Source organism: Lampropedia aestuarii (assembly GCF_004803635.1).
GTDB lineage: Bacteria > Pseudomonadota > Gammaproteobacteria > Burkholderiales > Burkholderiaceae_C > Lampropedia > Lampropedia aestuarii.
Genome location: NZ_SSWX01000012.1, coordinates 1 through 57,671 on the forward strand (window position 1 = coordinate 1; position 57,671 = coordinate 57,671).

A 57,671-nucleotide genomic window follows, 5' to 3' on the forward strand; every position below is an offset into this window, starting at 1 on the left:
GGCTTCTTGCCATACCGCTAGTCAAGGTCTGCATCAGCAGATGGCAGCGCAATAGAAGAGGCGAGCTATGGAGCCATCGGTAACTGGTGTGGTGCATGGCGTGCGTTCATCGAAAAATTAAAATGTGTTAATTTGATAACACCAGACAGCCACTGTCTATCCCTGAGATCAGGGATTTTTACTTTGCAGCGAAGTTGTTTATTTGTGGATGACGACTTGGTGCTTGATGCAGAGCGACAATATGCACGCCCCATGGAAGTTGGCGTGAAAAAACGATGGGTTTGGTAATGCATTGTCCAGCCAGTTTGCCGTCTATGACCTGGAAAAAGACCATGTGTGCTAGCAGCCCGATGCAGAAACTGGCGCATTCACATGGGCTATGCCTGGTGGCGAGCGCGTACGCGCTGTGGAGGCGCGCTTGACAGGGTAGTGTGGTTGCGCATTGGTAGGGTCGCAGTGGCGTTGGCCCATGCAACGCCATTGTCAAACGCAATGAGGCGACTGCTGCGATCGAAGGCAAACAACGGAGTGCAGTGCCTTGCCCTTCGGGTTGGTGCCCAAAAGGCACGCTGCTTTGTTAAAAATCCTTGCCGGGCAGATAGCCCGACTGCGGTTTTTGCCGCGCATCGTATCCTTTTGGGCTCCAACGCGGTCTGCGTGGAGTCTTTGATCAGGCCCTCAGTGAGAGGCAGCGCGTTGATTGGCGCGCTCGACCTGTGCCCAGGCCAGATCGGCCACGCGCTGAAAGCGGTCACCCATTTCTTTGGCATTGGCGCTGGAGGCCGTGCCCCTGACTGAGCGTGCCTTGATGCCATGCAAGATCGCTGCAAAGCGAAACATATTGAAGATGATGTAGAAGTCCAGGTCTTTGATGCCTTCAATGCCGACACGTTCGCAGTACGCCTGCACATAGGCCGCCTCGTCTGGCAGACCTGCAGCTTGCAGGTCCACACCGGCAATGCCGCCGAGGATATCGCTGGGCATGCGGAACATCATCGCATGGTAGGCAAAGTCGGCCAGCGGATCGCCCAGGGTCGACAACTCCCAATCCAGCACTGCCAGCACACGCGGCTCGCTAGGGTGGAAGATCATGTTGTCGGCGCGAAAATCCCCATGGGTGATGGCCACCTGGTCAGCGGCGGGAATATGCTTTGGCAGCCACTCTACCAAGGCGTCCATGGCTGGGTGCCGGCCTGCGTCCTGGTCGTTCTGGTATTGGCCGCTCCAGCGCTGGATTTGCCGCGCCACATAGCCGCCTGTCTTGCCGTAGTCGGCCAGGCCGATGGCAGCATAGTCGACTTGGTGCAGGCGTGCCAGTACCTCGTTCATCGCATCCATGTAGGCGGCGCGCTCATCGGCTGGCACATCGGAAAAACTGGCATCCCAGAAAACCCTGCCTTCAACCATGTCCATTACATAAAACCAGCTGCCAATGACCTGCTCGTCAGTGCACAGTCCGTAGACATGCGGCACAGGCACTTGGGTGTTGGCCAGTGCCATCAGCACACGGGCTTCGCGCTCAATGGCGTGTGCGCCCTTGAGCAAGACTCCTGGTGGTTTGCGGCGCAATACGTACGACTTCCTGGGAGTGCGCAAACGGTACGTGGGGTTGGACTGGCCACCGGCGAAGCGGCTGATTTCCAGCGGTCCCTGAAAGCCTGGAATGTGCTGCTGCAGCCAGGCTTGCAGCGCGGGTACATCCAGTGCTTGTTCAGGCAGTCCTTGTTCGGGGGCGGCAGCGTTGCTCATGCTTGTTCCTTGAGCAAAGTTTCACGTTTGATTTTCTTGGCCAATGACCATTTATGCACTTCGGTCGGGCCATCGTAGATACGGAATGCGCGGATTTCGCGGAATACCTGCTCGACAATGGTGTCGCCCGACACGCCCAGGCCGCCCATCACTTGCACGCAGCGGTCGGCGACGCGAAACAGGGCCTCGGACACTGCGACCTTGGTCATTGAGCTCTCGGCGGTAGCCAGCGAGCCTTCGTCAATGATTTTGGCGCACCAGTCGATCATTAAAGCGGCTTGTTGCAAGTCGATCAGGTTGTCGGCCAGCATAAAGCCTACGCCTTCATGGTCGATCAAAGGCTTGCCAAAGGCTTTGCGGTGCGTTGCATAGCGGCTGGCGATTTCATGCGCGCGTGCGGTCGAGCCAAACCAGCGCATGCAGTGCGACAGGCGCGCCGGTGAGAGGCGTACCTGGGCGTAATGAAAACCTTCATGCACCTGCCCCAGCACATGGGCGTTGGGCACATACAAATTGTCCAACATCACGACTGCGTGCCCGCCAGGCATTGAGCTGTCGATGGTGTCAATCACGCGTTCGGTGCGCACGGCAGGGTTGGGCAGCTTGACCAAAAACATCGTGGCGCGGGTTTTGGGGTCGTTGGCCTCTGAGGTGCGGGCCATCACGATACCGACTTCAGCACCATCCGCACCAGTGATGAACATCTTGCGGCCGTTGATGACCCAGCCATCGCCTTGCGGTGTTGCGCTGGTCATCAGCATGCCCGGATCCGAGCCTGCGCCGCCTTCCAGGGCGGGCTCGGTCATGAAAAAGGCCGAGCGGGCCTGGCCGCTGACCAAGGGGTCCAGGAACAAGGTTTTTTGTTCAGCGCTGGCGACCTTGCCCAGCAAGTACATATTGCCCTCGTCAGGCGCCATGGTGTTGAGTGCGACCGGGCCCAAGGGCGAAATGCCGGAGCGTTTGAGTACGGCGGCTGTCTCTAGCTGACTCAAATGGTCGCCATCAGCGAGGATATGCGGCGTCAGCACGCCCTGGGCGCGCGCCAGTGCGCGCATTTCGTGCATCAGTTCATCGCTGGGGCCGTGGCTGCCGCAACGTGGGTCTTGCTCATACTGTGTGACAACATCGCGCACAAAGGCTTCAACACGCTCACCGATGGCTCGGCTGCGCTCCGTGGGGTAGGGGGTGTACATGCACAAACTCCTTTGCGTAAATGTCTGTGGTTCTGAGAAATTACAGTGTGTTGACGAGATGGCCGCCATCGACCGGAATCACCGCTCCAGTCATATAGGCCGAGGCCTGGCTGCACAACAATAAGAGCGGCCCATCCAGGTCCGACAGCTGGCCCAAACGGCGCTGTGGGATTCTGCGAATCAGCGCCTGACCGGCATCGGTTTGCCAAAACTCGGCGTTCAGTTCGGTCTCGATATAGCCAGGCGCCAAGGCATTGACGCGCACGCCCAGGCGCGCCCACTCCAGCGCCAAGGTTTTGGTTAATTGCACAACACCCGCCTTGGATACCGCATACGACACGACACCACCGGCCTGGCGCAGTCCCAGAATGGAGGCGATATTGACGACGCTGCCTTGGCTTTTTTGCAGCGCAGGCAGCAATGCCTGGGCCAGAAAGAACATGCCTTTGAGATTGGTGTCCAACACCGCATCCCAGTCGGGTTCGCTGTGTTTGGCGGCTGCGCTTTCACGCACCACGCCGGCGTTGTTGATCAATACATCCAGTGAATCCACGGCTTCGGCCAGTGCCTGGCGGCTGGCGGCGTCGGTCACATCCAGCCTCAGGCACAGCGGTGGGGTAGAGCAGGGCAGGGTTTGGGCAAATGCCTCAATCATCTCTGTGCGCCTGGCAGCCAAAATCAATTGCGCACCTTGTGCCGCCAGAGTGGCCGCAAAATGTTTTCCGAGGCCACTGGAGGCACCGGTGATCAAGACTTTTTTTCCTAACATCGACAGGGTGGGCATCGCTTGTCTCTCCGCAGCTGGGATTCGTTTTATGATGGAGTTTCAAACCAATTTGTTGATTAAATTGTCTGAAAAAATTGTAGGACGATTTATGCAGTTTATACGACTGTTTGCAAGAAAGAAATGCGGTGAACCACACGTCAGTCACACAGGAGACAGCAGCACCAGCATCCAGCAAATCGGCCTGGGAGCTGGTGTTCCATGGCATTCTCAAAGAGTTGGACAATTGGAGCCTGGTGCCGGGCCAACGCCTGGTTGAAACCGATCTGGTTGAGCGCTTTCAGGTGGGGCGCAACTCGGTGCGTGAGGCGCTGCAGCGGCTCGCTGCCGAAGGGATTGTCGTGCTGTCCCCCAATAAGGGGGCCAGTATCAAGCAGCTCAATGTGCAAGACATGCTGGATGTCTTGAGCGTGGCCGAATCCTTGTTTGGCCTGCTGGCCAAAACGGCGGTGCGCGGTGTAGGCAACATAGCAGCGCTGGCTGCGTTAGATGACGCGATGGCAGCACTGGCGCAGGCCGAGAAAGCGCGTGACAGCGCGGCGTTCTCGCGCGCCCGGCGCATGTTCTACCGCGCCTTGCTGGAGATGGGTGGCAACAAAGAGCTGCAGCGTTTGCTGCCCGCAATTGTGATGCCGATTGTGCATGCCCACCACCGCTTGCCCGATTTTCTGACCATGCGTCTGGCCGACTACCGGCGCATTGCTAAAGCCGTGGTGAGTGGCCATGCCAAGCAGGCGGAAGCGGCCGCTTGCAAACACGTAGAGAATGTCCGGCAGGCGGTGGTTGCCGCTTTTGCCCAGCCACCCATGTAATGCCAATGGCGTGCTGCAACCAAACGGTATTGCCCAGAATGGACCATGGCGAATCCAGAGCTTGAACTTCAAGTTTGAGCCCCATAACACCTGCTGCTGGGCAATGACCACAGTTGCTAGCAGCGTTGCCCTGGCCTGCAGGCATCAACGTTGAAACTGGATGGTTTGCCAGGCAGCCGCCGGCTCTTTCAATAAGTCCTTGAACTGGTACTGGTCCAAGTGCGAGAAAAAGGCTTGCAGTGCATGGTCCAGAATGTTTTGCAAGCGGCAGTCGCCCGTCAGCAGACACGGATGCTCAGGCGCGGGGTCCTTGAAGCAATCAACGAGGGCGAAATCGTCCTCCATCGCACGCACGATATCGCCAACCCTTGCCTCATTGGTTGCGGGGTTGAAGCGAATGCCACCGCCTTTGCCGCGGATGGTGTCAATGAAACCTTTGCGGCCCAGCTCATGCACGACTTTGACCAAATGGTTCTCAGAGATCGCGTAATGCGTGGCGATTTCGCCAATCGAGGCTAGCCGCTCTGGCTGCTTGGCCAGATACAGCAGAGTGCGCAATGCGTAGTCGGTTTTCAGGGTCAGTCTCATCGTGGCTTGCTTTGTGTCGTGGGCTTGGCGGTCATCGGGTGACACGATGAGGGGGATTTTCCCACAGAGGCTCACAGGCATTGCGTTGAATATTTTCTACATATTTCAGAATTTTCTGAAATTTTCATTAAGATGTATATAAAATACACCTTATGGAGTGCGAGTACTGGCAGTTGAGCAAGCACTGCGCTTGGCCACTCCATCTTCAGTAAACCATATTGAAAGGGATCATGATGAGCAATTCAATCAGCCATGCACAACTGTTGGGCGCACTGGACAATGTCGCGGTGATCTCCACTACCGACTTGCAAGGCAACATCACCTACGCCAATGACCTGTTTTGCAAACTCACCGGTTACGCCCGCGAAGAGTTGATTGGCCAACCTCACAGCATCGTGCGCCATCCAGCCGTGCCCAAAGCGGTCTACAAAGACATGTGGGACACGATCAAAGCTGGCAATATCTGGACCGGTATCGTGCCAAACCTGGGCAAGGGCGGTGGTGTGTATGTGGTCGATACCACGGTGCAGCCGCTGCGCGATGAGGCAGGGCAGATCAATGCCTATATCAGCATCCGCCGCGTGATCAATGACTTGATGGACAACTTTGAAGCAGTCGAATTTTGCAAAGAGCAATTCGACGACTACTACGCCAACTGAATCGGGAGGCCACACCATGTCTGCAAACGCCCAACGCTTGCACATCGCTTATGGCTCTGAATCGGGCAATGCGCAGACATTGGCGCAACGCTTGGCCCAGCAGCCCTTGTGGCAGGGCCAGGTCGATCCGGCCATCGAATTGAATGCGCTGTCTCTGGCTGCTTGGCAGCCAGGCGGTTTGCTGGTGATCATCTCCAGCTCTTTCGGCGATGGCGAGCCCCCAGCCAACGCTGCGTTTTTTTTGGCCCAAGTGCAGCAATCGGACGATTTGACCGGTTTGCGTTACGCACTATTTGGCTTGGGTGACACCGGCTACCCGCAGTTTTGCGGTTTTACCAAGCAATTGGATGCGGCGCTGCAAGCGCGAGGCGCGCAGGCTGTGATTCCACGTGTGGATGCCGATACCGATTACGAAGATTTTTTTACTCAGTGGACGGCTGGCCTGGAGCAGTTGTGGCTGGGCCACGGCGATGTGGCCGCGCACATGCTGCTGCGTGTCGAGGCGTATGGTGAGGACAAGGCTTTTGCAGCGCCAATCATCGCCCGCCAGTGCTTGAGCACATTGGCCCCTGGTGGCGATGCTACAGACTGCGCCGCCCACCACATTCGTTTGGATGTGCGTGGCAGCGGTATGGCTTGGCGCGCTGGAGATACCTTGCATGTGCTGGCCAAGAATGGGCGTCCTTTGTTGGATGCCATCGCCCAATGGCTGGGCCAGCCGCAAGCAGTGGCTGCGCTGGAGGCCAAAGAGTTGCGGCTGATCAGCAAGGCGGTGCTGCGTGGTGTGGCAAGCGCCACTGGCCATGCGGGGCTCAAAGACCTGCTCAAATTCAGCCAGCGCAAGCAGTTGGAGCAGTACTTGTATGGTGCCGACATCCTCGATGTGCTGCAGGATTTTGCTTCGCCAGAGCAGGTTCGCTTAGATGATTTGCTCCAATGGCTCTCGCCAAGGTTGCCACGGGCGTATTCGATTGCATCGCCAGCTTCCAGCGACTATCTGGATTTGTGCATTCGCGCCGTACACCACCAACGCAATGGCCGCCAGCGCCATGGTATGGCCACGCATTGGCTATTGCATACGCAAGAGCCGGTGCAGGTGTATTGCCGCAGCAATCCGGGTTTTCATTTGCCCAAAGACCCGCAGGCGCCCTTGGTGCTGATTGGCACTGGCACTGGCATCGCACCCTTGCTTGGACTGCTGCGTGAAATGCAGATGAAGGAGCAGCGGCGAAAAGTGTGTTTGATTTTTGGTGAAAAAACCAGCAGCCACGATTTTTTGTACCGTGATGAATTGCTGGCGCTGCAAGCATCGGGTGCGATTGAGCACTTATGGACCGCGTTCTCGCGCGATGGTGGTGCCAAATACTATGTGCAGCATGCGATGGCAGACCATGGGCAAGAGCTGCGCGACTACCTGGAGCGCAATGCCCATGTTTACATCTGTGGCAACAAGGCCCATCTGGAAAAAGCTGTCGCGCACGCTTTTAACGACCTCTATGTGCTTGCCACCAGCGATGGCGAGTCAGGCTGCAGCGCAGCAGACGAATCCTGCGAGATGGGCGATTGCTGGACTTCCTTGCAAGCGCAAGCCCGCATCCATTTGGAGTTGTATTGAAATAGACGCAGACATTTCAGGAGGCAAACATGGGCAATTCACAAACCTTGTGCACAGAGGCAGAGATCGAAACGCTGGTGCAGCAGTTTTATGGCCGAGTGCGCGCCGATGCGACTTTAGGGCCGATTTTTAACGCAAAAATCGATGACTGGGTGGCCCATGAGCAATTGCTCAGCCAGTTCTGGTCCAGTGTGCTGCTGCGCACCGGCCGCTTTAGCGGCTCACCGATGCGCACCCATGCGCAGCTGCAAGACTTGAGCCCCGCCTTGTTTGAGCGTTGGCTAGCCATTTTTTCGCAAGTCTGCGACCAACAGCCCAACCAGGCGATGGCTGCGCATGCCCAGTCCATGGCCCAACGCATGGCCCAAAGCCTGTGGATGGGCTGGCAAATGCAGCACAGCGAGGGCGGCAAAGCGGTGCCTAGCGTTTTGACGCGTGTGCCTTTGGGGGAGTCTGAGCAGTTGTCGGCGCCAGATGTCAGCTGATTGGCTTCGGTCACATTGAGAGCCTGAAAAATGCCGAGTCTGCGTTATGCTGAGCCAATACGCACTGGCACGACACACAGGAGACTAGCATGGACATTGCAATCAAACGCGCCTATGAAGCAGCCAGCCCAGCCGATGGCGCTCGCGTCCTTGTAGACCGGCTGTGGCCACGTGGTATTAAAAAAGAGGTGTTGCAGCTGGATCTGTGGTGCAAAGACATTGCCCCCAGCCCAGAGCTGCGCAAATGGTTTTGCCACCAGGCGGACAAGTTTGCCGAGTTCACGCAGCATTACCGCCAGGAGTTGGAGCACAACACGGCAGGGCTTGCGCAACTGCAGCCTTTTTTGCTCAAGGGCCGACTCAGTTTGATTTACGCCGCACGTGATCCGCAGATCAACCATGCGGTGGTGTTGCAGGATTGGCTTCAAAAGAAACTGTCGCAATAAGAAAGCGCCATGCATGCATGCGTGTGCTTGCCAGCACTTGCAGCGTCCGCGAAGCAGGACGAGCGGCCAGTTCTTGCCAATGCATTGGGACCACATCACCTCACTGCGAAATAGTTGGATACAAATTCGGTGAACACACGCACCCGGCTCTATTAACGCTGCTGTTCCAGCTAGGCCAACACCATCTTGCTGTGGGCCTGGTGCAGTCAGCCAGGGCCTGCGCCAGCTTGCCGCTGTTCAAATAGCGTTTCACATGCCACTGCGCACGCGTCACATTACCAGGCGCATCAAGGGCCAAGCACGCGCTACTACAAGAGTTCCCTGCAACAACCGTGGCGGATGCATGCTTGTGCATGCACGGCCAGAATCGGTCTACTGAACAATCCATTCATCAGCAGCCCTTATCGATAAGGACAGGGTTTTTTTGTTGATTGAACCATTATTTTTTTGTTAATTATTGTTAGATAGGTATATAATTTTTCAAAAATTTGGTGGAGTGTCTCGATTATCGGGATAATTTTTTGAAGGATTTGACTGTGTCAACGATCAAGCAAACTTTGGATGAGTTAATTTTAGTAGATGGTGCCATGAGCGCTGCGGTCGTTGATTCGACCAGTGGCATGATGCTCGGATCAATCGGCTCTGGTGTTGATCTTGAAATTGCTGCTGCAGGCAATACCGAGGTGGTACGCGCCAAAATGAAGACCATGCGTGCCTTGGGACTGAACGATGTGATCGAAGATATTTTGATTACGATGGGCAAGCACTACCACATCTTGCGCCCAGCCTCGCGCAGAGAAGGGGTGTTTATTTACCTGGTTCTCGACAAGCAGCGCTCTAACCTGGCGATGGCGCGTCGCAAGGTGCAGGATGCCGATAAAGAAATGGTGTTTTAAACCAGAGCACGTTCGCTTAATGGTCCATGGCAGAAACAAGCGGTGCGACCATCTCCAAAGTCAAAGCCCTCACTGCTAACGGTCGGGGCTTTTTTACATTCTTGTTAAAGTAGGTGGTGCCTCTGGCAGCCACAGCCAATCAATTGGCATGCTGGCGCTGCGCGCCATACATGCCGCTCATCAGATGCCGCCATTCAATGCCGCTTGAGCTTCAAAGAGCAGGCCAGCACGGTGTGCGCTTTGCCATGGACTGCGTCGAGTTTTTGCACGCTGTGCTGTAAGCAAAAAATTTTGCACAAGGATGTGCAATTGCATCCCCAACTCAGCAAAGCTTATCTTTGTAAGAGCCTGCCCAAAAGGCAAGCCCATAGAAAAAGCCCCTGAGCGCGCGCGCCTGGGGCTGGATGGAAAGCACACAAACCACAAGCGACGTGAAATACGTGTGGGATTGGTGCAATAGTGGCTTTTCTTCCCTTGATTTCCCCAGGAAGATGGCGATTCATTGGCCTGCCAGGAGGGACTCGAACCCCCGACCTGCTGCTTAGAAGGCAGCTGCTCTATCCAGTTGAGCTACTGGCAGGTGTATGCCGCAAGCGGCAAGAGGCTGGCATCATACCAGCAGTCAATCGGGATTTGAAGCAAGCTGTGTGTTAGCGTCGCCGCTTTGTGGTGAATTGGCCTGCGCTGCAGGGCTGCGGTAGGGGCTGTGGTCTTGCAATTGCAGCTGGTATTGCTGCACGCCTTTGCTTTCATGCGCCAGGTGGTTGGCAATGGCCGCTTCAAATTGCGGGTGGGCGATCCAATGGGCAGAGTAGGTGGATTCAGGCAGCAGCGCACGTGCCAGTTTGTGTTCGCCCTGGGCGCCGCCTTCAAATCGGTCAAAACCGTGCGCAATACACCAGGCCAGCGGCTGGTAATAGCACAGGTCGAAATGCAGGCAGTCGATGCGCTCAATCGCACCCCAGTAGCGGCCATACGCTATGTTCTCTTGGCCTTGGTGCAGCTGTTTGTCGTGCAGTGCCAGCAAGCTGGTGGCAATGGGGCGCTGCTCGCGCTCGGCGATCAGCATCAACCAGTTCTCAGGCATGGTGCTTTGCATGGCTTGCCAAAAAGCCGGTGTGAGGTAGGGCGCGTTACCGTGCTCTCGGTACGTGGTGGCGTAGCATTGGTAGAAGAATGCCCAGTCCTCGGTGCTGATGGCGCTGCCGCGTGCAATGCGGTAGTGCACGCCAGCATCAGCCACTTTGCGCATTTCTTGTTTGATTTTTTTGCGTTTCTCTCTCTGCAGGGATTCCAGAAAATGCGTGAACGTCTCGAATCGGTCTGCATTACCGGGCGTTTGATTGCGCCAGTGGAATTGCACTCCCTTGCGCAGCAACCAGCCTTGCTCTGTGCAAGCTTGCTGATCTTGCTCTGAAAGGAACAACACATGGGCGGTCTCGAGCTGTTGCTCGCCGCACAATTGCATCAATGCCTGCACAAGCAATGCGCGGTGCGCATGGTCAATGGCCAGCAGGCGGCTGCCCGGTGTGGGTGTGAAGGGCGGCGCCACCAGCGCTTTGGGGTAGTAAGGCAGGCCATGGCGCTCATAGGCATTGGCCCAGGCAAAGTCAAACACATACTCGCCCCAGGAATGGCTTTTGAGGTAGAGCGGACAGGCTGCCAGCAGTCTGCCTTCGTGCCAAAGACACAGATGCTGGGGCTGCCAACCTGTTTCAGCGGTGGCAGATTGGCTTTGCTCCATGGCCAGCAGGTATTCGTGGCGCATGAAGGGCGTGGGCTGGTTTTGCTGCGCAAGCAGCGCATTCCACAATTGGGCAGGAATCTCATCCATGCTGGCGTGCAGTCGCGCCATAATGCCGGCAAGAGCCTGAGAAGAGGGAGAATCGGTCATTAAAAAGCGCTTTGAGTCAAAGTGGCTTGTGCATGGTGCGCAGCGCACTGCGGCTTGAACGCATAAATTGTGCCTTTTTTCTTAAATGCTTGAATGGTGCAGCGGTTTGCGCGCTCGGCCATGCTTGGGCAATGCGGATTTTTTTAGTGCTATCTGCCAGTTAGCAACGGGTAGATGGGGCTCAACACCTTTGAATCATGACTCTGTCTCTTTGTATTGCACAGCTCAATCCGGTGGTTGGGGATATTCGGGGCAATCTTGCCAAGGCCATTGAAGCAGCGCACACAGCGCATGCGCAAGGCCATCAGTTATTGGTTTTTTCTGAGTTGTTCCTGTGCGGTTATGCGGCAGAGGATTTGTTTTACCGCCCCTTGTTTCTAGAGGACTGCGCCGCTGCTTTGCAGGAGTTGGTAGAGGCCAGCTGCGCTTGGCCCCAGTTGCAGATTCTGATGGGCCACCCAGAGCGGGTGGATGCCAGCGTCCACTGGTCGCGCGACAGTGATTATGTGCCGCCTGCATGGAATGCCGTGAGCCTGATCGGCAATGGCCGATTGCAGGCCAGCTACCGCAAACAAGCGCTGCCCAACTATGGCGTGTTCGATGAGAAGCGGTATTTCGCCAGCAGCACGGCGATGGCTGCAGACCAGACTGCTGATGGTGCCGCCGATGTGGCACAGATTATCGAGGTGGGCGGCATGCGCCTGGGTTTGTTGATTTGCGAAGACGCCTGGGTCGCACAGCCGGCGCTGCAAGCCAAGGCCGCAGGCGCGCAGGCTTTGGTGGTGGTCAATGCATCGCCGTTTGTGCTGGGCAAACCGCAGCAGCGCGCCCAGGTCCTCGCTGCGCGGGCACAAGAAACCGGTTTGCCGATTGTGTATGCGCATATGGTGGGCGGCCAGGATGAATTGGTCTTCGATGGCCACTCGATGGCCGTGCAGGCCACCGGTGAATTAGTCGCATTGGCGCCTGGCTTCGAGTCCTTGCTGTGGCCTGTGCAATTGCAAGCGGTTGCGGGGACAGATGCGTTGCAATGGCAGTGCCAGGTGCCAGCGCCTGACTGGACGGCTCCAGAGCACCAAGCCTGGCCACAAATTTGGCGGGCGCTGGTATTGGCCACGCGCGACTACGTACAGAAAAATGGCTTCAAGCATGTACTGCTGGGCTTGTCGGGCGGCCTGGATTCGGCGCTGGTCTTGGCGATCGCTGTCGATGCTTTGGGTGCAGACAAGGTACGCGCGGTGATGATGCCATCGCCTTATACGGCCTCGATCAGCCTGGACGATTCGCGTGAAATGGTGCGCCGCCTTGGGGTGCAATACGACGAAATCAGTATCCGTGAGGCGTTCGAGACTTTTAAAAATAGCCTGTCGACGCAGTTCGATGGCCGCGCAGAAGACACGACTGAAGAGAATTTGCAGGCCCGCATTCGCGGCGTGATGCTGATGGCTTTGTCCAATAAATTTGGCGGCTTGCTGCTCACTACCGGCAATAAGAGTGAAGTCGCGATGGGCTACAGCACCTTGTATGGCGATATGTGCGGCGGCTTTGGTCCGCTCAAAGATGTGTTCAAGTCCGATGCGTTTGAGCTGGCGCACTGGCGCAATGCCCAGGACAGCAGCTGGGGCGTGGTCAATCCGATCCCACTGCGCATCATCACACGCCCGCCAAGTGCAGAGTTGCGTGAAGACCAGACAGACCAAGACAGCTTACCGCCTTACGAGATGCTGGATGCCATTTTGCGCTTGCGCATGGAGCTCAACCAGTCTGCAGCGCAAATCGTCGATGCCGGCTTTCCGGCTGACCGTGTCGACCAGGTCGTGCGCTTGCTGCGCATCAACGAATACAAACGCCGCCAAGCCGCACCAGGGCCCAAAATCACTGCCCGAGTGTTTGGCAAGGATTGGCGTTATCCGATTACCAATGGTTATCGTGGCTGAGCGGCTACCGTGGAGTAGGGAGGCTGTATTGGTTCGAGGTATAGATTTGTCAAATGCCCAGTCCTGAATGTCCCTCTGAGGGGCTGTCCACGTGTGGGAACCAGCAGGCGCACGAGCAATTTCGCGTTACTATTAGGTATTACACATCAGGCCCAGTTATTCGCAGTTCTGCATGTGGCCGATTTTTTTTTGTACAAGCACAAGAGGCAGGAGTATCCCAATGAGCATGAAGTTAATCACCGCCATCATTAAACCGTTCAAGCTCGATGAAGTACGTGAAGCATTGGCAGATGCTGGCATCACCGGTTTGACAGTGACTGAGGTCAAAGGATTTGGTCGTCAAAAAGGCCACACCGAACTGTACCGCGGCGCTGAATACGTGGTCGATTTTTTGCCTAAAGTCAAAATTGAAATTGCAGTGACTGAAGATGTGGTCGAGTCTGCTGTTGAAGCGATCACCGCCGCCGCGCGCACTGGCAAGATCGGTGATGGCAAGATTTTCATCACACCGATTGAGCAAGTCATCCGCATTCGCACTGGCGAGCAAAACGAATCGGCTGTTTAAGAGCCTGTTCAAAGTCTCCACGCAGACCGCGTTGGAGTCCAAAAGGATACGGTGCGCTGCAACAGGCGCCTTGCACTGCCTCTTTTTTGTGCCTTGCGCGACTGCGAAAAGATCGTAAACAGGTTCTCAGAGCATGCTCATCGCCTCCGCGCAGCTGCGTTGACGCCTCAGAGCCTATTCATAATCTCGGCGCGCGACTGCGTGGAGATTATGAGCAGGCTCTCAAAGGTCCGCTACGCAAAAGCGCATCGCTGCGCTGACTCTTTTCTTGCGCTGTGCGGGACTGTGTCAGGATCGTGGACAGGCGCTCAGAGCCCGCACGATGCAGCGCTACTGGCCAGGCTGTGTTATTGGCACAGGCCATGCTGTTGACTGGCAGACTTGGTACTACCACTTGGCCATAAAATCGGTGAACAAGGCCATTGAATGGCCTTGTTGCGCAGGAGCATCACGCATTGGCAGCGCGTGCACTGGCCTGTACGCCACAACCGATAAAAACAGTTAGGAGCACAAGCATGGGATTGCCCAGTAAAGTCAAAATCATCGATGTCGGCCCACGCGATGGCCTGCAAAACGAAAAGCAGGTTGTGCCCGCCGAGGTCAAGACCCACTTGGTGCATTTGTTGCAAGAGGCTGGTCTGCGCGAGATTGAGGTGACCAGCTTCGTCTCACCCAAGTGGGTGCCGCAAATGGCTGACAACGCCCAAGTGATGCAAGCGATTGCGCGCCGCGCTGACATCGAGTATTCGGTGCTGGTGCCCAATATGAAGGGATTTGAGGCAGCGGTGGCCAGTCGCCCCGATGAAATCGTGGTGTTTGCATCCGCCAGCGAATCATTCAGCCAGAAGAATATCAATTGCTCGATTGCCGAGAGCATCGAGCGTTTTGCGCCCGTGGTGCAAGCGGCCCACGCGCAAGGCATCCGCGTGCGCGGCGCCATGTCGTGTACCGTAGGCTGCCCGTATGAGGGTGATATCGCGCCAGCCCAAGTCGAGTCGCTGGCGCGCCTGCTGCGTGGAGTCGGTGTCGACCGCGTCGATGTGGCTGATACGATTGGCGTGGGCACACCGTTGAAAATTCAGCGTGCTTTGGAGGCGACCTTCAAGCACTTCGGCGTGGACCAGGTGTCTGGCCATTTTCATGACACCTATGGCCAAGCGATTGGCAATACCTTGGCGGCTTTGGAGCTGGGGGTGTGGAATTTCCAGTCTTCGGTGGCCGGTCTTGGTGGCTGCCCTTACGCCAAAGGTGCAACCGGCAATGTAGCAACCGAAGACGTGGTCTTCATGTTGCATGGCATGGGCATTGATACCGGCATTGATCTGGACCGCCTGGTCGATGCGGGTCTGTACATCAGCGCGCAATTGGGCCGCCCGTCCAGCTCACGTGCAGGCACGGCCATTGCAAAAAAACGCCCTGAGCCTGAAGGTGGCGCACCAGGCAGCGTTTGCGTTTAATTTTCAGATGGTGATCGAATGACACAAGCCAGCGACAGAGCACTGACCAGTACAGCGCAAAATACCGAGCTATTCCCTCCTGCTGTGCAGCGTGTGGCCCAGGCTTTGCAAATACTGGAGCCCGCACCGGTTCCTTTCATGTTGGAGATTCAGGCGCGTACTGCGCAGGAAGCTGCCGATGCGCTGGGCGTGCAGTTGGGGCAAATTGCCAAGAGCGTGGTGTTTCAGCGCGTCGCTGACGCCGCGCCTGTGCTGGTGATCACCGCAGGTGACAGGCGGGTGGATGAGGCCAAGGTCACGGCGTTGTTGGGGACGATCGGTAAAGCCAATGCGCAGTTTGTCAAGAGTCGTACCGGTTTCGTGATTGGTGGGGTGGCGCCGGTTGGGCACCTGGAGCCACCGATGGCATTGTTGGATGCCAGCTTGCAGCGCTTTGCCAGCATTTGGGCTGCAGGCGGTGATGCCCGTGCATTGGTCGAGCTGACGCCCGAAAGTTTGGAGGCTGCCACTGGTGCGCCTTGGGCTGATGTGATTTGTGACTGAGCGCAGCTGTCAAGCGCGCAATAGTCCAAGTAAAGCAAGTGCCCATGCCGATACCCCACGACACAGCACCCGATCGGCTTGTGAGCGAGCCGGGCGCGCAAGCGCCTATGCCGACTTCTGTGGTGCCAGCACGTGCCTTGCTGCGTTTGGCCGATGCGGTGCAGCGTAAGGGCTTGCTGCAACCCATTGCTGCAGAGTCCGCTGCAGCAGGCAGCCGTTTGCCTTCGCCATGCATCAATGTTTGCACAATGGGCCAAGTGATGGCTGAGCCAATCGAGCCTCTGTGCCAAGGCTGCCTGCGCACTTTGCCAGAAATCATGGAGTGGGGCGGCGCAGTCAGCAGCCGCCAGCAAGCCATTTGGCGCGATGTGCTGCAGCGCCTGCAGATGTTGCAGCAGCACTAAGTAAAAATACAAAGGACTTAAGACATGCAGACCATCGACTTTTATCTGGACTTTGTTTCTCCCTATGCCTATTTGGCATTCCAAGCCTTGCCCCAGGTTCTGCAAGACAGCTCTTACCACGTGGCTTACAAGCCGGTGGTGTTGGGTGCCATTTTCAAGGAGCAAGGCATCAGTTCCCCTGCAGGCAATCCCAGCAAGCATGACTGGATTCGCAGGCATACCAGCTGGCTGGCCAAACAACAGGGTGACAGCGCGTTTGCATGGCCGCAGCCCCATCCTTTTAACAGCATTGGTTTGAGCCGACTGGCGCTGGCTTGCAGCCACGATGGCAGCATCAACCGCTTTACTGCAGAGACCATTTTCAAGCATGTCTGGCAGTCGGGTGGCGACCCGCTTGATGCAGCGCGTTTGCAAGAGTTGCAGCAACAATTGCAGCTGCAGATAGACCGTGCAGGAGGTGTGTTTGCGCTGGACAGCGAGGCCAATAAGCAGCAACTGCGCCTATTGACCGAAGAAGCGGTGGCGCGCACTGTGTTTGGCGTGCCCGCTTTTGTGGTTGAGGGCCAGATGCTCTGGGGCCTGGATGCCTTGCCTATGCTGCGCGAAATCGTGCGCAATGCGGCCGATTGAAGCTGCGGCCAGGCACCCGGCGTCGCTTTGAGATCGCCAAGGACGCTGGCTGCCCACTGGCAAAACGATGGCTGCAGCGATTCATAGCAGGAGAAGCCTTGGGATGGGGATTGCGCGCTAGGCGAAGGTCGTGGTAATGCGCGATAATGCCCTATTGCCCTTCGATGAACTCAAGAGGTTGTTGTTCGGGCCAGAGAGGGAAAACATCCCCTAACCCTCCCATTTTCGTGCATTTATTGCGATTTTTTTTGCCTTTGTTTGAGCAACCACGATGCCAGTTTACCGTTCCAAAACCTCTACCGGCGGCCGCAATATGGCGGGCGCGCGTGCCCTGTGGCGCGCCACAGGCATGAAGGATGATGATTTTTCCAAGCCGATTGTCGCGGTCGTCAACTCATTCACCCAATTCGTGCCCGGCCACGTACACCTGAAAGATCTGGGCCAGCTGGTGGCCCGTGAAATTGAAGCGGCCGGCGGTGTGGCCAAGGAGTTCAACACAATTGCGGTTGATGATGGCATTGCGATGGGCCATGACGGCATGCTGTATTCGCTGCCTAGCCGCGACATCATTGCCGACTCGGTCGAGTACATGGTCAACGCCCATTGCGCCGACGCGATGGTGTGTATCTCCAACTGCGACAAAATCACCCCCGGCATGTTGATGGCGGCGATGCGCCTGAATATCCCGGTGATCTTTGTGTCTGGCGGCCCGATGGAAGCTGGCAAAACCAAGCTGGCCAATCCAGGCACCAAAGTCATTGAGTTCAAAAAGCTCGACCTGGTCGATGCGATGGTGATTGCGGCGGACAGCAACTACACCGACGAGCAAGTGGCCGAAGTCGAACGCTCGGCCTGCCCAACTTGCGGCTCTTGCTCGGGCATGTTCACGGCCAACTCGATGAACTGCCTGACCGAAGCGCTGGGCTTGTCCTTGCCAGGCAACGGCACCGTGGTGGCGACACACGCTGACCGTGAGCAATTGTTCAAACGTGCTGGCCACCGCATTGTTGAGCTGGCACGCGAATACTACGAGCAAGACAACGAGAATGTGCTGCCCCGCTCGGTGGGCTTCAAAGCGTTTGAGAACGCGATGACGCTGGATATTGCAATGGGTGGCTCTACGAACACCATCTTGCACTTGCTGGCGATTGCGCGTGAAGCCGAGATCGACTTCACGATGGCTGATATCGACCGCCTGTCGCGCATCGTGCCCCAGCTGTGCAAAGTGGCACCTAACACGCCCAAGTACCATATTGAAGACGTGCACCGCGCAGGCGGCATCATGGCGATCCTGGGCGAGTTGGAGCGCGCTGGCAAATTGCATACCGATGTGCCGACCATCCATGCGAAAACCCTGGGCGATGCGCTGCAGCAATGGGATGTGCTGCGCACCAGCGATGAAGCCGTCAAGCATTTCTATCTGGCTGGCCCAGCTGGCATTCCAACCCAGACCGCATTCAGCCAAAACACCCGCTGGCCTAGCCTGGATCTGGACCGTGCCGAAGGCTGTATCCGCTCGTACGAACATGCTTTCTCCAAAGAGGGCGGTTTGGCCGTGCTGACCGGCAATATCGCATTGGACGGCTGCGTGGTCAAAAGCGCCGGTGTGGATGAAAGCATCTGGATTTTTGAAGGCCCAGCCCGTGTGTACGAAAGCCAGGACGCTGCAGTCAGCGGCATTTTGGCCGACGAAGTTCAAGCTGGTGAAGTGGTGGTGATCCGCTACGAAGGCCCCAAAGGCGGCCCAGGCATGCAAGAGATGCTGTATCCGACCAGCTACTTGAAATCCAAAGGCCTGGGCAAACAATGCGCGTTGCTGACCGATGGCCGTTTCTCTGGCGGTACCTCGGGTCTGTCGATTGGCCATGCATCGCCAGAAGCCGCTGGCGGCGGGGCGATTGGTTTGGTGCAGGACGGGGATTTGATCCGCATCGATATCCCTGCGCGTAGCATCAATGTGCTGGTCTCGGATGAGGAATTGGCTCAGCGCCGTGAAGCACAAAATGCCAAAGGCTGGAAGCCAGCTGCACCGCGTCCGCGCAAAGTGACAACGGCATTGAAGGCTTACGCGATGCTGGTGACTTCGGCGGACAAGGGCGCTGTGCGCGATGTGACGCTGCTGGGCGATTAAGACCGGCAATCAGCTTCTGTAAAAAAACCGCTTTTAAAGCGGTTTTTTTACAGCACTGCTCCTGTGGCGTTCAAGCGCAGGATTTGCAGCACAAAATACCGGCATCGGGTAAATGCGTATTGAATTGTTGGCTGGCATGGAGGTTATTTTCATGCATCAAATGCCTGTTCTGCTGAAAGTGCGCGGATGGCAGGCGCATAATCGGCGCTGCGTTACATGATACAAAAAGAACCATGATTGTCAGGCCTAAGCTCCACTGGCTGCGGATGCTGTTTGTTTGGCGCGGCTCGGTGCTGCCCATCATCATGCCGCAGCTGATTGCCACCACGGCATTTGCGGTTGTCATCACCATGCTGCATGGCGCCATTCTGTCGTGGAAGGTGTCGCTGAACTTTGTGCCGTTTTCTTTGATCGGTATTACGCTGGCGATTTTCTTGGGCTTTCGCAATAGCACGGCGTATGCCCGCTACTGGGAAGCGCGGACTTTGTTGGGCACGATTTTGGTCGGCTCTCGCAATCTGACAGCGCAGGCCATCAGTTTGGGCAATGACCCGCAGGCGGCGAAAACACTGGCTTACCGCTTGTGCGCTTTTGCGCATGCCGTCAAGCACCAGTTACGCGGCTCGGACCCGCAAGCGGATTTGCAGCATTTCCTCAGCGCTGAAGAAGTCCAACAAGTGCGCACAGCTCGGTATCCAGCCAGCAAAGCCTTGGTATTGACCAATCAATGGATTGGCGAGAATTTGCGCAGTGGCAATTTGCAGGCCCCCACCGTGCCGGCTTTAGAGCAATCGTTGGCCCATTTGGGCATGTCTTTAGGTGGCTGCGAGCGCATTGCCAGCACGCCCATCCCGTTCACCTATTCGGTCATTATTCACCGCAGCATTTATCTGTATTGCTTTTGGCTGCCATTTGGCTTGCAGGATGCGATCGGCTATATGACGCCGGTGATTGTCTGCATCATTGCCTATACGTTTTTTGCACTGGAGGCGCTGGGCGCGCAATTGGAGGACCCGTTCGGGACCGAGGCGAATGATTTGGCGCTGTCGGCAATTGCCTTCACCGTCGAGGCCTCGGTACTGGAGCTGCTCGATGAAGCACCGCGCACGGTGCAGCCCGAATTAAAAGACTTTGTGTTGCCTTAGAGCCTGTACATCATCTGCGCGCAGATGATGTACAGGCTCTAAGCGTGCTAAACGCCCAGACCAAGATCAACATGTGCTGACTGGTTATTTCAGCACTTATGCAAAAGATTGTTATAGGTTTCGTAAAATCTCGCCCGTGCGCCATGCCTTCATGCTGGGTATGGTGCTGCCAGCGCAATGACTGCGCCAGCTTATTTTCTACAACAACTCTCGCTCATGACGATTACTCGCGATACTTTGCACATCGTGGACCACCCATTGGTTCAACACAAACTCACTTTGATGCGCACCAAAACGGCCAGCACCAATAGTTTCAGGCGCTTGCTCAACGAAGTCAGCACCTTGATGGCATATGAAGTCACGCGCGATATGCCTGTGCACATGGTCGAGATTGAAACGCCAATGGAAACCATGCAGGCGCCAATGATTGATGGCAAAAAACTGGTGTTGGTGTCTATTTTGCGTGCCGGCGGCGGTATTTTGGATGGTGTGCTCAATGTAGTGCCTGGCGCGCGTGTCGGCCATATTGGCCTCTACCGCGATCCAGCCACATTGCAAGCGGTCGAGTACTACTTCAAAATGCCCTCGGAAGTGGCCGAGCGTGATGTCATCATGGTCGATCCGATGCTGGCAACCGGCAACTCCATTGTTGCGGCGGTCAACCGCATCAAGGCTCTGGGACCACGTTCGATCAAATTCATGTGTCTGCTGGCTGCGCCTGAGGGTGTGAAACTGCTGCAAAAAGAGCACCCTGATGTACACATCTATACGGCTGCTGTAGACCGCCAGCTCGATGACCAGGGCTATATCCTGCCTGGGCTGGGTGATGCGGGCGACCGCATTTTTGGCACCAAATAAAACGTGGAGTGGCCCTGCCGCGCGCTTGTATTTCTGAAAGAAGACGATGTCAGCTGACTGTGTTTTATGCCAGGAGCCGGGTGGGCGGCTGGTTTTTTCCTGCCCTCAGTTTCGCCTCATTCACGCCACAGAGCCAGGGCTGGAGGCGTTCTACCGCATCATTTGGAATGCCCATGTGCCCGAATGGTCTGATTTGCCCGAAGCACAGCGCTGGCTGTGCATGCAGGCAGTGGCGGTTGTCGAGCAGGCGATGCGCGATGTGCTTGCGCCGCGCAAAATCAATATTGCCAGTTTGGGCAACCATGTGCCGCACCTGCATTGGCATGTGATTGCACGCTTTGACTGGGATGGTTATTTCCCTGCGCCCGTGTGGGCCCAGCCCCATACCGCCCCAGAACAATTGCCGCAAGATAAAGTAGCGCATGTGCGCAGCCTGCGCACTGCGCTGGAAGAGCAGATGCTGGCACAGCTGACGCCACTGGCTGAAGCTGCTGCCGCCTCGCAACCGCAACACTGATGCATATTCTTGCGTCGCAGTGCTTGCCCCTTGTTTAGAAGAGAGTATTCCTATGGCTGGCCTGAATTCATCCACCCCCACACCGACGAACATCGTTGTACACGGCACCTCCAAAGCCTTGGAAATTGGTTTCTCAAGCGGTGAAGTGTTTCACCTCCCGTTTGAACTGCTGCGCGTCTATTCACCCTCAGCTGAGGTGCAAGGCCATGGCCCAGGGCAGGAAGTGCTGCAAGTGGGCAAGCGAGGCGTCGACATTGTTGGCGTAGAGCAGGTTGGTAATTACGCGATTCAGCCAGAGTTCAGCGATGGACACCGCAGCGGCATTTTTACCTGGGCGTATTTGTATGAGCTTGGCAAAGACCAAAGCAAATACTGGAATGAATATGAGATTCGCATGGCCGTTGCCGGTGCGTCACGCGATGCCTCTGCTGCGCCAGCGCCTGCCAAGTCCGGTGGCTGTGGCAGCGGCAGCTGTGGTTGCCGCTGAGTGAGAACCGGTCGCCCTAGACCCACGGTCGTTACCTAGGACAAACAAAGGTTTCCAATGCAAGCACGGATCACCATCGTGACCTTAGGCGTGGCCAATATTGCCGCTGCGACTGGGTTTTATCAGCGCATGGGGTTTGCCGCTGCCAGCGGCAGCAACGGCAATGTCACGTTCATGCAAGCCGGTGGCGTGGTGTTGTCGCTCTACGGGCGCCAGGCATTGGCAGAAGACGCACAGTACCCACAAGCTGCAGCCAGCGATGCTGCAGAGACATTCACAGGCATCAGCCTGGCCCACAATGTGGGCAGCGAAGCAGAGGTCGACAGCGTGCTAGCGCAAGCCGTTGCGGCCGGTGCACAGCTGCGCAAGCCCGGTCAAAAAGTGTTCTGGGGCGGCTATTCTGGCTACTTCAGCGATCTCGATGGGCATCTGTGGGAAGTGGCTTACAACCCCTATCTTGAGCTCGATCAGGCAGGCCTGCCGATATTAGCGCCATTGCCGACTACTGCACCGTAATGCTGGTGCATGTCGCCCAGGCGGTCGGCCGCTGGCCATTTGGTGCCAAGCTGCTGGCCTTGTTGGCGACCATTTTGGTGCTGCAGCCTTTGTCTTTGTTGCTAGGCCGTGGCCACACCAGTTTTGGAGTCAGTTTTCCACTGGCTGTGGGGCTGTTATTGTGGCTAGGTCTGTGTTTGCGCAAGCCTTTGCTAGGCTGGGTGTATGCACAGCGCTGGCGTCGGCTGCTTTGGTGTGGGGTATGGCTCGCTGTGCTGGCCTGGCTGATTGGCTTGTTCGCCTTCGTTGCTACGTTGCTCACAGCGAGCGAGTTGCCCGAGTCGGTGCAGGGGCCGGTCGCTGCGATCATTGTATTGGGCTCATCGACGCCCAATGCCCAGCCATCTCCCACCACACGGGCCCGTCTGGATACGGCTTATTTGGTCGCACAACGTTTTCCGCAAGCCGTAGTGGCTGTTAGTGGCGGCGTCGACTTTGGTGAGGTGCTCAGCGAAGGCCATGTGATGGGTGCGTACTTGCGCCAGCGCGGTTTGCCAGCCGATCAGATCATCCAAGAAGAAGCCAGCACCAGCACGGACTTGAACTTCAAGCTGACAGAGCCCTTGTTGGCATCCCGTGGTATCTCATTGGAGGACCCGATCGTGTTGGTGACCAGTGATTTTCACGTCTGGCGCGCCACTCGCATTGCACTGCGCCAAGGCTGGCAGAACGTTCAAGCCGTTGGTGCGGCTACGCCTTTATATATCCGCTACAACGCCTGGTTGCGGGAATATTTCGCCGTGTTTTCCAGTTGGCTGCTGGGCGAGATTTAAGCAAAGGCCACAAAAACCCTCACCCTTTGTGATGTGTGCGGTATCGGGCTCTTAGGCGTCTTTTGAAGGCCGTAACCATCGCTATGGACGGGCAAGTCTTGCGAAGTGGACCATATAGGCCCCCACGCAGACCGCATGAAAGCGTTTTACAAAGCTTGGTCGAACGATCTTTGCTTGATCTTTCTCTGCACAGGCGCTGCATGGGCAGTCCATGTCAGCCCACTACAAGATGTAGACGACGCAGCATTTGGGCCTTTCGCTGATTCGTTAAACCTTGTCCGAGTGATTACCAGATCGCAGCGTTCATTTATTTGGCATACGTTTGTCACGTTGCTGCAACTTGGATCAGGCGCAATAGCGGCGGCGAAGCCCCTGCGGGGATGGTCTGCCCAACACTTGTATGTAGACCACATCAATGGGCGAAGAACGCCGTGCGCGCGAAAAAGCACAGTTAGCCTAGACAGTACAAGCGCTAAGAGAAGGCTATACAACGAGCCACCAACACATGTGCTGACTGCGCATCGCGATGTGTGGCAATTGTGTTGCTTCACAGCCGGTATGAATGCCATGGCACGGTGCACCCCTCAGGCAGTGCCCTTGCTTGCCAAAGGGCATCCTTCTCTATTTACATGGAGGGGTGGATAACTTTGCTGCGCAATCACGTGGGGCTTTTTAGGCGTTTTTTAGCAACAAACATCTCTATGTGCTCATAACTAAAAACGGCCAAGTTTTGACGAGCGATTGTATCCAGTTTAGCGTTTTTTTACATGCTTGCATGTTTGGCATGCTTATTTAATTGAATAGCTGTTCTTCGCATTTTATTTAACTAAAAGAGAGGTGATTTTTCTAATATTAATTATTGATGATTGTATTTGATTTTTAATTTATTTAATGGGTGTGAGGTATTTATGTCGTATCGGTTTTTGGTGGTCGTGGCAATATTTTTATCTATTGCAGGATGCGGGTCTTCGGACGAGGTGGCATCCTCTTGGCAAGTGCCGGATTTGTCTATTGGAGTGCCTGACTTAAAGCAAGATGTTGTTAAAAGAGATGTGGTTGAAGGGGTTGAGTTCTACGATATTCTAAGAGGTGAGTTCGGGGGGGATTCTTATATTTTATCCAGTGGCGTTCTTGATTCTGCAGCTGTCGGTCAATACATGGCCTTGCTAAAAAGATTGGCGATAGATTATTCTTTGGAGTCTGCTGCTGAGAGGGCCCCTCAAGGCAATCAGATTGGAGATATTTTAAGAATAAGAAGTGTGCGAAATAGGCAAGATGCTGAAGATCTTTCCAGGAAATTGCAAGAAAATGGTTTGATTTTTAATGTGGTTTACAGTGCCCAGGAGGGGCTTGAAACAACTGGTCCATTTAAAATAAGCCTGCTTAAAATTGATTTGAATCAATTCGATGGAAGAATTGTTAATTCATTGGCCCAAAAAACCATGCAAGGAGCAGAGACAGTCAGTGCCATGTCAGTTCGGGAAAAATCCGTTGCGGGCATCAACGGCGGCTATTTTGTTTTTAATGATGAGGTTGGTGATTATGGGGCGCCAGCAGGAATTTATGTTGAAAATGGCGTACTGCTCAGAGAGGCGAGCAATGATCGTCCTGTGCTAATTGTGGATAATAGTGGTGATAAAACAAATATTATATTTGGTCGCTCTGTGAGAACCGAATTGTTTTTAAAGCAAGGCAATCAATACATTCAATTGAATGGGCTCAATAGAAAGCCGGGGCTTCTTTTGAATTGTGGCGGTTATGAAGGGCGTCCGCTGATGGAGCCTGCGCATGATTTTTTATGCACTAATAGCAATGAAGTGATTGCTTTTGATCGTAATTACGGAGCTTTCACGCCAGTGGGAGATGTGAGTGAGCTGATTTTATCCCCGGAAGGTAGTTTGGTCGATTTTTCTAAATCATCTGGTACAGAAATTAAAGAAGGCCATACCTATATTCAATTCTCAGGTAATAAATTTTTTGATTTTAATCAACAGGAAACAATGGAGCTGGTGCAGCGTGTTTATGTCGATGGCAAAGAATTTCAATTGAAGCCTGGTATTAGCATGGTGAGTGGTGGGCCCACTCTCATATTGGATGGGAAGTTGGCGGATGGATTAAGAGCCAGGCAGGGTTGGAATCCTTTTCCACGAAAAACAGAGTCTGACGATCAAAATACAGATGAAAATGCTACATTGCCTGTCGGCATTGAAAACAGGGAAGCATTTTATGGGAATTGGGTTTTACGGCGGCACCCACGCACTGCCATAGGATTGACGGCAGAAAATATTTTGTATATGGCTGTTGTTTATGGCCGAAATCCAGGTGTATCTGAAGGTGCTACGATTACGGAGATGAGCAACTTGATGAAAGCACTGGGTGTCGATCACGCCATGAATTTAGATGGGGGCGGCTCCTCCATCATGGTGTTGAATGATCAGCCTACTGGCCCATTTTCTGATCCACAAGAAAGGATGGTTTCAGATGCAATATTTCTGGTTGCGAATGAGTGAGTGAATCGATAAAAACTGCTGAAAGGCAGCCTCACCAGTCTGCTGAAGAACCGCCCGGAGCCAACTGCATTTTCCTGGCCCTCGGTTGATGTTTTCGCCTTCCGGGGGTCTCTTGCATTTGATACCTGCGCTCCTTATTTCCTGCGCTTAACCGTGCTGCGGGCGCGCCCGTGCCTGCAGGCCTCGCATGGGCGTGAAGTTGTACGCGGCCATGCACAGCATGAACAATTGATCCAAGCGCTGCAGGCCCCTGCCAACACTTGCCGGATGTAGCCACGCCTCGTACACGCGGACAAGCAAAGCTGCCTGTTAACCAAGGAACGATCGACCATCTCGCGCATGGCTGGCACAGGGGTGCAAAGAGGGTAACAGGCGCTGTTGTCTCAGTCATTGAGGTACGGCTGGAGGAGGTGTTTCAGCAGCCTGCTAGGTGCAGTTGCCATAGCAGGCGACACGGCCGAAAAAGAGTTGCGCAGTAGATCGGCAGATGCCGCGCCCAAGCTTCAACAGGCTCTTAGGCACTTTCAGCTTTAACGCAACCATAGTTTGACCACGCCAATGGTGCAGTAGCGATTGACTCCAAGATGTCGTGTGGCTGCAAACAAGATGCACAAGCCGCACCTCTTGGATCGCCACTATGTGCCCCTGTGCATGCATGCAGATGGCATCTGAACCGCGCACAACGGCAATACTGCCAACGATGTGTGGACAAAGAGCAATTTTATTTATTATGTCTCGATTGGTTGATAACTGCTGCTAATGCACAGATAAGGTTCGGGCAAAAATGCAGACTTTGATGTTCTATCAATCTCTATGCAAGCGTTGCTATGGCGTTAACAATGGCTCTTTGAATGAGTTTATCTAGCCATAGATAGACAGTCCTGTTTATAGGAGCGCTATGTCGACCAATCAACAAACACATGACCACGATGCAAGCCGCTACCCATCCGTACCCTCAGTGACGGGATTAACGGCCGAGCAGCCCATTTTTTTGCACCGTCCTGTGGCATCGAGTCAATCCACCGAATCTTTGCCATGGACGGTCGACAAAGTCCAGGCATTGCTGGATTTGCCTTTCATGGATCTGCTGTTCCAAGCCCAAACCGTGCACCGTGCACATTGGCCCAACGGCGATATCGAATTGGCGACATTGCTGTCGGTCAAAACGGGCGGTTGTCCAGAAAACTGTGGTTATTGCCCGCAGTCCGCTGAGTACGACACGGGGGTGAAAGCGCAAAAGTTGCTGGATGTGGAGGAGGTCACTGCTGCAGCCCAAGCGGCGAAAGACGCAGGGGCCACACGCTTTTGCATGGGGGCAGCCTGGCGTGCGCCCAAGGACAGGGATATTGAGAAAATCGCCAAACTGGTAGTTGCCGTCAAAGACCTGGGTATGCAAACCTGTGCGACGCTGGGAATGCTCAGCCCGCACCAGGCGACTGCCTTGCGCGATGCGGGCCTGGACTATTACAACCACAACCTCGATAGCGCGCCTGAATACTATGACCAAGTGGTCGATACCCGCAGCTACCAAGACCGTCTGGACACATTGGAGGCTGTGCGCGCTGCTGGCATCAGCGTGTGCTGCGGCGGCATTGTGGGCATGGGCGAGGCGCCGGTGCACCGTGCTGGACTAATTGCGCAGTTGGCCAATTTGCAACCGTACCCAGAATCTGTGCCTATCAATAGTCTCGTGCCAGTGCCAGGCACGCCGTTGGCAGATTCCGACCCGGTTGATCCGCTGGATTTCGTGCGCATCATTGCGGTGGCCCGAATCACAATGCCCAAGGCGCGTGTGCGGCTCTCGGCTGGCCGCCAGCAATTGGGTGAAGCAGTGCAGGCGCTGTGCTTTTTGGCCGGCGCCAATTCGATCTTTTATGGTGACAAGCTGCTGGTCACGGGCAATCCAGAGGCCGACTCCGATGCACGCTTGCTGGCCAAATTGGGGGTGAATGGCCACCGCGTGGAAGTGGCGCAAGAGCATTGAGGGTGCGGTGAATGGAGGGCGCAGACCGTTTGTTGCGCCCATCGTTTATTGATGGATTAGCTGGCTCGCGGCTTGGTTGGGCGCAGCGTCAAGATCGCTCCACCCACGCCGCTGCAGACAATCATCGCAATGCCAAAGAATGATATTTCGTCGGGGATATTGTCAAACAGCAACCAGCCCAGCAAGGTTGCGATAGCAACTTGCACATAGAGGTAGGGCATCAGCACCGTACTTTTGGCAAAGCGGTACGCATGGATCAGCAGCAAGTGCCCAACGGTTCCGCAAATGCCGCCAGCGATCATCGTCGCCCAAATGGCCCAGTGGAAATCAGGTGTTTGCCAAAAGAACGGCAGCACACAGGAGGCCAGCACCAACCCCAGCACGCCTGTATACAAATGTGTGGTTAAGGGTTCGTCGTATTGGGCGACGTGGGCGGTCACCAACAAATAAATGACGTTCGAGACCACTTGCATCAGAGGAAACAAGATATACCAGCCTAAGCCCACATTGCCTGGGCGCACGATCACCAGTGCACCGGACAGTGCCAACGCCAATAAAAGCCAGCGTGCAATCGAGAGTTTCTCGTGCAGCACCAGCATGGCCAAGACCGACACAACCACCGGTGCAATCAGGGCAATGGCTGTGAACTCAGCGATCATGATGTAGCGCAGGCTGAGAAAGGCAAAGGCGTTGCTCATCACAAAACAACACGCACGCACAATTTGCCAGGGCCAGTTATTGCTGCGTGGCAGCCATTGGCCGGTTTTCTTGTACAGCATCCCCATGGTCAAAGTGGTGTGCACCAGATAGCGTATCCACAAGGCCATCAACACGGGCACTACGGCCGCTACGTAGCGTACGCTGCTGTCTAACAATCCGAAAAATACCACGGCCAGGCAAGTCAATAGGATGCCCGTGATGGCGGAGGGATGGGATTTGGTGGTCACTGCGCGTGGATGAACGAAAGCGGTCAAAAGATGTGCGCGGGATACGCGCATATGCCTGCTTGGCTCATGGGCCTTGGTATCGTGTGAGAAAGCACGCATCGCTCAGCAAAGTGGATTGATGCAGCACATTCCTGGACAACGTTCGGGTGCTGAACAGGCTGTCTGTCAGGACTGGAGCGCGGTATAGAAAGGCGATGAACAGCAGTTCAGCTGACATTATCGTGCAGTAATACTGTGTATGTTTGCAAACTCTGCAGGCCTTCGTCTGCGCTTGAGGGTCTTTATTGATTGGCACTTGGGCGCAATCGTTTTCGTCGCCGCGGTAGTACAGCCTATGGAAGTTCGATTGGTGGCTGAGCGGGCACGTTTTGATTCATGTTATTTCACATTATGAATTCACTTTCATTCAATGGAATGTGATGATGTTGCGGTGCAATATTGATCTCACTTTGAGGAAATTAATGCCTTATTGTGAAATTTAATATATAAGACATTGAAATTAAATGAATTAATTTAAGTCATATATAAGACATAAGAAGTAATTTTGCTTGCTTGAGACGTTAAAGTTACTCCATCGCAAACGTTTTTTAAACAGGAGTACCCGATGACCAAGCAACTCAACCGTGAACAGCAAATCGCAGCTCTCGAAAAAGACTGGGCAGAAAATCCACGCTGGAAAGGCGTGAAACGCGCTTACTCGGCAGCCGATGTTGTTCGTCTGCGCGGCAGCCAGCACATTGAGCACACCTTGGCACGTCAAGGCGCTGAGAAATTGTGGGCAAAGATCAATGGTGGCGCTAAAAAAGGCTATGTGAACGCCTTTGGTGCGATCAGCGCAGGTCAGGCGATGCAACAAGCCAAAGCAGGTCTTGAGGCGGTTTATCTGTCTGGCTGGCAAGTGGCTGCTGATGGCAACACCAGCGAGACCATGTACCCAGACCAGTCGCTGTACGCTTACGACTCGGTGCCAACCATGGTGCGCCGCATCAACAACACTTTCAAACGTGCCGATGAGATCCAATGGGGCCGTGGCATCAACCCAGGCGATGAACAATTCATCGACTACTTCCTGCCTATCGTGGCCGATGCAGAAGCCGGCTTTGGTGGCGTGCTCAATGCTTTTGAGCTGATGAAGAACATGATCTCAGCCGGTGCTGCTGGCGTGCACTTCGAAGACCAATTGGCAGCAGTGAAAAAATGCGGCCACATGGGCGGCAAAGTGCTGGTGCCAACGCAAGAGGCAATTGAAAAACTGGTGGCTGCACGTTTTGCTGCTGACGTAATGGGCGTGCCTACCATTGTGCTGGCCCGCACCGATGCAGAGGCCGCCAACCTGATCACCAGCGACCACGACGCCAATGACAAGCCATTCTTGACTGGCGAGCGCACGCAGGAAGGTTTTTACCGCGTCAAAAACGGTTTGGAACAAGCGATCAGCCGTGGTGTTGCTTACGCTCCCTACGCCGATCTGGTGTGGTGCGAAACTGGTACGCCAGATCTGGGCTTTGCGCGTGAATTTGCCCAAGCCGTGCACGCCAAATGCCCAGGCAAGCTGCTGTCTTACAACTGCTCGCCATCATTCAACTGGAAGAAAAACCTGGACGACAAAACCATTGCAGCTTTCCAGGAAGAATTGTCGGCACTGGGCTACAAGTACCAGTTCATCACCTTGGCCGGTATCCATATCAACTGGTACAACACATTCCAGTTCGCCCATGCATACGCCAACGGCGAAGGCATGAAGCATTACGTGGAAATGGTGCAAGAGCCAGAGTTCGCCGCACGTGAGAAGGGCTACACCTTTGTGTCTCACCAGCAAGAGGTGGGTGCAGGCTACTTTGATGATGTCACTACTGTGATTCAAGGCGGCAGCTCCAGCGTGAAAGCCTTGACAGGTTCGACCGAAGAAGAGCAGTTCCACTAAAAGCCAGGTCGTGCCATCCAGCAGCATCGGGGGGTGTTGGTGGATGGCAAAGCACAAAGCCCGCACAAGCGGGCTTTTTTATGGGAAAATGCCAAGCTATTGAGAGCTTTAGCTGCGTAGCACCTGCACGCCCTGCACAATAGCAGGCAACGGCAGCGCACAGAGCTAGGGCTGAGACGGCATCATAGATGAAAGTCTTTATTGCAAACCATGAGTGAACAGCGCCGAACGCCATTGTGATGAGTCCAACCCTGCCTGCCAGGGAGGTTGTTTGCGCCTGTTTGTTCTGTATGCTGACCATTCAAGCGCGGCCTTTGCCGCGTTTTTCTTTTTAATTCTGGCCTTGCTGGTATTTTCATGATTCACATTACCCTTCCAGATGGCTCGCTGCGCGAGTTTGATCAACCCGTTTCTGTGGCCGATGTGGCCCTCTCGATTGGCCCAGGCTTGGCCAAAAATACGGTAGCGGGCAAGGTCGATGGTCGTTTAGTGGATGCCAGCGACGTGATCGACCATGACGCCAAACTGCAAATCATCACCCCTAAAGACGAAGAGGGCGTGGAGATCATTCGCCACTCGTGCGCCCACTTGGTTGGCCATGCGGTCAAGCAGTTGTTTCCAACTGCCAAGATGGTGATTGGCCCTGTCATTGACGAAGGCTTCTATTACGACATCTCATTTGAGCGCCCATTTACGAATGAGGACTTGGCGGCCATTGAAGCCCGCATGAAAGAGCTGATCGCCAAGGATTACGACGTGATCAAGCGCATGACACCCCGCGACGAAGTCATTCGCATCTTCAAGGACCGTGGTGAAGACTACAAGCTGCGCCTGGTCGAAGACATGCCTGACGAAACCGCAATGGGCCTGTATTTTCACGAAGAATATGTGGATATGTGCCGTGGTCCACACGTGCCCAACACCCGCTTTCTCAAAGCATTCAAGCTGACCAAACTGGCCGGTGCCTACTGGCGTGGGGATTCTCGCAACGAGCAATTGCAGCGCATCTATGGCACTGCATGGGCCGATAAAAAGCAGCTCGATGCCTATATTCAACGCATCGAAGAAGCAGAAAAGCGAGACCACCGCAAACTGGGCAAAGAGCTGGATTGGTTCCACCAGGACGAGCACTCACCAGGCACCGTGTTCTGGCACCCCAAAGGCTGGATTGTTTGGCAGCAGGTCGAGCAGTACATGCGCCGTGTTTACCAGGACAATGGCTACCAAGAGGTCAAAGGCCCGCAAATTCTGGACAAGACTTTATGGGAGCGAACCGGCCACTGGGACAAATACCGTGAAAACATGTTCACGACTGACAGCGAAAAGCGCGAGTACGCGCTCAAGCCGATGAACTGCCCAGGCCACTTGTTGATCTTCAACCAGGGCATGAAGAGCTACCGCGATCTGCCACTGCGCTACGGCGAGTTTGGCCAGTGCCACCGCAATGAGCCTTCGGGCGGCTTGCATGGCATCATGCGCGTGCGTGCGTTTACGCAAGACGACGGCCATATTTTCTGTACAGAAGAGCAGTTGCAACAAGAAGTGCAGCACTTCACCCAGTTGCTGCAAAGCGTCTACCGTGACTTTGGCTTTAGTGACATCATCTACAAAGTGGCCACACGCCCAGAAAAGCGCATTGGCACTGAGGAGAGTTGGGACAAGGCCGAAGGTGCTTTGATCGAGAGCTTGAAAGCCGCAGGCGTTGAATACCGCATTGCCGAAGGCGATGGTGCATTCTACGGCCCGAAACTGGAGTACACCTTGCGTGATGCGCTGGGCCGAGAGTGGCAGTGCGGCACGATCCAAGTCGATCCATCCATGCCTGAGCGCTTGGGTGCAGAGTACGTCGGTGAAGATGGCGCACGCCACCGCCCATTGATGCTGCACCGTGCCATTGTGGGCAGCTTGGAGCGTTTTATTGGTATTTTGATCGAGCATTACGCAGGAGCGATGCCAGTGTGGCTGGCGCCTGAACAGGTCAGTGTGCTCAATATCACCGACTCACAAGCCGATTACTGTCGCGAAATTGTCGCAAAACTTCAAAAAGCCTTGCCACACAACCCTATTCGTGCGAGTGTGGATCTGCGCAATGAGAAGATCAACTATAAAATACGCGAACACGCCATGCAGAAGGTGCCATTTATTTTGGTTGCCGGTGACAAGGAAAAAGCCGCAGGCACTGTGGCTGTCCGGGGTCGAGGCAATCAGGACCTTGGCGTGATGCCACTGGAGCAATTCATTGCAATGTTGACTGAGAAAATCCTCAACAAAGAATGAAGCACATGCTGCAGTGATTGCTTTGTATGAAGCATTGCTGCTGCAATTGTCTGCGCCGCTCAAGCTGATCCTAGCCAATGAGCGGCTTGATTGAAACCAACCCTTGAAGGTGAGAGCCATAGCTACTGAATACCGTGACCGTCGCCACCGTGAAGAGCGCAAGCACCGTTTGAACCGTGAAATCAATGCCCCTGAGCTGCGTTTAACCGGACCTGATAATGAGCCTATCGGCGTTGTAAGCCTGCAGGAAGCTTTGCGCATGGCAGGTGACTTGGATGTGGATCTGGTTGAGATTGCCGCCAACGCAACTCCGCCTGTGGCACGTTTGATTGACTACGGCAAATTCAAATACCAAGAGCAAAAGCGTGCTGCTGATGCCAAGGCAAAGCAAACCGTCATTGACATCAAAGAAGTGAAGTTCCGCCCAGGAACGGACGATGGCGACTACAACATCAAAGTGCGCAATATTCGCCGCTTTTTGGATGACGGCGATAAAGTCAAGATCACTTTGCGCTTTCGTGGCCGTGAAATTACCCACCAAAATCTGGGTCTGGACTTGCTCAACCGTCTGCGCGATGAACTGGCCGATATCATTGTGGTCGAGCAGTTTCCTAAACTGGAAGGTCGCCAAATGATCATGATGATTGCGCCACAACGCAAGAAGGCAGCTACATCTGCCAAGCCAAAGGGAGCAGAGGCCGCTGCGCCTGAGGCTAAAGAAGAGTAAGCACCAGGCCTAGAGCTTGTTGCTGTGAAAGGCCGCCACCTGCTTGCAGTTGGCGGCTTTTTTGTGTTTTAGCGCGCGAAAAGTCGGCTATGTACTTTGCGACTTGTCTGCAAGCATGTTGTGATGGCAAGGAGCTTGGGTTGTCACACACAGATACCGCACACATGAAAAAGGCTCCTAGCAGCTAGGAGCCTGTTCGCCTTCACTGCTGATGCACGCTTTGCGTTGCATCGCCGGGCGCAGTAGCAGGTGTGGTTGTTGCTTCAAGCAGCTTAGCCGCCTTGGCAAAGATCAATGCGATTGTTCCTGCATTTGCGATTGCAGGTAGTTTGGCAGCCCAGTTTTTTCAATCAGTGACAGCTGGGTTTCCAGGAAATCAATGCGCTCTTCAATGTCTTCAAGCATCTCTTGCAGCAGATCGCGCGACACGAAATCCATTGCCGTTTCAGCCTGCGCAATGCCTGCTTTCAGGGCTTTTTGTGATTCAAGCTCCAGTTGCAAATCGCATTCCAGCAACTCTTGCACATCCTCACCAATGCGCAATTTACCCAAATCTTGCAAATTGGGCAGTCCATCGAGCAGGAAGATACGTGCCATCAGCTCGTCCGACTGCTTCATGGCCTTGATCGAGGCCTTGTACTCAGACTGGCCCAAAATACCAAAACCCCAGTGCTGCAACATGCGGTAGTGCACAAAGGTCTGGTTGATATTGGTCAGCAGGATTTTGAGTTCAGCCTGCAAGTGGCTCATGACTTGTGGGTCACCGATCATGGGGCTCTCCATTTCATTATTAATCGCGATTCAGTAAATGCTATTGTTTCAAGCTTAGCGCCATCTGGCAATCCATTCCCATGCGTGCGCAGTCGGGTTGCGCTTGATATTAAGAACGGTTCTCTCTACGCGCCGCAACAGACGGTCGAGCAGTCCATAACGCGCTCTATGCAGCTGCACGCAGGCTGCGCAGCCGCACAAGCCGCACAAGCCGCGAAGGACGTGCAGGACACAGGCGCAGTTAAGGCACTGGTTCTGAAGCAGCCTATGCTTGCGCAAAAAGGGGCAAGGCCACAGCTCGCCGGTATTGTCCAGCTTTTCTCAGTGCGATTGACGGCGCTGTGCTGGTTGAGAGGCTTGCACGGCGCTAACTGGTGCAGTCACGTGCTTGAGCGGCTGCCCCACTTGTCTCATCGGCTTTTCTTGCCATTGGCTTTTTTGCCGGTGGCTTCAGGCTTGCCGGGATGGGTTTCGGCACTATGGTATTGCGCGCGGATGGCTTGAATGTCGACCGTAGGTGCTGGCAATTGCATATGCAGGTCCTGCAGCGTTGCGGCAATGATTTGCGATGCCGCGAGATTGCGGAACCACTTGTTGTTGGAGGGCAAAACATACCAAGGCGCGTAGGCGGTTGAGCATTTATTCAGCATGGCCTCGTAGGCGCCGATATAGTCGTCCCATAAAGCGCGCTCAGTGTAGTCGCTGTCGGAAATTTTCCATTGGCGCATGGGGTCGTCCAGGCGCTCGCCAAAGCGCTTGAGTTGCTCCTCGGGGGAGATCATCAAAAAGAATTTGATGATGGTGACACCGCTTTCGTGCAGCAGCTGCTCGAATTCATTGATGCGATCGTAGCGTGTGGTCCAGACCGATTTTGGCACCAGATTGTGCACACGTGCAACCAACACATCCTCGTAATGCGAGCGGTTGAAAACCGCCACCTGGCCCAGGCCAGGCGTGTGCGGGTGCACGCGCCACAGGAAGTCATGCGCACGCTCTTGCGGGGTTGGCTGCTTGAAGCCAGTCACACTCACGCCCTGCGGGTTCATGCCTTTGATTACATGCCAGCAGACCCCGTCCTTGCCGGCCGCATCAATGCCTTGAAGCACGATCAGCAGCGCATGCTGCTTCTCGCCGTAGAGCAGGCGCTGGTGCTCGGCAATCGTACTGAGGTGCTTGGCAATCTCTTCAGCTGCTTCTTTTTCGCTGTCGTGCGAGCCGTGCCAGGCTGGATCGAGCTTGCTGAGCCGAACTTTAGAGCCGGGTTTGACGATCAGTTTTTTGCGGTAGTCCATCCGTTTCTCTCCCTCATGAATTGAATCTGTTGGCGGTGCGTGCTTGGCTCACTGGCCCGGCGGGTCAGCCGGGCGGGTAGATCACGCGCTGGCGGCAATTGGAGCATGGAGGCCTGGCGCTTCAGTGCGCGCAGGCGGACCATAACGGTAATAGGCCAGCTTGACTGCGTCGGTCAGCACCGTCCAGACCAGTACATAGGCCCATACCAGGCCAATCAGCGTCCAAGGCAGTGGCGTGACCAATACGCCCGCAGCGCACAGCAACACAGCCACGATTTGCGTGGCTACCACCGCCAGGAACAATTGCCAAGACGGGTACAGCGGGCGGAAAATCGAGCGGCGCGTGCGCACGACAAACAGCAGCATATGCCCGCCAGCGGCCAACTGCAAAAACAGCGCCGTTTGCAGGTGGCTGGCGTCCAGTGGAATCCAGGCTTGCAAGGTTGGATTGCTGATCCACTCCATGCCAATCAGCACCAAACCAAAGCTTTGTGCTGTGGCCATCACGCCCATCAGAATCGAGAACACCAGAATATGGTGCATTTCCCAGCGCACTGGTTTTTTGGCAGGACTGACGCGGTCATAGGCAATCGTCATGATTGGAATATCATCGAGCAAGGCCAGCACCACAATCATGATGGCAGTCAATGGCTGGATGTTGAAAATCACACTCGACAGTACCACCACCACCATGATTGCAATGGTCATCGCAATGCGGTAGTACACATAGGAGTTGATGCGCTCGAAGATCTGCCGACTTTCTGTGATCGCATTGACGATGGTAGACAAGCCTGGCGCGGTCAGGATCAAGGCTGCTGCATTACGCGCAGCATCGGTGGCGCCTGATACAGCAATGCCGCAATCGGCCTGTTTAAGGGCAGGGCTGTCATTCACGCCATCGCCAGTCATCGCGACAATGTGGCCGCCTTGCTGCAGGGCTTTGACGATTTCGTATTTGTGCTCAGGAAACACCCGGCCAAAGCCATCGGCTTTTTCTACCGCCGTGATCGACGTCTGGGGAATGTGGGCAGCATCCGTGCCTTTGGGGAAAACGTCGCTGGCCACCAGCAGATTCGCGCCCATGCCCAGCTGGGTAGCAATTTCAGCGCCAATGGCTACATCATCGCCAGTGACCATTTTGACTTGCAGGCCCAGCTCTTTGGTATTGGCAATAGTCTCCTTGGCATCGGTGCGCGGAGGATCGAGCAAAGGCAAAATACCCAGCAGCTTCCAGCTGTTACCGCCATCGTCCGAGCTGGCCGCGCCCAGTGCGCGGTAACCGTGACTGGCCAGCTCGTGCACCTTGCTGTCGTAAGCCGTCTCGGTATTGGCATCAAGCTTGCACAAAGCGGCGATGGCTTGCGGCGCCCCTTTGGCGAACTGCCAGGCTTTGCCTGTGCTGTCTGTGACCGTGGCGATCGTGCGTTTGTTGACGGGATCAAACGGTGTGAAATGGGTTTGCTTGTATTGGCTGAGGTGGCTGGCATCGGTCACGCCTTTGAGTACGGCCTGGTCGATCGCGTCTTCACTGCTGCTTTGGGTGGCCAGGGCCGCGGCCAGGATGACCTCTTGCGCCTGGGCATTGTTGAAGACGATCGGAGCTGCCAGCGTGAGTTTGTTTTGCGTCAATGTGCCGGTTTTGTCTGAGCACAGCACATCGACACCAGCGAGCTCGTCAATGGCCGAGAGGCGCGAGACAATCGCCTTTTGCTTGGACAAGGCCAGTGCGCCCAAGGCCAGGGTCACCGACATCACTGCTGGCAATGCCACCGGCACAGAGGCGACCAGCAACACCAGCACAAACTGCAAGATCGAGCCCGCTGTTGCCCAGTTCCATTGATCAGGCACAATGATTTCGCGATAGACCTGCACACCAACCAAGACTGCAGCGAGAATGGCCGCCAGCAAAATCAAAAAGTCGCCAATTTGCACGACGGCTTTTTGCGAATGCGACTGTGAACCGGCCGAGGCCACCAGTTTGGCCGTGCGGCCAAAAAAGGTGTTGTTGCCGGTGGCAGTCACTACGCCTTGCATGTCACCTTGCTTGGCAATCGAGCCGGAGTAGGCGCTATCGCCGACCTTTTTGCTGACCGGCAAAGACTCGCCCGTCAAGGCTGCCTGGTCGACGCTGAGGTAGTCGCCTGAAATCAGCAGCAAATCAGCAGGCACAATTGCACCACCAGGTACATCGATGATGTCGCCCGGCACTACCGTGGCGGCATCCACGCTGACCCAGGCGCCATCACGCAAGGCACGTGCTTTGAGGGCCAAATCCTTTTTCAGAGCCGCCAAGGCCGAAGCCGCTTTGGCATCCTGCCAGAACCCAACGGCGGCGTTGTAGAGCAGCAAGCCCATGACCACGGCAAAATCTGCCCAGTCTGCGCGCAGCAAAGAGATCAGCGCGGCGGCCTCAATCATCCAGGGAATCGGGCCCCAAAAATAGCCAAACAACTTATGCCATAGCGGCTCTTCCTTGGCTTCAATGGCATTGGGGCCGTATTGGCTCAGCCGCTGTGCCGCGTCGCTGCTGCTCAGGCCTTTGGCCGACGACTTCAGTGTGCTCAATTGCGCGGCAATGGCCTCAGGGCCCAGGGTGCTGGTTTGGCCCTTGCTGCTGGTGCTGGGCGGTGTCGCCGCTGAGGTGGGGGAAGGGGGTGCTGCCGCAGCATTGGACTTGGCGCTGGGAGCTGGGTCGACTGGCTGCGCTTGCGCTGCGTTATTAGGCCTTTGATCACTCATACAGACTCTGCCCCTCTGAGTTGGTAGCCATTCGCATGCAAGCTATTAGCCGCAGCAGTGCGAAGGCTGGTAATTAATCGGCTTTATGTAGCATTTGCTTAATTATTTTGTCACTTCTTAAGTAATGTAGCAAGTTGTGTTTTGCGGCGCTAAGTTATCGCGCTCAATGGCCGTCAATTAGTTGGGTAGTTCGTAGCGCGCGATAGATGCGGTAAAAAAACAAAAGCCCCACAATGGCTTGTGGGGCTTTGTAAGCTGCAGCGGGGGCTGAGTTTTTCAGCCCATGGCAGACAGGCTGAAGGTATGTGCACTTAGAGTGCTACGCAATCGGCAAAGAATTGCTTGTTGCCGTCGGCGTCCCTTTCCATCACCAGGCCGTGGATATCGGTCTCAAAGCCTGGCAACTGTTTGGCAAATTCGCGTGCAAACTTCAGGTAGTCAACAATTTTCTTGTTGAAGACTTCACCAGGAATCAGCAGTGGAATGCCCGGCGGGTAGGGCGTGACCAAGCCGACGGTGATGCGGCCTTCCAGGTCGTCGATCTTGACGCGCTCGGTCTTGCGGCGCGCAATGTGGGCGTAGGCATCGGCGGGGCGCATTGCGGGTGTCAGATCAGACAGGTAAATCTCGGTCGTCAGACGGGCGATGTCGTGCTTCGCATAGAGCTGGTGTACGTGCTGGCACAAGTCGCGCAGACCCATCTTCTCGTAGCGGCGGTGCTGGGCCGAGAATTCCGGCATGACGCGCCACAGCGGCTGGTTTTTGTCGTAGTCGTCCTTGAACTGCTGCAAAGCCGTCAGCAAGGTGTTCCAGCGGCCTTTGGTGATACCGATGGTAAACATCACAAAGAAGCTGTACAGGCCCGTTTTCTCGACCACCACGCCGTGCTCGGCCAAAAACTTGGTCACGATCGAGGCAGGAATGCCGTTGGTGTCAAACTTGCCATCCAGATTCAGACCCGGCGTGACGATGGTCGCCTTGATCGGGTCGAGCATGTTGAAGCCGTCGGCCAGATTGCCAAAGCCGTGCCAGCTGCTGCTGGCTTTGCGGGACTTGCTGCCGTTGCTGCCAATGATCCAGTCGGCCGAGCGACCCACGCCTTCTTCGGCCAGCTTGTCTGGGCCCCAGACTTTGAACCACCAGTCGTTTTTGCCAAATTCCTCTTCGACTTTGCGCATTGCACGGCGGAAGTCCAGGGCTTCGAGCAAGCTTTCTTCGACCAAGGCCTCACCGCCAGGCAGCTCCATCATCGCAGCGGCCACATCGCAGCTGGCGATGATGCTGTACTGCGGGCTGGTGGAGGTGTGCATCAGGTAGGCTTCATTGAACAGCGCAAAGTCCAGCTTGCGCTCTTGCGAGTCCTGCACCAGCACGTGGCTGGCCTGACTGATGCCAGCGAGCAGCTTGTGGATCGACTGGGTGGCATAGACCACGCTGGTTTTGGGGCGCGCACGTTTTCTGCCCATCGCATGGTAGGTGCCATAGAAGGGGTTGAAAGCGGCGTGTGGCAACCAGGCTTCGTCAAAATGCAGGTTCTCGACATAACCGTCGAGCATGCTCTTGATGGTTTCGGTGTTGTAGAGCACGCCGTCATAGGTCGATTGCGTGAGCGTCAGCACGCGTGGTTTGACGTCTTTGACGTTGACGTCCTTGAGCAGCTCTTTCATCAAGGGGTTGGCCTTGATTTTCTTCTGGATGTTGGCTGGCTCGAATTCATCTTTGTGAATCGGGCCAATGATGCCAAAGTGGTTGCGTGAAGGCTTCAAGAACACCGGGATGGCACCTGTCATGATGATCGAGTGCAGCACCGATTTGTGGCAGTTGCGATCGACCACGACGACATCGCCAGGGGCGACGTTGTGGTGCCAGACGATTTTGTTCGATGTGCTGGTGCCGTTGGTGACAAAGAAGCAATGGTCGGCATTGAAAATGCGCGCCGCATTGCGCTCGCTCTCGCCAATCGCACCGTTGTGGTCCAGCAGTTGGCCCAGCTCTTCCACGGCATTGCACACGTCGGCGCGCAGCATGTTCTCACCATAGAACTGGTGGTACATCTGGCCAATCGGGCTTTTCAGGAAGGCCACGCCACCTGAGTGGCCAGGGCAGTGCCAGGAGTAGGAACCGTCATCGGCATAGTCCAGCAGCGCCTTGAAAAAGGGCGGCTGAATGGTTTCGAGGTAGTTCTTGGCCTCGCGGATGATGTGCTTGGCGACAAATTCGGGTGTGTCCTCGAACATGTGGATAAAGCCATGCAGCTCACGCAAAATGTCGTTGGGCAGATGGCGTGCCGTTTTGGTTTCGCCATGGATGTAGATCGGCACCTCGTCGTTGCGGCGGCGCACTTCGCCAATGAAGTCACGCAGGCTCTGGATCACCAAAGGCTCGCCTTCGTCGCTGCTGGTCAATTCCTCGTCATCAATCGACAAGATGAAAGCGCTGGCCCGGCTTTGCTGCTGCGCAAACAGGCTCAGATCCCCGTAGCTGGTCACACCAACCACTTCGAACCCTTCGGCTTCGATGGCCTGGGCCAAGGCGCGAATGCCAAGACCAGAGGTGTTTTCTGAGCGGTAGTCCTCATCGATGATGATGATGGGAAAGCGAAATTTCATGGGGTGACACTCCCGGAAAAGGCAGGCAGTTCAGGCCAAAATGGAAGGCCGCCCGCAGATGCGTAAACATGTGCGGGCGGAAATGGGCGAAGTGTAAACAAAAGGCATGGCAGCTGCATGAAAAAAACAATAAAACAGTGAAAGAAACACTGTTTCTCTGCCCGTTGCGGCTTGAAAGCGACGCTGCGGCCAGCTGCTCAGAGCCTGTTCATCATCTCCGCGCAGCCGCGTTGAAACCCAAAAGGATGCAATGCACTGCAAAAACCGCAGTCGGGCTATCTGTCCGGCGAGGATTTTTAATAAAGCAGCGTGCCTTTTGGGCGCCAACCCGAAGGGTTAGGCACAAAAAAGCGCATGACTGCGTTGCCCGTTTTGCTTATACAGACATAAGAGCAGCAACAGGCGCCTTGCACAGCCTCTTTTTTGTGCCTTGCGCGACTGCTTGGAGATGATGAACAGGCTCTTTGGTTTTTGCTGCAATGCGCAGCTTCTACAGCGTCTGTTCTTCACCACCCAGCGCCTCGATCAGCTGTGGGATCAGCTGGCTCAGCTCACCAGTGGTGATGGCTACATCGGCATCAAAATGGTCGTCGCTTTTGTCCTTGTCTTCGTGGACTGCATCGCTGAAGCTGAGCTTTTTGACCTGCAGCGTATCGGTCAGCACAAACTGGCAGCGTTCGCCCCATCCCAGGGACAGGCGTGTTGGGCGTTTGCCGGCTTGCAAGTGGCCGCGAATTTCGTCGATTTCCAGTGAGTGGCGGGCGTAGCGCACGCTGGCCTTGGTGTCATCAGCAGCTTTGAGCTCGCATTCATCACCGATGCTGAACGCTCCTGGTGCGCTTTGGTCTTCCAGCCATGCGGCCATCGCAGTGGCTGGGCTTTCCTGCGTTTGCACAATCTTGGGGATAAAGCCGGGCAACTGTTCGACCAAGGCCGTGAGAATTTCATCGGCTTTCTGTGGGCTGCTGGCATCAATCACCAGCAAGCCCTGTTTGGCATCAATCCAGACCCAGGTGCCCTGGCGCTTGGTGAAAGCCATTGGCAGCAAGCTCAAACGCGCCTCGTCTTTCAAATCACGCAATTCCTTGCGGCCAGGTTTGCGGCCTGTTTGCGCTTCCATTTGCTCACTCTTTTCTGCCACGTGTGAGTCGACTACCGAGCTGGGCAGAATTTTGGTTTCGGTGACATGGCGCAGTATCCATTGGCCATTGATGGATTCCACCATCGCGCCGTTGGCCTGGCCACGCGGCGGCACCCAGCCCAGCGCGCGCTCTTGCGTTGGTGTGCATGGCGTGAATGGGTGGGCTTCCAAGGCGTCGCTGGCCTGTGCCAGATCAGCTGACCAGCTGGAGGCAATGCGGAAAATCAATAAATTCTTGAACAAAACAAACTATCCTTGAATGAAGTGCGCAGCGCTCAGGTACGAAGGCAGGGTGCTGCGCACAATGGTGTGGTGGCCCATTATCGCCGCAGTGCTGGGGGCATAAACCTGATGCACTCAAGAGCTTGTGTGCCCGTGCTTTGGCGTGCGCCTGGTGGGCTTCATGGTGGGCTGCCCGTGTCTGTGTTGGCACCAGGGCCTAAGCGGTCAATTGCATCGGTGATGATGCCATCTGTGTGCATCGCAATCAGTGCATGGGCCTGATCAGGCGCGTTGACCGTGTAGCTGAGTGCGCGCATGCCCAGTGCGTGGCAGCGCGCCACACGCTCTGGCGCCCACAATGGATAGTGGCAGACCAGCGCCGCACACTGCAGCGCCTGTGTTTGCTCCCAAATGCGGTCTGACCAGTGCTCGACCAGCAAAGCCAGCGCAGCGTGTGTGCCAGTGCTGCCAAAAGCCTCTAATGCAGGCACAGAAAAAGACGACACCAAAGGCTGTGGTAGATCAGCAGGCCATTGCGCGCTGTAGCGCTCAAGCAGTGTGGCAACTGCCAAGCCTGTAGCGGCATCCTGACCAGGCAATGGTTTGATTTCGATATTCAAACACAGGCCTTGCGCCAGGCACCAGTGCAGCAGGGCATCCAGGCGCAGCAATGGCTCAGTGTGGAACAGCTGAGAATGCCAACTGCCAGCATCCAATTGCGCCAATGCAGACCATGGGAGTGCGGCGGGACTGCCGTGGGCATTGGTGGTGCGGTCCAGACTGTCATCATGCAACAAATACAGCACACCATCGGCGCTGAGTTTGGCATCGCACTCAAACATCCGAAAGCCGTGCTGGGCGCCCAGCATAAAGGCGGCCATGGTGTTTTCAGGGGCCCGCTTGCCGGCACCGCGGTGGGCTATCCAAAACGGGTAGGGCCAATCAATCCGGGCACAGGCAGAGGTCATGGCTTGCAGCGTTTGAATTAGGCAGCTTTGCCAGACCCGTCCTTGGCCTCAGGGTCTTGTACTGCACCAATGTCTTCCACCAATTGGTCAAGCTTTTCTTCTTCTGCGTCAGTGGCATTGCTGGCTTGAGTCGGTTTGGCCTGGGGCTTTTCCTGCTCTTCGTCTTGCTCGTCATCGTCTTTCTCGGGCGCCATGCGTGGCACGGCCAATTGCAGCATGTTGACGCTGCGCGGTACATTCTCGCCTTTTTGGCGTGAGCGAAAAAGCGCTGCCCGCATCAGAAAAATCGTCGTCACCGGTGAGGTAATGGCAATAAACAGCCCAAGCAACAAGATATTGATGGCTGGTTTGCCTGTCTGGAACGAGAAGTAAATAATGGTGGCCAGCATCAAGCACCAGACGCCACCAGTAGTGATCAGTGCAGGGGCATGGATTCTGGCGAAAAACGTTTGCAGGCGAAGCACCCCTGAGGCGCCAAGCAGGCTGATCAAGCCACCACAAATGGCAAAAAAAGCCACCAGAATCTCGGCCCACAGCGGCAATAGAAAGGTTGGCGCAGCACTCATTCAATCACCTCCCCACGCAGCAGGAATTTGGCCATTGCGGTACTGCTGACGAAGCCGAGCAGGGCAATGAGCAACGCTGCTTCAAAATAGGCCGTGCTTTCGTAGTACATCGACAGGCTGAGCATCACATACATGCCCAAAACAAATACGCAGTCCAACGCCAGGATGCGGTCTTGCGCCGATGGGCCAATCAGCAAACGAATAATCACCATCAGCATCGAGACGGCCAGCATCGCCAGGGTGATGGGCAGTGCCCAAGCGAGAATTTGTCCATTCATTCGAAAATCTCCATCAAAGGCCGCTCATAGCGCTCTTTCACTGTTTTGATGACTTCATCCTTGTCCACATTGCCATCAAATACGTGCAAGAGCAAGGTGCTGCGATCCATTGACAGCTCTGCCCATGCATTGCCTGGCGTGATCGTGGTGATCACAGCCAGTACGGCCAGGCCATTGGGCTCGCGCATATCCAGCGGGATACGGATAAAAATGGAGATGTCTTCCTTGGTCGCATTGGGTGTGAGCAAAACGCGAATGACCATCCAGTTGGACTTCCAGGCGTCGAGCATGACGGTCCAGGCCAGCTTCACAATGGTGAGAGGATGGCGCACGCGCACATCGCGTGGGCGCAGTGCATCGCTGAAAATTGGAATTGTAAAACCCAGCACTAGCGCCAATAAAAAATTGGCCAGGCTGTAGCTTTGCGTCATGACCATCCATAAGATGATCAGCAGGGCTGACAACAAAGGAGCTGGGAAAATCGTCTTTAGGAGCTTTCTCATGGCTGGACTCCTTCTGCACCAGTCTCAACCGCATCTTGCGCCGCTGCAGGGATCTTTTGCGTTGGGTAGGGCTTGGGCTGGGTTTGCAAGACCGACTGGATGTAGTCGTCGGGTGCATACAAGCCGTTCGCTGTAGTTTGCATATAGCGCATGATGCTATCGGCTTGCACGGTGATGGCCACGCAGGCGCCCAACAAAATCACCAATGGAATGCCTTCTACGACCTTCACCACCGGTGGGGTACGGTCGTGCGAGGCCCAAAAATGCCGAATACCAGCGCGCGAGAATGCGATCAAAGCCAATAAACCTGATGCGATCAGCAGTGCCAGCAAAATCCAGCCATCGGTGCCAGGTGACTGGCCAGATGAGGCGCCCATTCCCAGCGGATTGAGCATGGCCGATAGCATCGCGAATTTGCCAATAAAGCCAGACAGCGGCGGCAGACCAGCAATCAACAAGGTGCATGCCATAAAGGACAAACCTAGCAAGGCCACTGCCGCTGGCATCGCGCGGCCAACCAATGCTTGCTCTTTGTCATCCAGGTTGAATGCGTCGAGCTTGCCTTCGAGGTCGGGCGTGAGAAACGGCGCTTCATCCTCTTCTTCGTAGGGCGCATAGTCCTTGCCTTCATTGCGCCAGCGGTCCATCAGATCCGCCAGCAAGAAGCAGGCACTGACTGCCAGGGTAGAGCTGACCAGATAAAACAGCAGGCCCGCTGTCAGCAGGTTTTGTCCAAAACCCAGTGCTGCCAAAAGGGTGCCCGAAGACACAATCGCGCTATATCCAGCCAAATTGCCCAGCTTTTGCGAGCTGAGTACACCAATCGAGCCCACAGCAATGGTTGCCATGCCTGCATAAGTCAGCCACTGGCCGCCATACAGGGCCGATGCGCCTGCATCGTAGCCAAACAGCAAGGTCCACAAGCGCAAGATCATGTAGACGCCGACCTTGGTCATGATTGCGAACAAGGCTCCTGCCGGGGCCGTAGCCGCGCTATAGGCTTTGGTGAGCCAAAAGTTCATTGGCCACACCGCGGCCTTGATCAAAATGGCGATGGCCAAGATGCCTGCAGCCACGTGCAGCAGGGAGCGGTCTTCAGCAGCGATATTGGGGATGGTGCTGGCCAGGCTCGCCATGTTCAGCGTGCCGGTAATGCCATAGAACATCGAAATGCTGATTAGCAGCAGCGAGGAGGCAAACAGGTTGATCGCAATATAGTGCAGGCCTGCTTGTACCCGTGCGCGGCCCGAGCCATGCAGCAGCAAACCATAGGAGGCTGCCAGCAAAATCTCAATGAACACAAACAGATTGAACAAATCACCTGTCAGGAAGACGCCATTGAGTCCCATGATCTGCAACAAGAACAGCGCATGGAAGTTCACTCCAGCGCGATGCCAATGGGCTACGGAGTAAATCGAACACGCCAAGGCCAGCACAGATGTCAGCAACATCATCAGCGCCGATAAACGGTCCAGCACCAGGACAATGCCAAATTCAGATGGCCAGTTGCCGGTCAGATACACGCCCATGGTGGTGGAGCCATCCTGTTTGTGGCTCCACTGCAGTAAAAAGATCGAGATGCCGAGCAAGACCACGCAAGCAAGCACATTGAGCGTGAGCTTTAGACGCTGTCTTTCTTCGCCAAGAAACAAAATAATCGCAGCAACACCCATGGGCACCAGAATCGGCGCCAGAATCAAATGGGGCATCAGTGAGCTTAACCAGGCGTTCATGAAGCCTCGCCTTTCTCTGCTGCCATGCTGCCGTCAACGTGGTCGGTGCCTGACATGCCGCGCAGTGCCAATAGAACAACCAGGAACAACGCAGTCGTGGCAAAGCCAATCACAATCGCAGTCAGCACAAGGGCTTGTGGCAGTGGGTCAGCGTAATGAATCAAATTGGTCGGAATGTCAGGACGCAGCACAGGCTCTTTGTCAATCGCCAGACCCAGGCGGCCCATCGAAAAGATAAACAAATTCACCGCGTAACTGAGCAGCGCCAAGCCAATAATGACTTGGAATGTACGTGGACGCAGCAGCAGCCATATACCTGCACTGGTTAACACTCCAATGGCAATAGCCAAAACAATCTCCATGCTTTTGACCTTCAAGGTTTAGGGTGGTGGGTGTTGAAACGTGCCACCATTTCATAAGCAGCTTGAATACGCGCCAGACTTGCGGCCTGGAATTTTTTGGCCTCTTTGGCCTCGGTTTCCTCTTCGAGCTTGCGCGCGTGGTAGCGGTGGGCACGGGTTGATTGGTGAGCCAAAGCGGTCAAAATCAGCAAGGTCGAACCAACCACCACGGTGAACACGCCCAAATCAAAGAACATGGCGCTGGCCACATGAATATCACCCAGGTAGGGCAGGGTGAAATGCGCCGTGTGTGTGGTCATGAATGGATAACCCCAGTAGAACGATCCAGCCCCAGCGGCAATCGAGCACACCAGACCAAACGCAATCCAGCGGCGTGGGAACAGCGTGAGGTTGGCCTCAACCCATTGCGTGCCCGAGACGATGTACTGCAGCAGCAAACCGACTGAGAAAATCAGACCTGCGACAAATCCGCCGCCCGGTTCGTTGTGGCCGCGGAAGAAGAAGTACAGCGACACCAGCGTGGTGATTGGCAACAGCAAACGCACCAGTACCGCAGGCACTGTCAAATAACCAATGGCCGTGTCCTTGGCTTGGCGTGGGTTGAACAAGTCGGTAATCAAGTCACCAGGCAGCACCCGCTGCTGCATGGGCAAATCCATGGTTTCACGCGCGGGACGGAAGCGGCGCAGCAAGGCGTAAATCGTCAGGCCCACAATCGCCAGCACCACAATCTCGCCAAAGGTGTCAAAGGCACGGAAGTCCACCAGCATGACGTTGACGACGTTGGTGCCACCGCCCTCGCTTTGCGCCCGCTCTAGGTAGAAGGTCGAGGCGCTTTGGTCAAACGGTCGGCTCAGCATGGCGTATGTGATCAAGGCGATACCAATGCCACCAATCAAGGCAATGACCAAATCGCGTGCGCGGCGTGCCTGAGCAACGTTTTGGTCAATGGCCCATGAGGTCGGGCGAATCGACTTGTCGCGTTGTGGCAACCAGCGCAGGCCCAGCAGCAGCAAAATGGTCGTGACTACTTCCACGGACAGCTGGGTCAGGCCCAAATCAGGTGCAGAGAACCACAAGAAGGTCAGCACCACGCACAGGCCGGTGGCACCCAGCATGATCATCGCAGCCAGCCGGTGGAACTTGGCTTGCCAGGCAGCAGCAATGGCACAAATGGCACCAATGAACCAGATCACGGCAAAGGCGGGCGACAGGGGCTGCACTGGACGGTCACCAATCGTCAAGCCGCCATACCACAGTGGCAGACCGGCAGCGAGGAACGTCATCATGATGACCCAGAACATTTGCCACTGCAGACGGCGTGTTGTCAGGCGCAGGCGGAGTGAACGGCTGCGTCTGGTCAACGAGGCCAGGGTGTAGACAAAAATGCTTTGGCCAGTCAGGGTCCAGCTGAACGCATAGTCCTTGAAGTAATCTCGGCCACGGATGTATTTGGCGACAAAGAAGAACAGGAACGTACCAGTGCCCAGCGCAATGATGCTCATGATCAGCGGCTTGTTGATGCCATGCCAGACCGCCAGGCTGTAGTAAGGCAGATCACCGCCCACCACAGGGGTGGCAGCTGCCGCCAGGAATGGCCCGACAATCACATTGGGCAATACACCCACCAAAATACAGATGACGACCAAGAAGCCAACGGGGACATTCATCCAGATAGGCGGGTCATGCGGTTTTTTCGGCAAGTCTTCGGCTGGTGGTCCAAAGAATACATCGTAGGCAAAGTGCAGCGAATAAATCACGCTGAAAATACCAAAAATCACGGCAATCACTGGCAAGCTCGCCTGGATATAGGCAGGTGCGTGGACCAGTCCGGTCTCAGCAAAGAACATTTCTTTGGACAGGAAGCCATTAAAGAAAGGCACGCCCGCCATGGCAGCGGTCGCCACAATCGCCAGCCAGAATGTCACCGGCATCAGTTTGCGCAAGCCCGATAAACGCCTGATATCACGGGTGCCCGTTTCATGGTCGACAATGCCGACGACCATGAACAGCGAAGCCTTGAACGTCGCATGGTTCATGATGTGAAATACTGCCGCGACTGCTGCGAGTTCGCGGTTCAGGCCAAACATCAGGGTAATCAACCCCAGATGCGAGATCGTTGAATATGCCAGCAGGCCTTTGAGGTCATTTTGGAACATCGCCACAAAAGAGCCAAACAGCAAAGTGACGGCGCCAACACCACCCACAATCCAGAACCATTCATCCGTGCCACTGAGCACTGGCCAGAAGCGGCCGAGAATGAACACACCTGCCTTGACCATCGTGGCAGAGTGCAAATAGGCAGACACCGGCGTAGGTGCAGCCATCGCATTGGGGAGCCAGAAATGGAAAGGGAACTGCGCACTTTTGGTAAACACGCCCAGCAAAATCAACACCAGCACAACTGGGTAGGAGCTGTGGTTGCGAATCTGTGAACCAGCGGCCAGTACATTGTCCAGGTTGTAGCTGCCCACAATATGGCCCAGCATCAGCATGCCGGCGAGCAAACACAGGCCACCCGCCCCGGTGATGGTCAGCGCCATGCGTGCACCGCGACGGGCATCTTTGCGGTGGTGCCAATAACCAATCAGCAAGAAAGAGAAGATGCTGGTCAGTTCCCAGAAGAAGGCCAGCTGAATGATGTTGCCAGACAGCACAACACCGGCCATTGAGCCCATGAATGCTTGCAGAAACGAGAAAAAACGCGGCACAGGATCGTTAGGCGACATGTAATAGCGCGCATACAGCACCACCAGCGCGCCAATGCCATAGACCATCATGGCAAACATCCATGCATAGCCATCTAAGCGAATCGATAAATTCAGTCCAAAAGAGGCGAGCCACGTGAACTCTTCTCGATAGATCTCACCTTGTGCAATCCCGGGGAAGTACAAGGCCAATTGAACCGCGCCAAACAGGGCAATTGCACCTGCCAGCGTGGATTCAAGGTTTCGCGCATTTGACGGAAGTGCGCTGGCAATCAAGCTGCCAATAAATGGCAGTAAAACAATGGTGCTAAGTGCGACTGGATCCATGCGATAAATTTTATGGTGAATGTGTTTTTGAATCGAGTGAAAACCCCAGCAAACTCACTTTAATTTCAAAGACTTGAGGCGACCATTGCTTGGTATTTTTAATGTCAACTTTGGTTAAAATTTATAAAAAACAATAAGTTGCATCAATATCCTCTGAGAATTCATCGAATCATTCTTGCGGTGATTCTATATTTTATTTTTCGCTATAAATCCGTTAAATGTCGATAAAAAGTATTCTTTTTTTTCTAAATTGAACCATCATCGGCTAAATTGATATTTTAAAAAATTCGATGTGTGTTGCTAAAAATTTTTTTCTTGAATTTTCGCAAATTTTGTGTGTTGCTGTCGATTGATGGCTAATTGGTGTCTTTTGCCGGTTGATAGATGAAGATGTGGTTTTGCAAGCATGCACAATTGGGCTGTTACAAACCCGTTGAAGGTTGAATGTCTGCAATCCGTGCATGGGCTTTGGGCCGTTATCGTCGGGTAGCTATCGTCCAATGCACGGGCGACTGCCAGGTACCAATAATTGCTTGGGCCTGCTGTTGGGGACGGCTCGTCGCGGCATCGCTCGTGCCTTATGCGGCGGCTGTGGGTGGCCGCGCTTGTCCTGGTTGGCCAGCAACGTAGTCGCATGTCCATGTGCAGCGTGCGACGGCTGGGCTAGGTTATGTGTGCAGGGGTGCAACGCAAAAAAACGCTGCAAAAGCCAGGTTGCAGCGTTTTTGGTGTTTAAGCTGCGCCAGCAGAAGTGGCGCAGCGTGCAGGCTCAGCGGCCGATCCGCTCAAGCTTCTTTACCTGGCGCGTGTATTGCGCGCCTGGGGGTTAACGGAATACGACCGTTTTGTGGCCGTTGATCAAAATGCGGTGCTCGCTGTGCCATTTGACGGCGCGGGCCAGAACCTGGCTTTCGGTATCGCGGCCGCGGGCGGTCAAATCGTCCACCGTGTCGGTGTGGAAGGCGCGCGCCACATCCTGTTCAATGATTGGGCCTTCATCCAAATCGGCTGTGACATAGTGCGCAGTAGCGCCAATCAGCTTCACGCCACGGTCATGTGCCTGGTAGTAAGGCTTGGCGCCTTTGAAACTAGGCAGGAAGCTGTGGTGGATATTGATGGCCTTGCCGCTGAGTTTCTGGCTCAGATCATCCGAGAGAATTTGCATGTAGCGTGCAAGAACCACGAGTTCGGCTTGCTCGGCCTGGATAATTTCGTATTGCCGCGCCTCTGCCTGTGCCTTGGTCGCTGCCGTCATCGGAATATGGTGAAACGGCACGTTGTAGCTGGCCGCTAATTGGTAGAAATCGCGGTGGTTGCTGATAATGGCGCGGATATCAATGGGCAGCAAGCCGCTTTTCCAGCGAAACAGCAAATCGTTGAGGCAATGGCCTTCGCGGCTGACAAACACCACGGTGGGGACTTTTTTGGCTGCATCGTGCAAACTCCACTGCATGTTCAGCGGCGGTGCAAACTCAGCCAAGGCGGCTTGTAAAGCAGACAGACTCTGATCGGCAGCAGAGAATTGCACGCGCATGAAAAACAAGCCCGTGGTCTGGTCATTGAATTGCGCTGCCTCTTCGATGTTGCCGCCATTGTCAAGCAAAAAGCCGGAAACAGCATGCACCAGCCCTTTGCGATCAGGGCAGGACAGGGTCAGAATAAAAGTGGTAGGTGCTGGATTCATAAGGGGCCGTATTGTCGCACTGATTCAGTCCTGGTGCTGGTGCGCAATGCGTGCAAGCCACCTGACAGATTCAGAGAGAGGAGCGAAATAGAGGGTTAGGCGCCAAACAAAGCCGGCTCAGCGTAGCGACCCGGCTTTGCTTTGGGGCAGTTGCAGTGGCCTGTTATTGGCCACGACGTGTGCGCACCGCCTGCGCCAAGGTTTGTAAGATAGGCTCAGTCTGCGCATAGCTGATGCAGGCATCCGTCACGGAGATGCCGTAGGCCAAAGGCTGGCCTTGCACATGGTCTTGCCTGCCTTCATGGAGATGGCTCTCGATCATGATGCCAGTAATGCGTTTGTCGCCAGCTGCAATTTGTTGGGCGACATTGTGCGAGACTTCAATTTGCTTGAGGTGTTGTTTGCTGCTGTTGGCGTGTGAAACATCAATCATCACTTGCGGGCGCAACTGCGACTTCTCCAGCAACTGGCAAGCGGCCTCAACATCTGCTGCACTGTAATTGGGCGCTTTGCCACCGCGCAAAATCACATGGCAATTGCGGTTGCCAGCGGTTTCAAAAATGGCAGCTTGGCCCATTTTGGTCATGCCCATGAAGGCGTGCGGTGAACTTGCGGCCAAAATTGCATCGCTGGCGACTTTCAAACCTCCATCAGTGCCGTTTTTAAAGCCGACTGGGCAAGACAGACCGCTGGCGAGTTGGCGGTGGCTTTGGCTCTCAGTCGTGCGAGCGCCAATGGCGCCCCAACTCACCAGATCGCTGATGAATTGTGGCGACAACAAATCCAAAAACTCAGTGCCAATTGGCAGGCCCAATTCCAGGATCTCAAGGAGCAGCTCACGCGCTTTTTCAAGTCCCTCATTCATGGCAAAGCTGCCATCCATGCGGGGGTCGTTGATATAGCCTTTCCAGCCAATGGTTGTGCGCGGCTTTTCAAAATACACACGCATCACCACCAATAAGTCGTCTTTCAATGCCACTGCCGACTCACGCAACAGGCGGGCATAAGCCATCGCTTGCTGGTGGTCGTGGATAGAGCACGGGCCAACGACCACGATCAGGCGGTCGTCGCGTCCGTGCAATACATCGGCAATTTGCGCACGGCTGGTCTCCACCAGATTCAGGGCCGCAGCCGGTGCTGGCAGCCATTCTTGCAGCAGCGCAGGGGTTATTAAAGGGCGAATCGCTTTGATTGAGCGGTCATCGACCCGTTTGGCTTCTTCCTGGTTGATTGGGGTGGCTTGGCGCGGTTTTGAGGTGGTCATGATTGAAAAAGGACGAAAGCGCACCATCAGCGTGCGTCTACAACAGCAGAATCAAACAGTATAGAAGCTTGGCAGGCACTGCGACGCCTTCAGCGCCCAATTGTGTGCTTTTGGCGTCGCATTCAAGGGCTATCTCAGCACCTGAAGCAGCTTAGAGCCTGTTCATCATCGCCAGGCGGTTGCCACGAGGTGATGAATAGGTTCTTTAACGCGGTGTACCCAGCATTTTGTTGAGTGTGGCATCGCGCCAGATCCATTGATGCACAATGACCATCGTGATATGGCCGACAATCAACAGCAACAGCATCCAGCCAAGCAGGCCATGGACGCTCATGCCGGTGCTCTCGCGGGTGATGTTGATGAAATGCAAGATCTCTGGCCGTGCTTGACCGGGGCTGACAATAGGAATGGCATGCAGAAACGCAAAGCCACGCCCATTGGCCCAGGCTCTTACAAGAGCAGTCAGTGGCACGAGCAGCATCAAGACATACAGGCCAAAATGCCCGAAAATCGCGCAACGTGCGATAAAGCCCGTGCCATGCGATGGTCGTCTGCGCATATTACAAAAAGCCCATAAGGCCCGCACAACCATCAATACCATCAGGATAAAACCAACCTCGGGGTGCGTGTGAATGATCCATGAGTCACGGGGATTCAAGCCGAATGCGATCTTCACAATCATGCCCATGAATTGCCAAAAGAACAGCAGAGCCATTGCCCAATGCAGCACTCTGCTGATGCGACCGTAAGATCGAGGGCCGTCTAGCCAAGGATTGGAGGTGGCATTATTGGCAGGCATCGCTTGAATTCAATGTGGGGGGTGAGCCAGCAGTGTTGTTTGCTGGTTTTGTCCATTGCGCTGCGAGGGCGACAAAGTGGGCTGCGCGCATGTTTACCTCGTAAACAGGTTCTCAGCAATGGCGCTGGCTTAGCGCTGAAGCAGCAGTGACACCACAATGCCCAGAAACAGTGTGAAGCCCAGCCAGTGATTTTGGGTAAAGGCGCGAAAACAGGTGTCGCGCTCGCGGTGACGAATCAGGCGCCAGTGCCAGACAACCTGCAGCGCGCCGACTGCAAGTGCTGCATACCATGGCCAGCCCAGTTCTTCACCAGACAAGGCCCATGCCCAGCAGAGCAAGAACAAGGCATAAAAACTGGTCACTCCTGCCACATCCCAGCGCCCCAGCGTAATGGCCGAGGTTTTCATGCCGATTTTCAGATCGTCATCACGGTCAACCATCGCATATTCAGTGTCATAGGCCAGCACCCAGAATAAATTGCCCAGCAGCAGCCACCAGGCTTGTGGCGGGATCTGCTCGCGCACCGCGGTATAGGCCATCACGATGCCTACGCTAAAGGCTACCCCCAGTACAGCCTGTGGCATCGACACATGGCGCTTGGCAAAGGGGTAGATCAGCGTGATCAAAACAGCAAACACAGAGACATAGACCGTCATCGCGTTGGTGCTTAGAACCAGTCCGAATGAGACCAGCGTCAGCACCAGCCCAACCAGCAAGGCCTCTTTAACGCCCACACGCCCAGTGGTGACGGGGCGATTGACGGTGCGTTTGACATGGCGGTCAAAGTCGCGGTCGGCCACATCGTTGATGCAGCAGCCTGCGCTGCGCATCAAGACTGTGCCCAACACAAATACCACCAGCAAATGCCAGCCTGGAAAGCCGTCAGCGGCAATCCACAGCGCTGAAAGCGTTGGCCAAAGCAGCAGCAACCACCCAGCCGGTCGACTCCAGCGAATCAAATCCAGGTAGTTGTGCAGGCGCTGGCTAACAGTTGGGGGAGTGGGGGAGAGCATTTCCATGGGGGCTAAGCAAGCAATAAACCAGGTCGGCGCAAAACGCAGCTGCGCAGCAGAGAAATAGCGGTGGACAACTCACGTTCCATTGCTAGACGGGGCTGCGCCTGGTGTGGGCAAGGCGCGGTCTAGGGCGCGCAGCAAATCAGTCTGGGTGATGATACCTTGCAAACACTGCTTTTCATCGACTACGGGAATCAGATAGCGCCCACCCTGGCTAAGAATCGGAATAATTTCCATCAACGCCTGCTGTGGACGGGCGATCACCAGCGAGGGCACCATTACATCACGCACCAAGCGCGGCTGCGCTGGCTGCTGCGGGTTTGCAGCCGATGCCTCAGCGTGTTCGGCAGGCGCTGACTCTGCTGCGTCTGTCGCAACAGGCACTGGCATGGTTTGTGTGTCGGCCGAGGCATTGGGTTTCTTAAAGCGAGCCAGTCCCACCAGGCGCCATAGGCGCTGCCCCCAAGCAGGCTCGACTTTGTCTGGCGCAGCGTCGGGCAGTGGTGCTGCGTCTGCTTGAGCAGCAGCTGCATTTTTTGCTGCGATGGCATTGAGTACATCAAACCACTGGTTCAGGCCCACTGCACCAAGCAGGCGGTTGTCCTCATCGACTACAGGCAGTTCACGGTGCTTATTGCTGCCCAGCAAAACACGCAAATCGTCCAGCGGCGCGTTGGCAGGCGCAGACTGCACCTGGGTAGTCATCACATCGGCACAGCGCAAATCACCCAAATGGCGCTGGTAAGCCGCGCCGCTGGCGACCTTGAGCAGGGAGGTTAAATCATCTCGGCTAATGGCCAGCACTTCGTTGTAGCGGGCCAAGGCCTTGTCCACATCAGATGGTGATACCTCGCCCCGGTCCTCTTCTGCGCCGCTTGAAGCACTGGAGATTTGGCGGTAAGGGTAGCGCCGCCCAGTCAGGCGGTTGTACACAGTCCCCACCAGCACCAGTACCAGCAAATTAAAACCCAGCGGGAACAGCAGTACCTCGGGCGCTTGTACATGCTTGAGCACCATGTACAAAGCCACCGCAGTGGCGGGTGGATGGACGGCGCGCAGCTGCATCATTGCCAGCACCGACAAGGGCACGGCAATACTCACGGCCAGCACCGTATTGCCTATCAGGTAGGCGCAGGCCATGCCAATTGCCCCAGCACTGAGGTTGCCGACCAGAATGGCCCAAGGTTGCGCCAAGGGACTGGAGGGCAGCGCAAACAGCAAAAAAGCAGTGGCGCTGATCGATGCACCTTGCCAAAAAAGCTCCAACTGTTCGTGCGCGACCCATTGGCTGATCAAAGCCGTCAGCCCAATTGACAAGCCTATGCCCAGCATAATGCGCCCGCACTCTAGCAGCGTAATGCCCGGTGAGGCGGGACTGAGGTCTATCAGCAATTGTTTCCAGGTGCTGGTGCGGGGCTGGCGGTCTGGCATGGTGGACTGCGCGCCTGTTCAGCTCAAATGGATTGAGGCAGCGGGCGCTGGGTTGAGTAAGTGGATGGGTGGGTGAATGGGTCTAGGTTATTATTTCAGTTGCGCCATATGGCTGGTCAAGCGGCGCAATTTGGCGCCTGCTTGGCTATCAGTCTCGTAGCTTTGCGTGACCTCGTCAATTTCCAGTTTCAGCTGGCGAATCATGATGTGTTTGAGCACATTGCGAAATTCGTCCTGGTAATCGGCTTGGGGGTGCGAGGCAATCGCCTCAATGTGGGGCAACAAGCGCTTGATTGGGCCGGGTAGTGCGGCCAGCAGCACCGTTTTGAGATCTGGCCAGGCCTGCGCGCCGTGCTGCTGGTAATGGTCATCCACCCAGCCAAACAGCACTCCGTCAGGAGCGGGCAGGCGGCACAGCAGGGTGATGTCTTGCTCGCCCAGCGTCTCCAACAGCGGCATATGGGCCAGCAAAATGCAGGCGGCGTGCTCTTCACGGCGCAGCGGGCGTTGGCGCAACGGACCACGTGCGGTGGTCAAGAAACCATCGCCTTGCTTGCCATGGCGTGAGAATTTGCCACCATCCCTGGCCGATTTCCAGTCTCCGCCTTTGTTCCAGCTCCGCTTTGGCTCTGCCGGGGCTTTGAACATCGATTCAGGCAGCATCTCAAAACCTGCCTCGTGGCTGGTGTGGCCGCCGTAGGCTTGGCCATGCTCTGGCAGTTCGGGGGCTGCGCCAGCTCCTATCCAAGGCTCCATCAGCACCGAATCGTCCATATTGGCTGGTGGCATATAGGCGTCTTGCGCCCAATAAGACGGGTCATTGGGCAGTGCCTGCGGCCCGGCGACGGCCTCATAGCCATCGGCATGCTCAGGCATGGGCGCACTGTTGAAAGGGGGGGGAGAAGCGGTGCTGATAGCGCGACTTTCAACCGCACTGTGTTGCGCGCGGCTGGGGCGTGCCTGGGCGCCAAGTGCTTCCCACAGTGCTTGCATGTCCTGACGCGCCATTTGTGCCACACGGGCAATCTCATCGAGCATTTGCAACTTCAGCGCGCCCGTTGGCAATTGAGCCCACAATGGCCGCGCCTGGTGGGCCATGCGTGCCCGGCCTTCAGGCGTGGCCAGATTGCAGTCCTGGCTGGCTACTTGCAGCAGGTACTGGCTCAGCGGCAAGGCCAACTCGACCTGCTCGGCAAAAGCCTGCTCGCCACGCTCACGGATAAAACTGTCTGGATCATGCTCTTTGGGCAAGAACAGGAACTGGATGCGCCGCGTATCGGTGGCAAACGCCAGAGCGATTTCCAGCGCTTTGGCAGCTGCTTTGCGGCCGGCGTTGTCGCCATCGAAAGAGAAAATAATGTGTTCGGTATGGCGCAGCAGCAATTGCAGGTGGTGCTCGGTACAAGCGGTGCCCAGGCTGGCCACTGCGTTGGCAAAGCCCCATTGCGCCAAGGCCACCACGTCCATATAGCCCTCGCAGACCAAGGCATACCCCTTGCTGCGAATCGCCTGGCGGGCCTCGAACAGGCCATACAACTCGCGGCCTTTATGAAAAATCGGCGTTTCAGGCGAGTTGAGGTATTTGGGCTGGCCATTGCCCATGATGCGGCCACCAAAACCAATGCACTCACCGCGCGCATTGCGAATTGGAAACATCAGCCTGTCACGGAAACGGTCGTAACGGCGGCCGGTTTCTTCTTTATAAATGACCAGCCCGGCATCTTCCAGCGCTGGATCGGCGTAGTCTGCAAACACGGCTGCCAGT

Annotated in this window: 48 protein-coding genes and 1 tRNA gene (1 of these 49 running past the window's edge); 24 read left to right on the forward strand and 25 right to left on the reverse strand. The window is 55.4% G+C overall.

Annotated features, from left to right (window positions below; genetic code table 11):
- Positions 1-678: 678 nt before the first annotated feature.
- From E8K88_RS10190 to E8K88_RS10200, 3 genes are read right to left on the reverse strand one after another with little or no spacing between them, the layout of a single operon-like run.
- Positions 679-1,749 carry a phosphotransferase family protein gene (locus E8K88_RS10190; RefSeq protein ID WP_136406567.1) on the reverse strand — a complete coding sequence of 357 codons (1,071 nt, stop codon included), beginning with the start codon at positions 1,747-1,749 and terminating at the stop codon, positions 679-681.
- Complete coding sequence (locus E8K88_RS10195) at positions 1,746-2,942, reverse strand: acyl-CoA dehydrogenase family protein (protein WP_136406568.1); 1,197 nt, start codon at positions 2,940-2,942, stop codon at positions 1,746-1,748. Before E8K88_RS10195 ends, E8K88_RS10190 begins: the two co-directional genes overlap by 4 nt.
- Before the next feature lie 40 nt (positions 2,943-2,982).
- On the reverse strand, positions 2,983-3,711 hold the full coding sequence (locus tag E8K88_RS10200; RefSeq protein ID WP_240754452.1) for an SDR family NAD(P)-dependent oxidoreductase: 729 nt from the start codon (positions 3,709-3,711) through the stop codon (positions 2,983-2,985).
- 143 nt (positions 3,712-3,854) lie between these two features.
- On the opposite strand from E8K88_RS10200, the gene E8K88_RS10205 reads away from it, so the two are divergent.
- Positions 3,855-4,538, forward strand: a complete 684-nt coding sequence (locus E8K88_RS10205) for a GntR family transcriptional regulator (protein WP_240754453.1) — start codon at positions 3,855-3,857, stop codon at positions 4,536-4,538.
- 144 nt (positions 4,539-4,682) lie between these two features.
- Here E8K88_RS10205 and E8K88_RS10210 read toward each other — a convergent pair whose 3' ends face one another.
- Positions 4,683-5,126: an Rrf2 family transcriptional regulator gene (locus E8K88_RS10210; protein ID WP_136406570.1), complete on the reverse strand. Its 444-nt coding sequence runs from the start codon at positions 5,124-5,126 to the stop codon at positions 4,683-4,685.
- Positions 5,127-5,356: 230 nt separating this feature from the next.
- Between E8K88_RS10210 and E8K88_RS10215 the strand changes: the two genes are divergently transcribed.
- The 5 genes from E8K88_RS10215 (at position 5,357) to E8K88_RS10235 (ending at position 9,227) form a co-directional block, all read left to right on the forward strand.
- Positions 5,357-5,785 carry a PAS domain-containing protein gene (locus tag E8K88_RS10215; RefSeq protein WP_205880063.1) on the forward strand — a complete coding sequence of 143 codons (429 nt, stop codon included), beginning with the start codon at positions 5,357-5,359 and terminating at the stop codon, positions 5,783-5,785.
- A 16-nt stretch (positions 5,786-5,801) separates the two neighbouring features.
- Entirely contained in the window at positions 5,802-7,400 is a 1,599-nt protein-coding gene (locus tag E8K88_RS10220; RefSeq protein ID WP_136406571.1) for a flavodoxin domain-containing protein, read from the forward strand.
- A gap of 29 nt (positions 7,401-7,429) precedes the next feature.
- Positions 7,430-7,885 (forward strand): group III truncated hemoglobin, encoded by a 456-nt coding sequence (locus E8K88_RS10225; protein WP_136406572.1) that lies wholly within the window; start codon positions 7,430-7,432, stop codon positions 7,883-7,885.
- 89 nt (positions 7,886-7,974) lie between these two features.
- Positions 7,975-8,331, forward strand: coding sequence for a DUF488 domain-containing protein (locus E8K88_RS10230; protein ID WP_136406573.1), 357 nt, complete (start codon positions 7,975-7,977; stop codon positions 8,329-8,331).
- 587 nt (positions 8,332-8,918) lie between these two features.
- Positions 8,919-9,227: a hypothetical protein gene (locus tag E8K88_RS10235; RefSeq protein WP_420813568.1), complete on the forward strand. Its 309-nt coding sequence runs from the start codon at positions 8,919-8,921 to the stop codon at positions 9,225-9,227.
- Positions 9,228-9,730: 503 nt separating this feature from the next.
- Here E8K88_RS10235 and E8K88_RS10240 read toward each other — a convergent pair.
- Together E8K88_RS10240 and E8K88_RS10245 are read right to left on the reverse strand one after the other, a co-directional pair.
- Positions 9,731-9,807 (reverse strand) — tRNA-Arg (locus tag E8K88_RS10240).
- 42 nt (positions 9,808-9,849) lie between these two features.
- Positions 9,850-11,121 (reverse strand): GNAT family N-acetyltransferase, encoded by a 1,272-nt coding sequence (locus tag E8K88_RS10245; RefSeq protein WP_136406574.1) that lies wholly within the window; start codon positions 11,119-11,121, stop codon positions 9,850-9,852.
- 197 nt (positions 11,122-11,318) lie between these two features.
- Between E8K88_RS10245 and E8K88_RS10250 the strand changes: the two genes are divergently transcribed.
- The 15 genes from E8K88_RS10250 to bioB all read left to right on the forward strand — a co-directional run bounded on the left by E8K88_RS10250 (position 11,319) and on the right by bioB (position 27,617).
- Complete coding sequence (locus E8K88_RS10250; protein WP_136406575.1) at positions 11,319-13,058, forward strand: NAD+ synthase; 1,740 nt, start codon at positions 11,319-11,321, stop codon at positions 13,056-13,058.
- Positions 13,059-13,284: 226 nt separating this feature from the next.
- Positions 13,285-13,623: a P-II family nitrogen regulator gene (locus E8K88_RS10255; protein WP_136406652.1), complete on the forward strand. Its 339-nt coding sequence runs from the start codon at positions 13,285-13,287 to the stop codon at positions 13,621-13,623.
- A gap of 515 nt (positions 13,624-14,138) precedes the next feature.
- Positions 14,139-15,080, forward strand: coding sequence for a hydroxymethylglutaryl-CoA lyase (locus E8K88_RS10260; protein ID WP_136406576.1), 942 nt, complete (start codon positions 14,139-14,141; stop codon positions 15,078-15,080).
- Between the two features lie 18 nt (positions 15,081-15,098).
- On the forward strand, positions 15,099-15,623 hold the full coding sequence (locus E8K88_RS10265) for a YbaK/EbsC family protein (protein WP_136406577.1): 525 nt from the start codon (positions 15,099-15,101) through the stop codon (positions 15,621-15,623).
- A gap of 44 nt (positions 15,624-15,667) precedes the next feature.
- A complete protein-coding gene (locus E8K88_RS10270) occupies positions 15,668-16,027 on the forward strand; it encodes a DUF1289 domain-containing protein (protein ID WP_240754454.1) in 360 nt (119 codons plus the stop codon).
- Positions 16,028-16,051: 24 nt separating this feature from the next.
- The gene (locus E8K88_RS10275; RefSeq protein ID WP_136406578.1) at positions 16,052-16,657 is read left to right on the forward strand and encodes a 2-hydroxychromene-2-carboxylate isomerase; all 606 of its coding nucleotides are present in this window, start codon (positions 16,052-16,054) and stop codon (positions 16,655-16,657) included.
- A 271-nt stretch (positions 16,658-16,928) separates the two neighbouring features.
- Complete coding sequence (ilvD, locus tag E8K88_RS10280) at positions 16,929-18,788, forward strand: dihydroxy-acid dehydratase (RefSeq protein ID WP_136406579.1); 1,860 nt, start codon at positions 16,929-16,931, stop codon at positions 18,786-18,788.
- A gap of 233 nt (positions 18,789-19,021) precedes the next feature.
- Positions 19,022-19,933, forward strand: coding sequence for a bestrophin family protein (locus E8K88_RS10285; protein WP_136406580.1), 912 nt, complete (start codon positions 19,022-19,024; stop codon positions 19,931-19,933).
- A gap of 216 nt (positions 19,934-20,149) precedes the next feature.
- On the forward strand, positions 20,150-20,791 hold the full coding sequence (gene upp, locus E8K88_RS10290) for a uracil phosphoribosyltransferase (protein ID WP_136406581.1): 642 nt from the start codon (positions 20,150-20,152) through the stop codon (positions 20,789-20,791).
- Between the two features lie 46 nt (positions 20,792-20,837).
- Positions 20,838-21,308 carry an HIT family protein gene (locus E8K88_RS10295; protein ID WP_136406582.1) on the forward strand — a complete coding sequence of 157 codons (471 nt, stop codon included), beginning with the start codon at positions 20,838-20,840 and terminating at the stop codon, positions 21,306-21,308.
- A 52-nt stretch (positions 21,309-21,360) separates the two neighbouring features.
- Positions 21,361-21,795 (forward strand): gamma-butyrobetaine hydroxylase family protein, encoded by a 435-nt coding sequence (locus E8K88_RS10300; protein ID WP_136406583.1) that lies wholly within the window; start codon positions 21,361-21,363, stop codon positions 21,793-21,795.
- A 57-nt stretch (positions 21,796-21,852) separates the two neighbouring features.
- A complete protein-coding gene (locus E8K88_RS10305; protein ID WP_136406584.1) occupies positions 21,853-22,311 on the forward strand; it encodes a VOC family protein in 459 nt (152 codons plus the stop codon).
- Complete coding sequence (locus tag E8K88_RS10310; RefSeq protein ID WP_136406585.1) at positions 22,311-23,123, forward strand: YdcF family protein; 813 nt, start codon at positions 22,311-22,313, stop codon at positions 23,121-23,123. The genes E8K88_RS10305 and E8K88_RS10310 overlap by 1 nt, the downstream gene beginning before the upstream one ends.
- A gap of 908 nt (positions 23,124-24,031) precedes the next feature.
- Positions 24,032-25,633: a phosphodiester glycosidase family protein gene (locus tag E8K88_RS10315; protein ID WP_136406586.1), complete on the forward strand. Its 1,602-nt coding sequence runs from the start codon at positions 24,032-24,034 to the stop codon at positions 25,631-25,633.
- 898 nt (positions 25,634-26,531) lie between these two features.
- A complete protein-coding gene (gene bioB, locus E8K88_RS10320; RefSeq protein WP_136406587.1) occupies positions 26,532-27,617 on the forward strand; it encodes a biotin synthase BioB in 1,086 nt (361 codons plus the stop codon).
- 56 nt (positions 27,618-27,673) lie between these two features.
- On the opposite strand, the gene E8K88_RS10325 is transcribed toward bioB, so the two are convergent.
- Positions 27,674-28,615, reverse strand: a complete 942-nt coding sequence (locus tag E8K88_RS10325; RefSeq protein WP_168797304.1) for a DMT family transporter — start codon at positions 28,613-28,615, stop codon at positions 27,674-27,676.
- Between the two features lie 553 nt (positions 28,616-29,168).
- On the opposite strand from E8K88_RS10325, the gene aceA reads away from it, so the two are divergent.
- The 3 genes from aceA to infC all read left to right on the forward strand — a co-directional run bounded on the left by aceA (position 29,169) and on the right by infC (position 33,492).
- The gene (gene aceA / locus E8K88_RS10330) at positions 29,169-30,488 is read left to right on the forward strand and encodes an isocitrate lyase (protein WP_136406589.1); all 1,320 of its coding nucleotides are present in this window, start codon (positions 29,169-29,171) and stop codon (positions 30,486-30,488) included.
- A 357-nt stretch (positions 30,489-30,845) separates the two neighbouring features.
- A complete protein-coding gene (gene thrS / locus E8K88_RS10335; protein ID WP_136406590.1) occupies positions 30,846-32,765 on the forward strand; it encodes a threonine--tRNA ligase in 1,920 nt (639 codons plus the stop codon).
- A 109-nt stretch (positions 32,766-32,874) separates the two neighbouring features.
- Positions 32,875-33,492 (forward strand): translation initiation factor IF-3, encoded by a 618-nt coding sequence (gene infC / locus E8K88_RS10340; protein WP_136406654.1) that lies wholly within the window; start codon positions 32,875-32,877, stop codon positions 33,490-33,492.
- A gap of 291 nt (positions 33,493-33,783) precedes the next feature.
- Here the strand turns inward: infC and bfr are convergent, their stop codons facing one another.
- From bfr to dnaG, 18 genes are all read right to left on the reverse strand, one after another.
- Positions 33,784-34,263 carry a bacterioferritin gene (bfr, locus tag E8K88_RS10345; protein ID WP_136406591.1) on the reverse strand — a complete coding sequence of 160 codons (480 nt, stop codon included), beginning with the start codon at positions 34,261-34,263 and terminating at the stop codon, positions 33,784-33,786.
- Positions 34,264-34,673: 410 nt separating this feature from the next.
- A complete protein-coding gene (locus E8K88_RS10350) occupies positions 34,674-35,555 on the reverse strand; it encodes a polyphosphate kinase 2 family protein (protein ID WP_136406592.1) in 882 nt (293 codons plus the stop codon).
- An 81-nt stretch (positions 35,556-35,636) separates the two neighbouring features.
- Complete coding sequence (locus E8K88_RS10355) at positions 35,637-38,294, reverse strand: plasma-membrane proton-efflux P-type ATPase (RefSeq protein WP_136406593.1); 2,658 nt, start codon at positions 38,292-38,294, stop codon at positions 35,637-35,639.
- A gap of 311 nt (positions 38,295-38,605) precedes the next feature.
- Positions 38,606-40,903: an arginine/lysine/ornithine decarboxylase gene (locus tag E8K88_RS10360; RefSeq protein WP_136406594.1), complete on the reverse strand. Its 2,298-nt coding sequence runs from the start codon at positions 40,901-40,903 to the stop codon at positions 38,606-38,608.
- Positions 40,904-41,393: 490 nt separating this feature from the next.
- Complete coding sequence (locus tag E8K88_RS10365; protein ID WP_136406595.1) at positions 41,394-42,287, reverse strand: recombination-associated protein RdgC; 894 nt, start codon at positions 42,285-42,287, stop codon at positions 41,394-41,396.
- A 158-nt stretch (positions 42,288-42,445) separates the two neighbouring features.
- Positions 42,446-43,234: a glycerophosphodiester phosphodiesterase gene (gene ugpQ, locus E8K88_RS10370; protein ID WP_136406596.1), complete on the reverse strand. Its 789-nt coding sequence runs from the start codon at positions 43,232-43,234 to the stop codon at positions 42,446-42,448.
- Positions 43,235-43,251: 17 nt separating this feature from the next.
- Entirely contained in the window at positions 43,252-43,800 is a 549-nt protein-coding gene (gene mnhG, locus E8K88_RS18520) for a monovalent cation/H(+) antiporter subunit G (RefSeq protein ID WP_136406597.1), read from the reverse strand.
- Positions 43,797-44,078 carry a K+/H+ antiporter subunit F gene (locus E8K88_RS10380; RefSeq protein ID WP_136406598.1) on the reverse strand — a complete coding sequence of 94 codons (282 nt, stop codon included), beginning with the start codon at positions 44,076-44,078 and terminating at the stop codon, positions 43,797-43,799. Before E8K88_RS10380 ends, mnhG begins: the two co-directional genes overlap by 4 nt.
- Positions 44,075-44,581 (reverse strand): Na+/H+ antiporter subunit E, encoded by a 507-nt coding sequence (locus E8K88_RS10385; protein WP_136406599.1) that lies wholly within the window; start codon positions 44,579-44,581, stop codon positions 44,075-44,077. The genes E8K88_RS10380 and E8K88_RS10385 overlap by 4 nt, the downstream gene beginning before the upstream one ends.
- Positions 44,578-46,314 (reverse strand): monovalent cation/H+ antiporter subunit D, encoded by a 1,737-nt coding sequence (locus tag E8K88_RS10390; RefSeq protein WP_136406600.1) that lies wholly within the window; start codon positions 46,312-46,314, stop codon positions 44,578-44,580. Before E8K88_RS10390 ends, E8K88_RS10385 begins: the two co-directional genes overlap by 4 nt.
- Positions 46,311-46,676, reverse strand: coding sequence for a Na+/H+ antiporter subunit C (locus E8K88_RS10395; protein ID WP_136406601.1), 366 nt, complete (start codon positions 46,674-46,676; stop codon positions 46,311-46,313). The genes E8K88_RS10390 and E8K88_RS10395 overlap by 4 nt, the downstream gene beginning before the upstream one ends.
- Positions 46,677-46,687: 11 nt before the next feature.
- The gene (locus E8K88_RS10400) at positions 46,688-49,711 is read right to left on the reverse strand and encodes a monovalent cation/H+ antiporter subunit A (protein ID WP_136406602.1); all 3,024 of its coding nucleotides are present in this window, start codon (positions 49,709-49,711) and stop codon (positions 46,688-46,690) included.
- Between the two features lie 826 nt (positions 49,712-50,537).
- Positions 50,538-51,395, reverse strand: a complete 858-nt coding sequence (gene purU, locus E8K88_RS10405) for a formyltetrahydrofolate deformylase (protein WP_136406603.1) — start codon at positions 51,393-51,395, stop codon at positions 50,538-50,540.
- Between the two features lie 163 nt (positions 51,396-51,558).
- The gene (locus tag E8K88_RS10410) at positions 51,559-52,659 is read right to left on the reverse strand and encodes a 3-deoxy-7-phosphoheptulonate synthase (RefSeq protein WP_136406604.1); all 1,101 of its coding nucleotides are present in this window, start codon (positions 52,657-52,659) and stop codon (positions 51,559-51,561) included.
- A 205-nt stretch (positions 52,660-52,864) separates the two neighbouring features.
- On the reverse strand, positions 52,865-53,458 hold the full coding sequence (locus tag E8K88_RS10415) for a cytochrome b (RefSeq protein ID WP_136406605.1): 594 nt from the start codon (positions 53,456-53,458) through the stop codon (positions 52,865-52,867).
- A gap of 129 nt (positions 53,459-53,587) precedes the next feature.
- Complete coding sequence (gene ubiA, locus E8K88_RS10420) at positions 53,588-54,478, reverse strand: 4-hydroxybenzoate octaprenyltransferase (protein ID WP_136406606.1); 891 nt, start codon at positions 54,476-54,478, stop codon at positions 53,588-53,590.
- Positions 54,479-54,550: 72 nt separating this feature from the next.
- Positions 54,551-55,906, reverse strand: coding sequence for an HPP family protein (locus E8K88_RS10425; RefSeq protein ID WP_136406607.1), 1,356 nt, complete (start codon positions 55,904-55,906; stop codon positions 54,551-54,553).
- 90 nt (positions 55,907-55,996) lie between these two features.
- Positions 55,997-57,671 carry the 3' portion of a DNA primase gene (gene dnaG, locus E8K88_RS10430; RefSeq protein ID WP_136406608.1) on the reverse strand. The gene runs 500 nt beyond the window's last position, so 1,675 of the gene's 2,175 nt are visible here — the last part of the coding sequence; the start codon falls outside the window, past its right edge; its stop codon occupies positions 55,997-55,999.

Coding starts and splice junctions, on each gene's coding strand:
- E8K88_RS10385 (WP_136406599.1), bottom strand. CDS start 44,581: ATGAGAAAGCTCCTAAAGACGATTTTCCCAGCTCCTTTGTTGTCAGCC.
- E8K88_RS10295 (WP_136406582.1), top strand. CDS start 20,838: ATGTCAGCTGACTGTGTTTTATGCCAGGAGCCGGGTGGGCGGCTGGTT.
- bioB (WP_136406587.1), top strand. CDS start 26,532: ATGTCGACCAATCAACAAACACATGACCACGATGCAAGCCGCTACCCA.
- E8K88_RS10325 (WP_168797304.1), bottom strand. CDS start 28,615: ATGCGCGTATCCCGCGCACATCTTTTGACCGCTTTCGTTCATCCACGC.
- thrS (WP_136406590.1), top strand. CDS start 30,846: ATGATTCACATTACCCTTCCAGATGGCTCGCTGCGCGAGTTTGATCAA.
- E8K88_RS10425 (WP_136406607.1), bottom strand. CDS start 55,906: ATGCCAGACCGCCAGCCCCGCACCAGCACCTGGAAACAATTGCTGATA.
- E8K88_RS10315 (WP_136406586.1), top strand. CDS start 24,032: ATGTCGTATCGGTTTTTGGTGGTCGTGGCAATATTTTTATCTATTGCA.
- E8K88_RS10350 (WP_136406592.1), bottom strand. CDS start 35,555: ATGGACTACCGCAAAAAACTGATCGTCAAACCCGGCTCTAAAGTTCGG.
- ilvD (WP_136406579.1), top strand. CDS start 16,929: ATGCCAGTTTACCGTTCCAAAACCTCTACCGGCGGCCGCAATATGGCG.
- E8K88_RS10395 (WP_136406601.1), bottom strand. CDS start 46,676: ATGGAGATTGTTTTGGCTATTGCCATTGGAGTGTTAACCAGTGCAGGT.
- E8K88_RS10270 (WP_240754454.1), top strand. CDS start 15,668: ATGCCGATACCCCACGACACAGCACCCGATCGGCTTGTGAGCGAGCCG.
- E8K88_RS10190 (WP_136406567.1), bottom strand. CDS start 1,749: ATGAGCAACGCTGCCGCCCCCGAACAAGGACTGCCTGAACAAGCACTG.
- purU (WP_136406603.1), bottom strand. CDS start 51,395: ATGAATCCAGCACCTACCACTTTTATTCTGACCCTGTCCTGCCCTGAT.
- E8K88_RS10250 (WP_136406575.1), top strand. CDS start 11,319: ATGACTCTGTCTCTTTGTATTGCACAGCTCAATCCGGTGGTTGGGGAT.
- E8K88_RS10360 (WP_136406594.1), bottom strand. CDS start 40,903: ATGAAATTTCGCTTTCCCATCATCATCATCGATGAGGACTACCGCTCA.
- E8K88_RS10230 (WP_136406573.1), top strand. CDS start 7,975: ATGGACATTGCAATCAAACGCGCCTATGAAGCAGCCAGCCCAGCCGAT.
- aceA (WP_136406589.1), top strand. CDS start 29,169: ATGACCAAGCAACTCAACCGTGAACAGCAAATCGCAGCTCTCGAAAAA.
- E8K88_RS10275 (WP_136406578.1), top strand. CDS start 16,052: ATGCAGACCATCGACTTTTATCTGGACTTTGTTTCTCCCTATGCCTAT.
- E8K88_RS10210 (WP_136406570.1), bottom strand. CDS start 5,126: ATGAGACTGACCCTGAAAACCGACTACGCATTGCGCACTCTGCTGTAT.
- E8K88_RS10300 (WP_136406583.1), top strand. CDS start 21,361: ATGGCTGGCCTGAATTCATCCACCCCCACACCGACGAACATCGTTGTA.
- E8K88_RS10245 (WP_136406574.1), bottom strand. CDS start 11,121: ATGACCGATTCTCCCTCTTCTCAGGCTCTTGCCGGCATTATGGCGCGA.
- E8K88_RS10260 (WP_136406576.1), top strand. CDS start 14,139: ATGGGATTGCCCAGTAAAGTCAAAATCATCGATGTCGGCCCACGCGAT.
- E8K88_RS10415 (WP_136406605.1), bottom strand. CDS start 53,458: ATGCCTGCCAATAATGCCACCTCCAATCCTTGGCTAGACGGCCCTCGA.
- ugpQ (WP_136406596.1), bottom strand. CDS start 43,234: ATGACCTCTGCCTGTGCCCGGATTGATTGGCCCTACCCGTTTTGGATA.
- ubiA (WP_136406606.1), bottom strand. CDS start 54,478: ATGGAAATGCTCTCCCCCACTCCCCCAACTGTTAGCCAGCGCCTGCAC.
- E8K88_RS10225 (WP_136406572.1), top strand. CDS start 7,430: ATGGGCAATTCACAAACCTTGTGCACAGAGGCAGAGATCGAAACGCTG.
- E8K88_RS10215 (WP_205880063.1), top strand. CDS start 5,357: ATGATGAGCAATTCAATCAGCCATGCACAACTGTTGGGCGCACTGGAC.
- E8K88_RS10200 (WP_240754452.1), bottom strand. CDS start 3,711: ATGTTAGGAAAAAAAGTCTTGATCACCGGTGCCTCCAGTGGCCTCGGA.
- E8K88_RS10285 (WP_136406580.1), top strand. CDS start 19,022: ATGATTGTCAGGCCTAAGCTCCACTGGCTGCGGATGCTGTTTGTTTGG.
- mnhG (WP_136406597.1), bottom strand. CDS start 43,800: ATGAGTGCTGCGCCAACCTTTCTATTGCCGCTGTGGGCCGAGATTCTG.
- E8K88_RS10355 (WP_136406593.1), bottom strand. CDS start 38,294: ATGAGTGATCAAAGGCCTAATAACGCAGCGCAAGCGCAGCCAGTCGAC.
- E8K88_RS10310 (WP_136406585.1), top strand. CDS start 22,311: ATGCTGGTGCATGTCGCCCAGGCGGTCGGCCGCTGGCCATTTGGTGCC.
- E8K88_RS10235 (WP_420813568.1), top strand. CDS start 8,919: ATGAGCGCTGCGGTCGTTGATTCGACCAGTGGCATGATGCTCGGATCA.
- E8K88_RS10410 (WP_136406604.1), bottom strand. CDS start 52,659: ATGACCACCTCAAAACCGCGCCAAGCCACCCCAATCAACCAGGAAGAA.
- E8K88_RS10220 (WP_136406571.1), top strand. CDS start 5,802: ATGTCTGCAAACGCCCAACGCTTGCACATCGCTTATGGCTCTGAATCG.
- E8K88_RS10265 (WP_136406577.1), top strand. CDS start 15,099: ATGACACAAGCCAGCGACAGAGCACTGACCAGTACAGCGCAAAATACC.
- E8K88_RS10255 (WP_136406652.1), top strand. CDS start 13,285: ATGAAGTTAATCACCGCCATCATTAAACCGTTCAAGCTCGATGAAGTA.
- upp (WP_136406581.1), top strand. CDS start 20,150: ATGACGATTACTCGCGATACTTTGCACATCGTGGACCACCCATTGGTT.
- E8K88_RS10305 (WP_136406584.1), top strand. CDS start 21,853: ATGCAAGCACGGATCACCATCGTGACCTTAGGCGTGGCCAATATTGCC.
- E8K88_RS10390 (WP_136406600.1), bottom strand. CDS start 46,314: ATGAACGCCTGGTTAAGCTCACTGATGCCCCATTTGATTCTGGCGCCG.
- bfr (WP_136406591.1), bottom strand. CDS start 34,263: ATGATCGGTGACCCACAAGTCATGAGCCACTTGCAGGCTGAACTCAAA.
- E8K88_RS10380 (WP_136406598.1), bottom strand. CDS start 44,078: ATGAATGGACAAATTCTCGCTTGGGCACTGCCCATCACCCTGGCGATG.
- E8K88_RS10195 (WP_136406568.1), bottom strand. CDS start 2,942: ATGTACACCCCCTACCCCACGGAGCGCAGCCGAGCCATCGGTGAGCGT.
- E8K88_RS10400 (WP_136406602.1), bottom strand. CDS start 49,711: ATGGATCCAGTCGCACTTAGCACCATTGTTTTACTGCCATTTATTGGC.